Annotated in this window: 34 protein-coding genes (1 of these 34 cut by a window edge); 17 read left to right on the top strand and 17 right to left on the bottom strand. The window is 72.7% G+C overall.

Annotation, left to right across the window (positions count from 1 at the left end; translation table 11 throughout):
- The 3 genes in view from ACFVU3_RS15780 to coxB are tightly spaced (each overlapping or abutting the next) and all read right to left on the bottom strand, a layout consistent with a single transcriptional unit that may run on beyond the window.
- Positions 1-136: the start of a cytochrome c oxidase subunit 4 gene (locus ACFVU3_RS15780; RefSeq protein WP_360600271.1), read on the bottom strand. 263 nt of this gene lie to the left of the window's left edge; 136 of the gene's 399 nt are visible here — the first part of the coding sequence; the start codon lies at positions 134-136; its stop codon lies beyond the left edge, outside the window.
- Positions 133-1,866 carry a cytochrome c oxidase subunit I gene (gene ctaD, locus ACFVU3_RS15785; protein WP_189850243.1) on the bottom strand — a complete coding sequence of 578 codons (1,734 nt, stop codon included), beginning with the start codon at positions 1,864-1,866 and terminating at the stop codon, positions 133-135. The genes ACFVU3_RS15780 and ctaD overlap by 4 nt, the downstream gene beginning before the upstream one ends.
- A complete protein-coding gene (gene coxB / locus ACFVU3_RS15790; RefSeq protein WP_390066459.1) occupies positions 1,863-2,828 on the bottom strand; it encodes a cytochrome c oxidase subunit II in 966 nt (321 codons plus the stop codon). The genes ctaD and coxB overlap by 4 nt, the downstream gene beginning before the upstream one ends.
- A 356-nt stretch (positions 2,829-3,184) precedes the next feature.
- On the opposite strand from coxB, the gene ACFVU3_RS15795 reads away from it, so the two are divergent.
- Complete coding sequence (locus tag ACFVU3_RS15795) at positions 3,185-4,561, top strand: cysteine desulfurase/sulfurtransferase TusA family protein (protein ID WP_390066460.1); 1,377 nt, start codon at positions 3,185-3,187, stop codon at positions 4,559-4,561.
- 66 nt (positions 4,562-4,627) lie between these two features.
- Here ACFVU3_RS15795 and ACFVU3_RS15800 read toward each other — a convergent pair whose 3' ends face one another.
- Entirely contained in the window at positions 4,628-5,602 is a 975-nt protein-coding gene (locus ACFVU3_RS15800) for a carbohydrate kinase family protein (protein ID WP_390066461.1), read from the bottom strand.
- A 131-nt stretch (positions 5,603-5,733) separates the two neighbouring features.
- Here ACFVU3_RS15800 and ACFVU3_RS15805 point away from each other — a divergent pair, with 131 nt between their 5' ends.
- Both ACFVU3_RS15805 and ACFVU3_RS15810 read left to right on the top strand, forming a co-directional pair.
- Positions 5,734-5,940 carry a hypothetical protein gene (locus ACFVU3_RS15805; RefSeq protein WP_390066462.1) on the top strand — a complete coding sequence of 69 codons (207 nt, stop codon included), beginning with the start codon at positions 5,734-5,736 and terminating at the stop codon, positions 5,938-5,940.
- A gap of 66 nt (positions 5,941-6,006) precedes the next feature.
- Positions 6,007-7,476, top strand: a complete 1,470-nt coding sequence (locus tag ACFVU3_RS15810) for a hypothetical protein (protein WP_390066463.1) — start codon at positions 6,007-6,009, stop codon at positions 7,474-7,476.
- 101 nt (positions 7,477-7,577) lie between these two features.
- Here ACFVU3_RS15810 and ACFVU3_RS15815 read toward each other — a convergent pair whose 3' ends face one another.
- Positions 7,578-7,934 (bottom strand): iron-sulfur cluster assembly accessory protein, encoded by a 357-nt coding sequence (locus ACFVU3_RS15815; RefSeq protein WP_031006968.1) that lies wholly within the window; start codon positions 7,932-7,934, stop codon positions 7,578-7,580.
- Between the two features lie 226 nt (positions 7,935-8,160).
- Between ACFVU3_RS15815 and nadA the strand changes: the two genes are divergently transcribed.
- Positions 8,161-9,351 carry a quinolinate synthase NadA gene (gene nadA / locus ACFVU3_RS15820; protein ID WP_390066464.1) on the top strand — a complete coding sequence of 397 codons (1,191 nt, stop codon included), beginning with the start codon at positions 8,161-8,163 and terminating at the stop codon, positions 9,349-9,351.
- Between the two features lie 75 nt (positions 9,352-9,426).
- On the opposite strand, the gene ACFVU3_RS15825 is transcribed toward nadA, so the two are convergent.
- The 5 genes from ACFVU3_RS15825 to ACFVU3_RS15845 all read right to left on the bottom strand — a co-directional run bounded on the left by ACFVU3_RS15825 (position 9,427) and on the right by ACFVU3_RS15845 (position 15,938).
- Entirely contained in the window at positions 9,427-12,585 is a 3,159-nt protein-coding gene (locus tag ACFVU3_RS15825; protein WP_390066465.1) for an efflux RND transporter permease subunit, read from the bottom strand.
- Positions 12,586-12,743: 158 nt separating this feature from the next.
- Positions 12,744-13,433, bottom strand: coding sequence for a response regulator (locus tag ACFVU3_RS15830; RefSeq protein ID WP_390066466.1), 690 nt, complete (start codon positions 13,431-13,433; stop codon positions 12,744-12,746).
- Positions 13,430-14,689 (bottom strand): sensor histidine kinase, encoded by a 1,260-nt coding sequence (locus ACFVU3_RS15835; protein ID WP_390066467.1) that lies wholly within the window; start codon positions 14,687-14,689, stop codon positions 13,430-13,432. The genes ACFVU3_RS15830 and ACFVU3_RS15835 overlap by 4 nt, the downstream gene beginning before the upstream one ends.
- A 158-nt stretch (positions 14,690-14,847) precedes the next feature.
- The gene (locus tag ACFVU3_RS15840) at positions 14,848-15,126 is read right to left on the bottom strand and encodes a hypothetical protein (protein WP_390066468.1); all 279 of its coding nucleotides are present in this window, start codon (positions 15,124-15,126) and stop codon (positions 14,848-14,850) included.
- A gap of 14 nt (positions 15,127-15,140) precedes the next feature.
- Entirely contained in the window at positions 15,141-15,938 is a 798-nt protein-coding gene (locus ACFVU3_RS15845) for a PspA/IM30 family protein (RefSeq protein ID WP_390066469.1), read from the bottom strand.
- 327 nt (positions 15,939-16,265) lie between these two features.
- Here ACFVU3_RS15845 and ACFVU3_RS15850 point away from each other — a divergent pair, with 327 nt between their 5' ends.
- The 3 genes from ACFVU3_RS15850 to ACFVU3_RS15860 all read left to right on the top strand — a co-directional run bounded on the left by ACFVU3_RS15850 (position 16,266) and on the right by ACFVU3_RS15860 (position 18,967).
- Positions 16,266-16,868: a DUF3043 domain-containing protein gene (locus tag ACFVU3_RS15850; RefSeq protein WP_390066470.1), complete on the top strand. Its 603-nt coding sequence runs from the start codon at positions 16,266-16,268 to the stop codon at positions 16,866-16,868.
- Positions 16,869-16,933: 65 nt separating this feature from the next.
- Positions 16,934-17,710: a class I SAM-dependent methyltransferase gene (locus ACFVU3_RS15855; RefSeq protein WP_390066521.1), complete on the top strand. Its 777-nt coding sequence runs from the start codon at positions 16,934-16,936 to the stop codon at positions 17,708-17,710.
- Between the two features lie 180 nt (positions 17,711-17,890).
- Positions 17,891-18,967, top strand: a complete 1,077-nt coding sequence (locus ACFVU3_RS15860; RefSeq protein WP_390066471.1) for a S1C family serine protease — start codon at positions 17,891-17,893, stop codon at positions 18,965-18,967.
- A gap of 100 nt (positions 18,968-19,067) precedes the next feature.
- Here ACFVU3_RS15860 and ACFVU3_RS15865 read toward each other — a convergent pair whose 3' ends face one another.
- The gene (locus ACFVU3_RS15865; protein WP_189850257.1) at positions 19,068-19,277 is read right to left on the bottom strand and encodes a hypothetical protein; all 210 of its coding nucleotides are present in this window, start codon (positions 19,275-19,277) and stop codon (positions 19,068-19,070) included.
- Between the two features lie 91 nt (positions 19,278-19,368).
- Here ACFVU3_RS15865 and ACFVU3_RS15870 point away from each other — a divergent pair, with 91 nt between their 5' ends.
- From ACFVU3_RS15870 to ACFVU3_RS15885, 4 genes are all read left to right on the top strand, one after another.
- Positions 19,369-20,571 carry a bifunctional adenosylcobinamide kinase/adenosylcobinamide-phosphate guanylyltransferase gene (locus ACFVU3_RS15870; protein WP_390066472.1) on the top strand — a complete coding sequence of 401 codons (1,203 nt, stop codon included), beginning with the start codon at positions 19,369-19,371 and terminating at the stop codon, positions 20,569-20,571.
- A gap of 88 nt (positions 20,572-20,659) precedes the next feature.
- Positions 20,660-21,739 carry a nicotinate-nucleotide--dimethylbenzimidazole phosphoribosyltransferase gene (locus ACFVU3_RS15875; RefSeq protein WP_390066523.1) on the top strand — a complete coding sequence of 360 codons (1,080 nt, stop codon included), beginning with the start codon at positions 20,660-20,662 and terminating at the stop codon, positions 21,737-21,739.
- 107 nt (positions 21,740-21,846) lie between these two features.
- On the top strand, positions 21,847-23,607 hold the full coding sequence (locus ACFVU3_RS15880) for a phosphatidylglycerol lysyltransferase domain-containing protein (RefSeq protein ID WP_390066473.1): 1,761 nt from the start codon (positions 21,847-21,849) through the stop codon (positions 23,605-23,607).
- Complete coding sequence (locus tag ACFVU3_RS15885) at positions 23,604-24,314, top strand: hypothetical protein (RefSeq protein ID WP_390066474.1); 711 nt, start codon at positions 23,604-23,606, stop codon at positions 24,312-24,314. The genes ACFVU3_RS15880 and ACFVU3_RS15885 overlap by 4 nt, the downstream gene beginning before the upstream one ends.
- Here the strand turns inward: ACFVU3_RS15885 and ACFVU3_RS15890 are convergent.
- A complete protein-coding gene (locus tag ACFVU3_RS15890; RefSeq protein ID WP_390066475.1) occupies positions 24,254-25,018 on the bottom strand; it encodes a hypothetical protein in 765 nt (254 codons plus the stop codon). The two genes, ACFVU3_RS15885 and ACFVU3_RS15890, sit on opposite strands and share 61 nt — an antisense overlap.
- A gap of 77 nt (positions 25,019-25,095) precedes the next feature.
- Here ACFVU3_RS15890 and ACFVU3_RS15895 point away from each other — a divergent pair, with 77 nt between their 5' ends.
- Complete coding sequence (locus ACFVU3_RS15895) at positions 25,096-25,860, top strand: adenosylcobinamide-GDP ribazoletransferase (protein ID WP_390066476.1); 765 nt, start codon at positions 25,096-25,098, stop codon at positions 25,858-25,860.
- 10 nt (positions 25,861-25,870) lie between these two features.
- Here the strand turns inward: ACFVU3_RS15895 and ACFVU3_RS15900 are convergent, their stop codons facing one another.
- Genes ACFVU3_RS15900 through ACFVU3_RS15920 form a run of 5 tightly spaced genes read right to left on the bottom strand, consistent with a single transcriptional unit; the run spans position 25,871 to position 32,419 of the window.
- Complete coding sequence (locus ACFVU3_RS15900; protein ID WP_390066477.1) at positions 25,871-26,692, bottom strand: endo alpha-1,4 polygalactosaminidase; 822 nt, start codon at positions 26,690-26,692, stop codon at positions 25,871-25,873.
- Entirely contained in the window at positions 26,689-27,309 is a 621-nt protein-coding gene (locus ACFVU3_RS15905) for a spherulation-specific family 4 protein (protein WP_390066478.1), read from the bottom strand. The genes ACFVU3_RS15900 and ACFVU3_RS15905 overlap by 4 nt, the downstream gene beginning before the upstream one ends.
- Before the next feature lie 24 nt (positions 27,310-27,333).
- Positions 27,334-28,767 (bottom strand): hypothetical protein, encoded by a 1,434-nt coding sequence (locus tag ACFVU3_RS15910; RefSeq protein ID WP_390066479.1) that lies wholly within the window; start codon positions 28,765-28,767, stop codon positions 27,334-27,336.
- Positions 28,764-30,302: a GT4 family glycosyltransferase PelF gene (gene pelF, locus ACFVU3_RS15915; protein ID WP_390066480.1), complete on the bottom strand. Its 1,539-nt coding sequence runs from the start codon at positions 30,300-30,302 to the stop codon at positions 28,764-28,766. The genes ACFVU3_RS15910 and pelF overlap by 4 nt, the downstream gene beginning before the upstream one ends.
- 26 nt (positions 30,303-30,328) lie before the next feature.
- Positions 30,329-32,419 carry a hypothetical protein gene (locus ACFVU3_RS15920; protein ID WP_390066481.1) on the bottom strand — a complete coding sequence of 697 codons (2,091 nt, stop codon included), beginning with the start codon at positions 32,417-32,419 and terminating at the stop codon, positions 30,329-30,331.
- A 294-nt stretch (positions 32,420-32,713) separates the two neighbouring features.
- Here ACFVU3_RS15920 and ACFVU3_RS15925 point away from each other — a divergent pair, with 294 nt between their 5' ends.
- The 5 genes from ACFVU3_RS15925 (at position 32,714) to aceE (ending at position 41,455) form a co-directional block, all read left to right on the top strand.
- Complete coding sequence (locus ACFVU3_RS15925) at positions 32,714-34,222, top strand: leucyl aminopeptidase (RefSeq protein WP_390066483.1); 1,509 nt, start codon at positions 32,714-32,716, stop codon at positions 34,220-34,222.
- 297 nt (positions 34,223-34,519) lie between these two features.
- Positions 34,520-35,908 carry a dihydrolipoyl dehydrogenase gene (lpdA, locus tag ACFVU3_RS15930; RefSeq protein ID WP_390066485.1) on the top strand — a complete coding sequence of 463 codons (1,389 nt, stop codon included), beginning with the start codon at positions 34,520-34,522 and terminating at the stop codon, positions 35,906-35,908.
- A gap of 63 nt (positions 35,909-35,971) precedes the next feature.
- The gene (gene sucB / locus ACFVU3_RS15935) at positions 35,972-37,726 is read left to right on the top strand and encodes a 2-oxoglutarate dehydrogenase, E2 component, dihydrolipoamide succinyltransferase (protein WP_390066486.1); all 1,755 of its coding nucleotides are present in this window, start codon (positions 35,972-35,974) and stop codon (positions 37,724-37,726) included.
- Positions 37,727-37,858: 132 nt separating this feature from the next.
- On the top strand, positions 37,859-38,482 hold the full coding sequence (locus tag ACFVU3_RS15940; protein WP_390066488.1) for a GntR family transcriptional regulator: 624 nt from the start codon (positions 37,859-37,861) through the stop codon (positions 38,480-38,482).
- Positions 38,483-38,743: 261 nt separating this feature from the next.
- Positions 38,744-41,455 carry a pyruvate dehydrogenase (acetyl-transferring), homodimeric type gene (gene aceE / locus ACFVU3_RS15945; protein WP_390066490.1) on the top strand — a complete coding sequence of 904 codons (2,712 nt, stop codon included), beginning with the start codon at positions 38,744-38,746 and terminating at the stop codon, positions 41,453-41,455.
- Positions 41,456-41,589 lie beyond the last annotated feature (134 nt).

The following is a 41,589-nucleotide window of genomic DNA, read 5'->3' on the forward strand; positions in this document are numbered from 1 at the left end:
CGATCATGATGGAGAGGCCGAAGGCCAGGAAGAGCGCCGTCGTACCGACCGGCTCCTTGCTCCAGACGCCGTACAGGACCGCCATGGCAAGGATGAAGACGCTCAGCCAGATGAACATCTTGCCCTGGATCTTCACTTGCCGGCCTCCTTGCTGCCCGTGAGGGCCGCGGCCTCGTGCGGCTTGTTCTCCAGCTGGTCGACAGCCGCGATCTCAGGGTGGTGCAGGTCGAACGCGGGCGATTCCGAACGGATCCGCGGCAGCGTGAGGAAGTTGTGCCGCGGCGGCGGGCAGGACGTCGCCCACTCCAGCGAACGGCCGTAGCCCCACGGGTCGTCGACCTCGACCTTCTTGCCGTACTTGGCGGTCTTCCACACGTTGTAGAAGAACGGCAGCATCGACAGGCCGAGCAGGAACGACGAGATCGTCGAGATCGTGTTCAGCGCGGTGAAGCCGTCGGCGTCCAGGTAGTCCGCGTAACGACGCGGCATGCCCTCGGCGCCCAGCCAGTGCTGCACCAGGAAGGTGCCGTGGAAGCCGATGAACAGCGTCCAGAAGGTCATCTTGCCCAGGCGCTCGTCCAGCATCTTGCCGGTGAACTTCGGCCACCAGAAGTGGAAGCCGGCGAACATCGCGAAGACGACGGTGCCGAAGACGACGTAGTGGAAGTGCGCCACCACGAAGTACGAGTCCGAGACGTGGAAGTCCATCGGCGGCGAGGCCAGGATGACGCCGGTCAGACCACCGAAGGTGAAGGTGATCAGGAAGCCGATCGTCCAGAGCATCGGCGTCTCGAAGGACAACGAGCCCTTCCACATCGTGCCGATCCAGTTGAAGAACTTCACGCCTGTTGGCACGGCGATGAGGAACGTCATGAAGGAGAAGAACGGCAGGAGCACGCCGCCGGTGACGTACATGTGGTGGGCCCACACGGTCACGGACAGACCGGCGATCGCGATGGTCGCGGCCACCAGGCCGATGTAGCCGAACATCGGCTTACGGCTGAAGACCGGGATGACCTCGGAGACGATGCCGAAGAACGGCAGGGCGATGATGTACACCTCTGGGTGTCCGAAGAACCAGAAGAGGTGCTGCCAGAGCAGGGCTCCGCCGTTGGCCGCGTCGAAGACGTGGGCACCGAACTTGCGGTCCGCCTCCAGGGCGAAGAGGGCCGCCGCGAGGACCGGGAAGGCGAGCAGGACCAGGACACCGGTCAGCAGCACGTTCCAGGTGAAGATCGGCATACGGAACATCGTCATGCCCGGAGCGCGCATGCAGATGATCGTGGTGATGAAGTTGACCGAGCCGAGGATCGTGCCGAAGCCGGAGAAGGCCAGACCCATGATCCACATGTCGGCGCCGACGCCCGGCGAGCGGACGGCGTCCGACAGCGGGGAGTAGGCGAACCAGCCGAAGTCGGCCGCACCCTGGGGGGTGAGGAAGCCGGCCACCGCCATGATCGAGCCGAAGAGGTACAGCCAGTAGGCGAACATGTTCAGCCGCGGGAACGCCACGTCGGGCGCGCCGATCTGCAGCGGCATGATCCAGTTCGCGAATCCGGCGAACAGCGGCGTCGCGAACATCAGCAGCATGATCGTGCCGTGCATCGTGAACGCCTGGTTGAACTGCTCGTTCGACATGATCTGCGTGCCCGGACGGGCCAGCTCGGCGCGCATGAAGAGCGCCATCAGGCCGCCGATGATGAAGAACACGAACGAGGTGACCAGGTACATCGTACCGATGGTCTTGTGGTCGGTGGTGGTCAGCCACTTCACCACCACATTGCCGGGCTGCTTGCGGCGGACGGGCACCTCGTTCTCGTACGAGTCCTCAGCCGCGGCACCCTTGGTTTCGTTGGGGATGCTCACAGTTGGTTCTTCTCCGCGTTCCTGGCCGGGTCCGTCTGCTCGATGCCGGACGGGATGTAGCCGGTCTGGCCCTTCTCGGCCAGCTCCTTCAGGTGCGCCTGGTAGCGCTCCGGGGAGACGACCTTGACATTGAAGAGCATCCGGGAGTGGTCGACACCGCACAGCTCGGCGCACTTGCCGAGGAAGGTGCCCTCCTGGGTCGGGGTCACCTCGAAGACGTTGGTGTGGCCCGGGATGACGTCCTGCTTGAAGAGGAACGGCACCACCCAGAAGGAGTGGATGACGTCACGCGAGGTGAGGACGAAGCGGACCTTCTCGCCCTTCGGCAGCCACAGGGTCGGGCCCGGGTTGCCGGTCTGCGGGTTGCGGTCGCCGGGGATGCCGGCGGCGTAGACGCCGCCCGCGTTCTCCGGGAACTGCTTGATGAACTTGTCCGGAATGGACGCGAGGTTCTTGTCCGTCTTCGCGTCGCCCTCGACACCGGGCACGTTCTCGATGTAGTTGAAGCCCCAGCTCCACTGGTAGCCGACCACGTTGATCGTGTGGGCCGGCTTGTCCGAGAGGGCAAGGAGCTTCGACTCGTCGCGCGCGGTGAAGTAGAAGAGCACCGAGACGATGATGAGGGGGGTGACCGTGTACAGCGCCTCGATGGGCATGTTGTAGCGGGTCTGCGGAGGTACCTCGACCTTGGTCCGGCTGCGCCGGTGGAAGATGACCGACCACAGGATGAGGCCCCACACCAGGATGCCGGTGAGGAGCGCGGCGGCCCAGGATCCCTGCCACAGGGAGAGGATCCGAGGCGCCTCTTCCGTGACGGGGGTGGGCATGCCCAGGCGGGGGAAGTCTTCCCAGTTGTACGAGCAGCCGGTGGCTGTCGCCAGGATCAGGCCCGCAGTCAGCACCTGCGGCAGCTTCCGCCGCATCGGGCGCCGCGACGAGCGGTCGGAGCCGTTGGGACTCACGTAGCGCCTTCCCGAGAGTCTCGGCCCGCGTTGGTCGGCCACGGCCGTCCGTCTCGCTGGTCGGTCGCCGCCCCGGCCGCGGGCAGGGGTTTGGATGTTTATGCGGACCAAACCCTACTGGACGCTATTTGGGGTCGCGCGGGGAGGGTGCCCAACGCGCCGTCCGAGTCCCCGAAGGGGTGGACCCGAAGGTTCCGGAGAGGGACCGGAAGCGCCCGTTCGGGGGTCTGGCACCCCGTCACGACGGCCTCCTGACACGTCCTCACCCGTGGCGGCAGGCGCGCGCCGCCCCCTCTCCCCCCGCCCCCGGCGGGCCACGTCGGAGCGGGCCCGGCCACAGGCTCTACCGTGGGCGGATGCCGTACTTCGACGCCGCGTCCGCCGCTCCCCTGCACCCTGTCGCCCGTCAGGCGCTGCTCGCCGCCCTCGACGAGGGATGGGCCGACCCGGCCCGGCTCTACCGGGAGGGGCGGCGGGCCCGGCTGCTGCTCGACGCGGCGCGGGAGGCCGCGGCGGAGGCGGTGGGCTGCCGCCCCGACGAGCTCGTCTTCACCCCTTCGGGGACACGTGCCGTCCACTCGGGCGTGTCGGGAGCGCTCGCGGGGCGCCGGCGGGTCGGCGGCCGGCTGGTGGTCTCGGCCGTCGAACACTCCTCGGTGCTGCACGCCGGCGAGGCGCACGCGGCCGCCGGCGGGACGGTGACGGAGGTTCCGGTCGGCCGGACCGGCGCGGTGGACCCGGAGGTCTTCGCGGCGGAGCTCGGCGAAGGGGTCGCGCTCGCCTGCCTCCAGTCGGCCAACCACGAGGTGGGCACCGAGCAGCCGGTGGCCGAGGTCGCCGAAGCCTGCCGGGCGGCCGGGGTGCCGCTGCTGGTGGACGCGGCCCAGTCGCTGGGCTGGGGGCCGGTGCCGGAGGGCTGGTCGCTGCTCGCGGCGAGCGCGCACAAGTGGGGCGGGCCGGCGGGCGTGGGGCTGCTCGCGGTGCGCAAGGGCGTGCGGTTCGCGCCCCAAGGCCCGTCCGACGAACGGGAGTCGGGCCGCGCGCCCGGTTTCGAGAACCTGCCCGCGATCGTCGCGGCGGCGGCCTCCCTGCGGGCGGTACGGGCCGAGGCCGCGGCGGAGGGCGCCCGGCTGCGGGCCCTCGTGGACCGGATCCGGGCACGGGTGCCGGAGCTGGTGCCGGACGTGGAGGTCGTGGGCGACCCGGTGCGGCGCCTCCCCCACGTCGTCACCTTCTCCTGCCTGTACGTCGACGGGGAGACGCTGCTGTCGGAGCTGGACCGGGAGGAATTCTCCGTTTCGTCCGGTTCGTCGTGCACCAGCTCCACGCTGACGCCCAGCCATGTGCTCCGCGCGATGGGGGTCCTGAGCGAGGGGAACGTCCGGGTCTCGCTGCCCACCGGCACGGACGAGGCGGACGTCGACCGCTTCCTGACGGTGCTGCCCCGGGTCGTCGCGTCCGTACGGGAACGCCTGGGCGCGGGCACCACCGTGCCGGGAGAGGGCGAGGACCTGGTGGTCGACGCGCGGGGGAAGCGGTGCCCCGTTCCCGTCATCGAGCTGGCGAAGGTCATCGGGGCGGTGCGGGTCGGGGGGACGGTGACGGTGCTCTCCGACGACGAGGCGGCGCGGCTCGACATCCCCGCGTGGTGCGAGATGCGGGGCCAGCGGTACGAGGGCGCGTCCCCCGCCCCCGGTGGCGGCCACGCCTACGTGGTCCGCCGCGCGTCGTGACCCCTCCCCCCGAGCCCGTCCCGCCGGGCGGGCGCCGCCACGGCGGGGCCGCCCGGCGGGGTGGGGTCAGGCGAGGTGGGTCCGGACCTCGGTGGCGGCTTCGTCGCCGTACGCCTTGGTGAAGCGGTCCATGAAGTTGGCGCGGCGGAGGGTGTACTCCTGCGTGCCGAGGGTCTCGATGACCAGCGTCGCCAGCATGCAGCCGACCTGCGCCGCCCGCTCCAGGCCGACGCCCCACGCGAGGCCCGTCAGGAAGCCCGCGCGGAACGCGTCGCCGACGCCGGTGGGGTCGACCTTGGCCTCCTCCTCCGGGCAGGCGACCTCGATCGCGGGGTCGCCCACGCGCTCGATGCGGACGCCGCGCGAGCCGAGCGTGGTGACGCGGTGGCCGACGCGGGAGAGGATCTCCTCGTCGGTCCAGCCGGTCTTCGACTCGATGAGGCCCTTCTCGTACTCGTTGGAGAAGAGGTAGGTGGCGCCGTCGAGGAGGGTCCGGATCTCCTCGCCGTCCATGCGGGCGATCTGCTGCGAGAAGTCGGCCGCGAAGGGGATCCCGCGGGCCTTGCACTCCTCGGTGTGGCGGAGCATCGCCTCGGGGTCGTCGGCGCCGATGAGGACCAGGTCGAGCCCGCCGACGCGGTCGGCGACGGCCTTGAGCTCGATGAGGCGGGCCTCGCTCATGGCACCGGTGTAGAAGGAGCCGATCTGGTTGTGGTCCTTGTCCGTGGTGCAGACGAAGCGCGCGGTGTGCAGGACCTCGGAGATGCGGACGGAGCCGGTGTCGACGCCGTGGCGGTCGAGCCAGGCGCGGTACTCGTCGAAGTCGTAGCCGGCCGCGCCGACCAGGATCGGGTTGCCGCCGAGCTGGCCCATGCCGAAGCAGATGTTGGGGCCGACGCCGCCGCGGCGGACGTCGAGGTTGTCCACGAGGAAGGAGAGGGACACCGTGTGGAGCTGGTCGGCCACCAGCTGGTCGGCGAACCGGCCGGGGAAGGTCATGAGGTGGTCGGTGGCGATGGAGCCGGTGACTGCGATACGCACGGCTGGGTGCTCCTGCGGAAGGGTAGGTGCTGACAATCCACGTTATCCGCTGCCGGGCCTCCTGCCGAACAGTGGAAACTACCCCAGAGTAGGGCTTTTCTCCGGGGGCGGGTGGTGCATACGGTGCGCCCATGACCACGTACCCCGCTCCCCGTGAGCGACACGAGTCCGAACTGAGCCTCGCCGAGCTGCGCGGGGCCGGCGCCCGGATGGTCCCGCACTGGGTGACGCCGGCCGATCCGGCGCCCGCCCCGGTCTCCCCCGCCTCGATCCACGGGGTGGTCGTCCCGGACGCCTCGGCGCGGCTGATCGCCGCCACCGCCGAGTACGGCGCCTGACCGACGGAACCGTCCGCGCCCCCGCCCCGTCCCACCGGTGTCCGAACGACACGAGGGAGCGTTGCGGTGAGCGGTACGGAGAACGGACGCGGACGGCGGACCGCCCTCGTCGCCACGGTGGCGGCGGGTGTGCTGCTGGCCGGTGGCGGCGGCGTGTATCTGACCGCCTCCGGTGACGAGGGGCCCGGGACCGCGTCGCGGGCCGCGGGCGCGCCCGCGCCGCCGCCCCTGCGGCTCGGGGGCGGGAGCGGCGGTACGGGCGGCCCGGACGCGGGGATCGCGCCGGGCGAACCGGACCCGGGCGGCGGCCCGAGCGGGACGGTCTACAGAGCCGAGGGCCCACTCCCCCAAGGGCCCTCGTCGGCCGCGGTCCACCGGCCGGAGGGCCTGGTCACCTCGGAAGAGGTGGCCAGGCTGGCCGCGGCGCTCGGGGTCGAGGGGAGCCCGGCGCTGGTCGGGGACGTGTGGACGATCCGGCCCGAGAAGGACGGCCGGGGGCCGCGGCTCGACGTGTCGCGGCAGGCCCCGGGGGACTGGACGTACTCCTGGTACGACGGCGGTCCGGCCGGCGACACCTGTCTGAAGGGCAGGGCGTGCCCGCCGCCGGGCGAGGCGACCCCGCCGGCCAAGGGCACCCCGGTGAGCGAGGCGGCGGCGAAGGCCGCGGCGGCGCCGGTGCTGAAGGTGCTGGGGCAGGACGACGCCAAGGTGTCGGCGACGCAGGTCATGAACGGGTCGGTGCGGGTGGTGAACGCCGAGCCGGTGGTCGGCGGGCTGCCCACCTACGGCTGGTCGACGGGGCTGCACATCGGTCCGGACGGGCGGCCGGTCGCCGGCAGCGGGACGCTGAAGGAGCCGGCGAAGGCCGAGACGTACCCGGTGGTGTCGGCGGAGCGGGCGCTGGCGCGGCTGAACGAGGAGTCCAGGGGCACGGGTCCGATCGGGATCGGCGGCTGCGCCACGGACCCGCCGGCCGGGGAGCCGCAGGCGCCGGACGAGCCCGGGAAGGACGCGCCCTGCCAGACGATCGTGGACATGGCCCCGCCGCGCGAGGTGCCGGTGACCGGGGGCGTGCTCGGCCTGGCGGCGAAGGACACGGCGGACGGGCGGGTGCTCGTGCCGGCGTGGCTGTTCACGGCCGATCCGGCGGACTCGGCGCCGTACACGGTGACCTCGACGGCGGTGGCGCCGGAGTATCTGGTGCCGCCGGCGACGCCGTCCCCGGCGCCCACGCCGAGCGTGCGGGAGCCCGCCGACGGGGCGGAGCCGGTGCGGCGGATCGAGTCGTTCACGGTGCGGCCCGACGGGCGGACGCTGGCGCTGACCTTCTGGGGCGGGGTGTGCAGCACCTACACGGCGCACAGCGCCGAGGACCCGCGGCAGGTGCGGGTCCGGATCGACGACAAGCCGATCGATCCGGACCGGGCCTGCATCCTGGTCGCCAAGGAGGTCACCGTGGAGGTGACGCTGGAGGCGCCGCTGGGTGACCGGCCGGTGGTGGACGCGGTGAGCGACGAGGCCCTGCCGCGGCGGTAGGGGCCCGTACGCGCCCGGAGGGGCCCGCACACGAGGAAGGGCGGTGGTCCGGGAGGTCGGTCTCCCGGGCCACCGCCCCTAAGCCGTCGCTGCGCGACGGCTTAGCTGAAGGAATCGCCGCAGGCGCAGGAGCCGGTGGCGTTCGGGTTGTCGATCGTGAAGCCCTGCTTCTCGATGGTGTCGACGAAGTCGATGGAGGCGCCGCCCAGGTACGGGGCGCTCATGCGGTCGGTGACGACCTTGACGCCGTCGAAGTCCTTGACGACGTCGCCGTCGAGCGAGCGCTCGTCGAAGAACAGCTGGTAGCGCAGGCCGGAGCAGCCGCCGGGCTGGACGGCGACGCGCAGCGCCAGGTCGTCACGGCCCTCCTGCTCCAGCAGAGCCCTGACCTTGGCCGCGGCGGCGTCGGTCACGATGATGCCGTCGGTGACGGTGCCGGTCTCGTCCGATACGGACATCTACATCTCTCCCGGGTTGTACGGAGACTGCTTGCCGACGGTTGCAACCGACGGTGCCCCGGATTCATTCCGGGTCGGGTGGGATTTCCCTCCTTCATGCTCGCACACCCTGACCGGAGACGCGGAGGGCGAATTCGTCACATCGACACTATGGCCATCGTCAGGATGACGTGAAGAGGTTATGATAGATAACGTCATTTAGACGAAAAGGTTCCCCGAAGAAAGGGTGCGTGACGTGACCACCGCCCAGACCCCCCTGGACGTCCAGCCGACGCCGCTCGCCCTGCTGCTGCTCGGCCGCGAGGCCGATCCCAAGAGCGAGCGCGGCGTGGAGTGTCCCGGCGATCTGCCCTCTCCCTCCGACCCCGACCTGGTGGAGCGTGCCCGCGCGGCCAAGGAGAAGCTCGGGGACAAGGTCTTCGTCCTCGGCCACCACTACCAGCGTGACGAGGTCATCCAGTTCGCCGACGTCACCGGCGACTCGTTCAAGCTCGCGCGGGACGCCGCCGCCAAGCCGGAGGCCGAGTACATCGTCTTCTGCGGCGTGCACTTCATGGCCGAGTCGGCCGACATCCTCACCGGCGACGACCAGAAGGTGGTCCTTCCGGACCTCGCGGCCGGCTGCTCGATGGCCGACATGGCCACCGCCGAGCAGGTCGCCGAGTGCTGGGACGTGCTGACCGAGGCCGGGATCGCCGGTCAGGTGGTGCCCGTCTCGTACATGAACTCCTCGGCCGACATCAAGGCGTTCACCGGCAGGCACGGCGGCACGATCTGCACCTCGTCCAACGCGAAGAAGGCGCTGGACTGGGCCTTCGAGCAGGGCGAGAAGGTGCTCTTCCTGCCCGATCAGCACCTGGGCCGCAACACCGCCGTCCGCGACATGGGCATGTCCCTGGACGACTGCGTGGTCTACAACCCGCACAAGCCGAACGGCGGGCTCACCGCCGAGCAGCTGCGCGCCGCGAAGATGATCCTGTGGCGGGGCCACTGCTCGGTGCACGGCCGCTTCTCGCTGGAGTCGGTCGAGGACGTGCGCGCCCGGATCCCCGGGGTGAACGTGCTGGTCCACCCGGAGTGCAAGCACGAGGTCGTCGCCGCCGCGGACCACGTGGGCTCGACCGAGTACATCATCAACACCCTGGAGGCGGCCCCGGCCGGCTCGAAGTGGGCCATCGGCACGGAGCTGAACCTGGTCCGCCGTCTGGCGAACCGCTACGCGGACCAGGGCAAGGAGATCGTCTTCCTCGACAAGACGGTCTGCTTCTGCTCGACGATGAACCGGATCGACCTGCCGCACCTGGTCTGGACCCTGGAGTCGCTGGCCGAGGGGAACCTGGTCAACCGGATCGAGGTCGACAAGGAGACGGAGGCGTTCGCCAAGCTCGCGCTGGAGCGGATGCTGGCTCTGCCGTAACGGTTCTCCGGTACGTACGCCGAAGGGGCGCCCCCACGGGATCGTGGGGGCGCCCCTTCCGTCTCCGCCCCGGACTCAGTCGAGGGCGTCCAGCAGGCCGGCGTCGAGCGGGGAGAGCTCCGGCTGCCGCGGGACCTCCGTGTCGCCGCCCTTCTTGAGCGTCTTCTTCGCGCCCTTCTTCGCCGCCTTCTTCTTCGCGCGGCGCTCCTTGCGGAGTTCGACCATCGCGTAGAGCGTCGGGACGAGGAGGAGGGTCAGCAGGGTCGACGTGATCAGACCGCCGATCACGACCACGGCGAGCGGCTGGGCGATGAAGCCGCCCTCGCCGGTGATGCCGAGGGCCATCGGCAGCAGGGCGAAGACGGTCGCCAGCGCGGTCATCAGGATCGGGCGGAGCCGGTGCCGGCCGCCCTCGATCACCGCTTCGACGACGCCGTACCCCTGGGCCCGGTACTGGTTGATCAGGTCGATCAGGACGATCGCGTTGGTCACGACGATGCCGATGAGCATCAGCATGCCGATCATCGCCGGGACGCCCATCGCGGTGCCGGTGGCGACCAGGAGGCCGATGGCGCCGGTGGCGGCGAACGGGATGGAGACCAGCAGGATCAGCGGCTGGACCAGCGACCTGAAGGTCGCGACCAGCAGCATGAAGACGATCGCGACGGCCGCGAGCATCGCCAGGCCCAGGTTGACGAACGCCTCGCTCTGGTCCTCGGAGACGCCGCCGATGGAGGCGGAGGCGCCCTCGGGCAGGTCGAGCTTGTCGATCTTCGCCTGGAGCGCGGTCCCCACGGCGCCGGTGTTGTCCGTGGTCGGCTTGGCCGTGATCGTCGCCGCGCGGGCGCCGTCGATCCGGGTCATGGAGACCGGGCCGGGGACGAGCTCCACGGTGGCGATGTCACCGAGCTTCACCGGGCCGAGCGGCAGCGCCTTCAGCTGGGCGAGGGTGGTGGCCGGGGAGGCCGAGGTGATGAGGACGTCCCGCTCGGCGTCGTCGAGGGTGGCCCGGCCGGCCGGGGTGCCGCGGACGGCCTGGGCGACGGCCATGCCGAGGGTGGCGTCGTCGAAGCCGGCGTCGGCCGCCTTCGCGTTGGCCCGCACGGAGATCCGCGGGACCGACTGGGAGAGGTCGCTCTGGACGTCGGTGACGTCCTTCAGCTCCGCGACCGCCTTCTGGACCTGCTCGGACGCCTTCTGGAGGAGCTCCCGGTCGCCGGCCTTCACGACGACGCTCAGGTCCTGGCTGGAGAAGCCGTCGCCGGCCGCGATCGAGGTGTCGCCGATGCCGTCGAGCCGGCCGAGGCCCGCCTCGATGGCGTCGCGGGTCTTCTCGTACGAGGCGGACTCCTCCAGCGTCACCTGGAAGGACGCCTGGTTGGCGCCGGTGCCGCCGCCGAAGGCCGCCATGAAGCCGGAGGAGCCGACGGTGACCTGGTAGTCCTTGACGCCCTCGGTGTCCGCGAGGACCTTCTCGATCTTCTTCGCGGCCTCGTCGGAGGCGTCCAGGCCGGTGCCGGGGGCCAGCTTCTGCTTGACCGTCAGGACCGGCTGGTCGCCCTGGTCGAAGAAGTTGGTCTTCATCAGCGGGGCCATGCCGAAGGTGACGAGCAGGACGACGAGGGCGATGGCCACGCTGGTGAGGCGGCGGCGGGTGGCGAACCGCAGCACCGGCACGTAGGCGCGCTGGAGGCGGCTCTTCGCCTCCTTCTCCTCGGCGAGCCTGCGGGCCTCGTCCGGGTCCTCGGAGGTGCCCTTGGGGGCGCGGAGGAACCAGTACGAGAGCACCGGGACGACCGTCAGCGACACCAGCAGCGAGGCCAGCAGGGCGGCCGTGACGGTGAGGCTGAAGGAGCCGAACAGCTCGCCGACCATGCCGCCGACCAGACCGATCGGCAGGAAGACGGCGACGGTGGTGAGGGTGGAGGAGGTGACCGCGCCGGACACCTCCTTCACGGCCGTGACGATCGCGGACTGGCGGTCCTCGCCGTAGCCGAGGTGGCGCTTGATGTTCTCCAGGACCACGATCGAGTCGTCGACGACCCGGCCGATGGCGATGGTGAGCGCGCCGAGGGTCAGCACGTTGAGGGAGAGGTCGCGGGTCCACAGCACGATCAGCGCGAGGACGACCGAGAGCGGGATGGAGACCGCGGTGACCAGGGTCGAGCGGATCGAGGCGAGGAAGACCAGGATCACCAGGACGGCCATGACGAGGCCGAGGGCGCCCTCGGTGGTGAGTCCGGAGATCGACTTGGCGACGGCCGGGCCCTGGTCGGAGACGACGGTCAGCTGGGCGCCGGCGCCCAGCTGCTCGCGCAGCCCGGGCAGCTTCTTCTCGACGGCCTCGGAGATGGCGACGGCGCTGCCGTCCTTGTCCATGGTGGCCATGACGGCGAGGCTGGGCTTGCCGTTGGTGCGGGTCAGGGAGACCCGGGCGGACTCCTCCTGCTCGACGGTGGCGACGTCGCCCAGCCGGACCGCCTTGCCCCGCGCGGGCTTGATGCGCAGGTCCTGGATCTGCTGGAGCGAGGTGTAGCCGCCGCCGACCTGGACGGTGCGGCTCTTGCCGGCCTCGGAGAAGGAGCCGGCGGGCAGGGTGGCGCCGCCGTTCTGGAGGGCCTGGGCGAGGTTCATGGTGGTCAGGCCGGCCGCGGCGAGCTTGCGCTCGTCGGGGGTGACGGAGACCTGGAGGTCCTGGACGCCGTCGATACTGACCTGGCCGACGCCGTCGATGTCCTCCAGGGCGGGCACGACGGTCCGCTCCAGCTGGTCGGCGAGGGCCTGCTGGTCCTTGTCGGAGGTGGCGGCGAGGACGACGGTCGGGATGTCGTCGGTGGAGCCGGCCACGACCTGCGGGTCGACCGACTCGGGCAGCAGGGCCCGGGCGCGGTTGACGGCCTGCTGGACGTCGGCGACGAGCTGCTTGGTGGACTCGTCCCCGTAGTCGAAGGAGGCCATGATGACGGCGCTGCCCTCGGAGGCGGTGGACGTGATGCCCTTGATGCCGTCGACGGCCTTGAGGTTGTTCTCCAGCGGTTCGACGACCTGCTTCTCGACCACATCGGGAGAGGCGCCCTGGTAGGGGGCGATGACCGAGACCATCGGGAGCTCGATCGAGGGGAACAGCTGCTGCTTCAGCTGGGGTATCGCGATCAGTCCGAAGACGATGGCGACGATGGACATCAGCCCGATCAGGGCCCGTTGCGCGAGGCTGAATCTGGACAGCCAGGACATGGGGTCTCTCTTCTGTGGCGTACTCGTCGGCAGGCGGCGGGCAGCCAGGAGCGCCCCCCAGCCCACAGGATCGGCCACCGGCGGGCCCGATCGCGTCGGCCCCGGGACGGGTCTGTCCCGGGGCGCGTACCGCGTCCGCAGTACGCCGGCGGGCGGGGTCACTCCCCCCTCGGGCGTACCAGTCCCGTCTCGTAGGCGGTGACCACCAGCTGGGCGCGGTCGCGGGCGCCGAGCTTGGCCATGGTGCGGTTGACGTGGGTCTTCACGGTGAGCGGGCTGACGTCGAGCCGTTCGGCGATCTCGTCGTTGGAGAGTCCGCCGCCGACCAGGACGAGGACCTCGCGCTCCCGGGCGGTGAGCGCGGCGAGCCGTGCGGCGTCCACCCGGGCGCCGGCGCCGACCGGGTCGGCGGCGGCGCTCTGGGCGAGGAACGTGGCGATCAGGCCCTTGGTGGCGGCCGGGGAGAGCAGCGCCTCGCCGGCGTGCGCGATCCGGATCGCGCCGAGCAGCTCGTCCGGTTCGGCTCCCTTGCCGAGGAAGCCGGAGGCGCCGGCGCGCAGCGACTCGACGACGTACTCGTCGATCTCGAAGGTGGTGAGCATGACGATCCGGACCCCGGCGAGCTCGGGGTCGGCGGTGATCATGCGGGTGGCGGCGAGGCCGTCGGTGCCGGGCATCCGGATGTCCATGAGGACGACGTCGGGCCGTTCGGCGCGGGCGAGGGCGGCGGCCTGGGCGCCGTCGGCGGCCTCGCCGATCACCTCCATGTCGGGCTCGGAGTCGACCAGCACGCGGAAGGCGCTGCGCAGCAGGGCCTGGTCGTCGGCGAGCAGTACCCGGATCGTCATGTGTCCTCCCCCGCCTCCCGGGTGGTTCCGGGGATCAGCGGCAGTATCGCCTGGACCCGGAAGCCGCCGCCGTAGCGGGGTGCGGCGGTGAGCGCGCCGCCGAGGGCGGTGACCCGCTCGCGCATGCCGAGCAGGCCGTGGCCGCCGGCGGGGTCGGGGGCCTGGGCGGCGGGCGGGGCGCCGTCGTCCAGGACGGTGACCTCGACGGTACGGCCCACGAGGACGACGCTCACCTCGGCGCGGGCGTCCGGTCCGGCGTGCTTGCGGACGTTGGTGAGGGCCTCCTGGACGATGCGGTACGCGGCGAGGTCGACGGCCGACGGGAGCCGGCGGCCGTCGTCGGCGCGGGCCAGCGAGACGGGCAGTCCGGCCTTGCGGAAGGTGTCGAGGAGCCCGTCGAGGACGGCGAGGCCGGGGGCGGGCTCGGTGGGGGCCTCGGGGTCGCCGGACTGGCGGAGCAGACCGACGGTGGCGCGGAGCTCGCCGAGGGCGGAGCGGCTGGCCTCGCGGACGTGGGCGAGGGCCTCCTTGGCCTGGTCGGGGCGCTTGTCCATGACGTGGGCGGCGACCCCGGCCTGCACGTTGACCAGGGCGATGTGGTGGGCGACGACGTCGTGGAGGTCGCGGGCGATCCGGAGCCGTTCCTCGGCGACCCGGCGGCGGGCCTCCTCCTCGCGGGTCCGTTCGGCGCGTTCGGCGCGTTCCCGGATGGCGTCGACGAAGGCGCGGCGGCTGCGGACGGCGTCGCCGGCGGCGGCCGCCATGCCGGTCCAGGCGAAGACCCCGAGGTTCTCCTGGGCATACCAGGGGGTGGGGCCGAAGGCCATGGCGGCGAAGGCGAGCGCGGTCATGGTGGCGAGGCCGACCCGCCAGGTGGTGGGGCGGTCGGTGCGGGAGGCGACCGTGTAGAGGGCGACGACGACGCTGATGGTGACCGGGGCGGGCCGGCTCTCGCCGAGCAGCTCCAGCAGGCTGAGCCCGGCGGTGAAGGCGAGGACGGCGAAGGGGCGGCGCCGGCGGAGGACGAGGGCCACGGCGGCGACGAGCATCATCGCCACGCCGAGGGGCGTGGGGGCGCGGTCGCCGAAGGTGGGTCCGGTGGCGCTGCCGTGCGGGTCGGTGAAGGAGGCGGCGATCATCGCGACGAGGACGCCGAAGGCCAGGACGGTGTCGAAGGCCAGGGGGTGGTCGCGGAAGCGGGTGCACAGGCGTGCGGCGAGGCCCGGGGCGAGGGGTGCGGGTGCTGTGCGGGTCACCCGGAAACGGTACGGCCTGCCCGCGCCCGGGGCGACGGTGCCGGCGCCCGCACGGGACGGGCGGGTGCGAGGCGTCCGCCGAGGGGCGCCGCCCTGTCGGGGCTGCGGCCCGGTGCGCCCTCCCCCGGACGCGGTCCGTGGGGAGGGCGGGGGGCCGGTCAGCCGGGGATGAGGCCGTCGTCCGAGAGCATCTCGCGGACCTCGGCCAGGGACGCGTCAGGGGCCGGGAGGATCAGCTCCGAGGGCTCCAGGGCGTCGTCCGGGAGGGGGGTGCCCAGACGGCGGACGGCGTCGAGGAGCGCCCCCAGCGTGCGCCGGAAGCCTTCCTCGTCGCTCGACCGCATCTCGTTCAGCAACTCGTCGTCGAGCTCATTGAGCTCGGCGAAGTGGCTGTCGGCCAGCTCCAGCTGGCCCTCCCCCATGATCCGTACGATCATGACGCCGTCCTTGCCTACTGCTTGTCGAAGCGGGGGTGGGACTGCTGCTGGTTCTGCTGCGGGGTGCCCGCCGCGCCGCCTTCGATGGCCTGCTGCTGGGCGGAGGGACCCCCGGCCAGCTCGGCCTTCATGCGCTGGAGCTCCAGCTCGACGTCGGTGCCGCCGGAGAGGCGGTCCAGCTCGGCCTGGATGTCGTCCTTGGCGAGGCCCGACTGGTCGTCGAGCGCGCCGGAGGCGAGGAGCTCGTCGATGGCGCCGGCCCGGGCCTGGAGCTGGGCGGTCTTGTCCTCGGCCCGCTGGATGGCGAGGCCGACGTCGCTCATCTCCTCGGAGATGCCGGAGAAGGACTCGGCGATCCGGGTCTGGGCCTGGGCGGCCGTGTAGGTGGCCTTGATGGTCTCCTTCTTGGTGCGGAAGGCATCGACCTTGGCCTGGAGGCGCTGTGCCGCGAGGGTCAGCTTCTCCTCCTCGCCCTGGAGGGTCTGGTGCTGCACCTCGAGGTCGCTGACCTGCTGCTGGAGCGCGGCCCGGCGGGACAGCGCCTCGCGGGCGAGGTCCTCCCGGCCGAGCGCCAGCGCCTTGCGGCCCTGGTCCTCCAGCTTGGCGGACTGGCCCTGCAGCTGGTTCAGCTGGAGTTCGAGCCGCTTGCGGGAGGTGGCGACGTCGGCGACGCCCCTGCGCACCTTCTGCAGCAGCTCCAGCTGCTTCTGATACGAGTAATCGAGGGTCTCGCGCGGGTCCTCGGCCCGGTCAAGGGCTTTGTTCGCCTTCGCGCGGAAGATCATCCCCATACGCTTCATGACACCGCTCATGGGCTTCGCGCGCCCCCTTCTGACGGACTTGGCACCAGCTCTTCGTCAGGATCCACAGTACGGTCCCTGCCTCTATTACCGCACTGTTCGGAGCGGGATGCGCTCCTCCCCAAGGACGACTGGTGCCGGTCCCTCCTCCGGCGGGAGGAGTAGACCGATCTCCGGGAGACCCCTGGCGGAGCCGCCCCCGTCCGCTCGATTCCCCCCGGATCCCGTGCCGGATCCCGGTGCGTCCTCGTGTGCGTACCGGCTAGGACGCCGGCTGTGAGCGGATCGTTCCCTCCCGGACTGGGGTTCCATGCCCGCCACCCCGTACCCTTGGGTTTTGTGTTCCGTAGCCGTTCGAAGGATGAGAAGGCCCCCACCGAGAAGGTGACGGCGGACCTCTCCAAGCAGCCCCGCGACCCCGAGGCCCCCAAGGGCCGCCCGACCCCGAAGCGGAGTGAGGCCCAGACGCAGCGCCGTCGTGCGCAGTCCGTCCCGCTCGACCGCAAGGAAGCCGCCAAGCGCCAGCGTGAGGCGCGGCGGTCCGACCTGACGCGTCAGCGCGAGGCGCTGAACAGTGGTGACGAGCGTTATCTGCCGGCCCGTGACAAGGGTCCGGTGCGCCGATTCGTGCGCGACTTCGTCGACTCGCGCTTCGCGATCGCCGAGTTCTTCCTGCCGATGGCCGTGGTCATCCTGGTGCTCTCCCTGTTCGGCAACGCGAACCGGGCGCTCCAGAACATCTCGCTGCTGCTCTGGCTCGGCGTGATCGTGATGATCATCATCGACTCCATCGGCATCTGGATCCGTCTGCGGAAGCAGCTCAACGAGCGCTTCCCGGACCAGCCGAAGCGCGGCGCGATCGCGTACGGCCTGATGCGCACGCTCCAGATGCGCCGTCTGCGGCTTCCGAAGCCGCAGGTCAAGCGCGGAGAGCGACCCTGAGCGCGGACGGCTCGGTCTCCGGCGGTCACGCCTTCGGCGTGGACGCCACCGGGACGGGCGGTCCCGTGCTGCCCGCCGTCGTCCACTGGCCCGCCGGTCACGGCGGGCTCCGGGACACCATCCGGCAGGAGATCGTCGCCCGCCAGGTCGACGAGCAGATAACCGGCCGCTACCCGGTGGGGCAGCGGCTCAGGATCCTCGACGCGGGCATGGGGGCCGGTACGCAGGCGCTGCGGCTGGCCCGGGCGGGGCACACCGTCACGGGCCTGGAGGCCGATCCCGAGCTGCTGAAGACGGCCCGGGACTCGCTGGCGACCGAACCGGCGGGGATCCGTGAGCGGGTCCGGCTGATCGAGGGCGACGGACGCGAGACCGGCGTCCACTTCCTGCCCGGCAGCTTCGACGTGGTCCTGTGCCACGGGGTGCTCATGTACGCCGACGAGCCGGACGCGCTGCTCGCGGGTCTGGCCCGGATGCTGGCCCCCGGCGGCCTGCTCTCCCTGGTGGTACGGAACGCGGACGCCCTCGCCATGCGGCCGGGGCTCGCCGGGGACTGGGCGGGCGCGCTGGCCGGCTTCGAGACGGACGTCTACCAGGACGACGACGGCGTGAAGGTGCGGGCCGACCGGCTCGAGGCGCTGACGGCGACGCTCGCGGGGATCGCGGCGCCGCTGCACGCCTGGTACGGGGTGCGGGTCTTCACCGACGGCGTCCCCGCGGAGGTCGGTCTGCCGGCCGCCGAGGAGCTGGACCGGCTGCTCGCCGCCGAGGAGAAGGCGGGGCGGACCGATCCCTACCGGCGGGTGGCGGCGCTGCTGCACCTGTGCGGTGTGCGGGGCTGAGCCCCCTTCCACGACACGGCCGAGGGCCGGTGCGCCGACGCGGCGCGCCGGCCCTTCGCGCGTCGCCTCTCCCCGGCCCGTACCCTGCCCCGTCCGGCGCGGGGTACGCCTGACGGGGGGTACGCCTGTTCGGAGGTGTCCACCGGGACGGACGAAGGGGACGGAACGGATACTCCGGACATGGATGCCTCCCGTGCCCGTGCCCGTACCCGACTCCTCGCCCTCCCCCTCGCCGCGGGGGTCTGCGCCGCCGCGCTGACCGCCGGCTGCTCCGCGGACCCCGGGACGTCCGCGGCGCCCGGGCGGACCACCGCGCAGGCGGCGCCGGCCGCCGCCAACGAGCTCCAGGACGACTACCAGGCCGTGATCAAGGACGTGCTGCCGTCCGTGGTGCAGATCGACGCCTCGGAGAGCCTGGGCTCCGGGGTGGTCTACGACGATCGGGGGCACATCGTCACCAACGCGCACGTGATCGGCGAGGAGACCTCCTTCCAGGTCACCGCCGCCACCGGCGGGCAGCCCGTCGCGGCCCGGCTGGTCGCCGCCTACCCGGAGCAGGACCTCGCGGTGATCCGCCTGGAGTCGGTGCCCGACGGGCTGAAGCCGGCCCGGTTCGGCGACTCGTCCAAGGTCCAGATGGGCCACATCGTGCTGGCGATGGGGTCCCCGCTGGGCCTGTCCGGCAGCGTCACCCAGGGCATCGTCTCCGCCACCGGCCGCACCGTCAGCGAGGGCCACACGGGTGGCGGCACCGGCGCCACCCTCGGCAACATGGTGCAGACCTCGGCGGCGATCAACCCGGGCAACAGCGGGGGCGCGCTGGTCGACCTGGACGGGCAGGTCGTCGGCATCCCGACCCTCGCCGCCACCGACCCGGCGATGGGCGGCGGCTCCGCGCCCGGCATCGGCTTCGCGATCCCGTCGTCGATGGTGAGGACCGTCGCCGACCAGATCATCAAGGACGGCAAGGTCACCGACTCGGGCCGGGCCGCCCTCGACATCACCGGCCGGACGGTCCTGGACGACGACTACGAGCCGGCCGGCGTGGCCGTGGTGGAGGCCGAGGAGGGGGGCGCGGCGGCGGACGCGGGCCTGCGGGCGGGCGATGTGATCACCCGGCTCGCGGACGACGACATCACGACGATCACCTCCCTCGCGGAGTCCCTGGCGGACCGCAGCCCGGGCGACGTGGTGACCGTCACCTACGTCCGGGGCACCGAGACCCACAAGGCGGAGGTCACGCTCGGCGAGATCTGAGCGGGCCGGTGAAGGGCCGGGCGGAGACCCGGGCACGCGGGAAGGGCGGGGCCCGGCGGCCCCGCCCTTCCGTTCTCGTGCCGTCAGGCCGTCGTGGCCGTCAGGCGCCTTCCGCGTCCAGCGGCATCGGGCCGTAGATCTTCGTGGTGTCCTCGGAGAGGGTCACCTGGTCCGCGCCGCCGGCGAGGAGGTCGCGCCAGTTCTCCCCGAGCCAGCTCTCGGCGTCGCCCTGGGTGCCGAACTCCTCCGGCGTCACCACCGGCACGACCTCCGTGCCGTCGGACTTCTCGAACCGCCACGTCCATGCCATGTCCGCCTCCTGAGGCTCACCGGATGATCGGTTTCCTGCCCGCAGAGTAGCCGGGCGCGCACCGCGCGCGGGGGCGCGGGAGGATCAGTGCGTGGAACTGACTCTGCTCGGCACCGGCTCCCCGCTCGGTCTGCCCCGCCCCGACTGCCCCTGCGCGGTGTGCGCGCGCTCCCGCGGACCGCGCGCGCGGTCCGCGACCGCGCTGCTCGTGGACGGCGCCCTGCTGCTCGACCTCACCCCGGGGGCGGCGCTCGCCGCGGCCCGCGCGGGGCGTTCGCTGGTGGGGGTGCGGCAGGTGCTCCTGACGTACCCGCACGACGGTCCGCCGGTGGAGCTGCCGGCCGGGCTGCCGACGGCCGGGCGGGTGCCGGACGGGCGGGAGCTGACGCTGATCAGCGGCCACCGGGTGCGGGCGGTGCCGATGGACTCCCCGGGGACCGGGTACGAGGTGGTGTCGGCCGAGGGCGAGCGGCTGCTGTACCTGCCGCGCGGCGGGGCGCCCGCGGGGCTGGCGGAGAACCACCAGGAGCCGTACGACCTGGTGGCGGCGGACGTGACGGGCCGGCCGGACGCGCTGGCGCGGCTGCGGGCGACCGGCGCGGTGGGTCCCGGCACGGAGGTGATCGCCGTCCATCTGGACCACGACGCGCCGACCGGGGCCGAGCTGGACCGGCGGCTGGCGGCGGCCGGGGCGCGGGCGGTGCCGGACGGGACGGTGCTGTACCTGGGCGAGTACCACGAGCTGCCGGAGGTGCCGCGGCGGACGCTGGTGACCGGCGGGGCGCGGTCGGGGAAGTCGGTGGAGGCCGAGCGGCGCCTGGAGACCTTCCCCGAGGTGGTGTACGTGGCGACCGGCGGGACCCGCGAGGGTGATCCGGAATGGGCGGAGCGGGTGGGGCTGCACCGGGAGCGGCGGCCCGGCACCTGGCGTACGGCCGAGACCACCGACCTGGTGCCGCTGCTCGCCGGGGAGGGTCCGGCGCTCCTGATCGACTGCCTGTCGCTGTGGCTGACCGACGCCATGGACCGGGTGGGCGCGTGGGACGACGCCGTGTGGGCGGACGGCGGGCAGGCGGCGCTGCGGGAGCGGACGGCGGAGCTGGTGGCGGCGGTGCGGGCGACCCGCCGGACGGTGGTGGCGGTGACCAACGAGGTCGGCTCGGGCGTGGTGCCGGCGACGGCGGCGGGGCGGCGGTTCCGGGACGAGCTGGGGCGGCTCAACGCGGCCTTCGCGGAGGAGTGCGAGCAGGTGGTGCTGGTGGTCGCCGGTCAGGCGCTGGTGCTGCGCGGGTAGGGTGCTGATCCCGATGGGCCTGCGTGCCGAACCTCGCTGATGTCACAAGGCGGAACCCCCGATGGACCCTCTGCACCCCCTGCACCCCCTGAATCTCGACGACTTCTCCGATCTGATCGAGCGCCCCGACGGCGGGATCCGGCGCGACGCCGAGGAGCGCCGGGAGCGGCTCGCCGTCCGCCCGGGTGCGCTCGGGCGCCTCGACGAACTGGGCGAGTGGCTGTCCGCCGCCCAGTCGGCGGTGCGGGTGCGCGCGATCGAGCAGCCGAAGGTGGTCGTCTTCGCCGGGGACCACGGCGTCGCCTCGCTGGACGTGTCGGGCCGGGCGGCCGGCACCGCCCACGTCCTGGTCCGGGAGCTCCTCGACGGGGCGAGCCCGCTCGCGGTGCTGGCCCGCTCGATGGACGTGCCGGTCCGGGTGGTGGACGCGGGGCTGGACTGCGACCCGGAGCTGCTGCCGGAGGCGGTGACCCGGCACCGGGTGCGGCGCGGCAGCGGCCGGATCGACGTCGAGGACGCGATGACGCCGGAGGAGACCGAGGCGGCGGTGCGCCTGGGCATGGCGATCGCCGACGAGGAGGCCGACTCGGGCACGGATCTGGTGGTGCTCGGCGATCTGAGCGTGGGCGGGACGACCGCGGCGTCGACGCTGGTCGCGGCGTTGTGCGGGACGGACGCGTCGGTGGTGACCGGGCGCGGCGGCGCGGGGATCGACGACCTGGCGTGGATGCGCAAGTGCGCGGCGATCCGGGACTCGCTGCGGCGGGCGCGGCCGGTCCTCGGCGACCAGCTGGCGCTGCTCGGCACGGTCGGCGGGGCGGATCTGGCGGCGGCGACCGGCTTCCTGCTCCAGGCGGCGGTGCGGCGGATGCCGGTGATCCTGGACGGTGTGGTGGGCGCGGCCTGTGCGCTGGTGGCGCAGCGGGCGGCGTTCCGGGCGCCGGACTGGTGGCTGGCGGGCCAGGTGTCCGGGGAGCCGGCGCAGGCGAAGGCACTGGACCGGATGGCGCTCAACCCCCTGCTCGATCAGGGCGTCCTGGTGGGTGAGGGAACCGGGGCACTGCTCGCGCTTCCCCTCGTCCGGGCCGCGGCGGCCCTCGCCGCCGAGCTGCCCGAACGTCCGGAGCCGACCTCTCCGGACGGGTCCGCCTCGGCCGAGGCGGTCTGAGGGGACGGCACTCCATCGGTGAGGCCCGGAGGCGGCCGCCCGCGACGCGCGGGTGGCCGCCTCCGGCGTCGCCGCACGGAAAGCGATGCCCCATATGATCGCTTTTCATGGGAGAGGTCCGTTTGTCCGCCGAAGGAACGCCCCGGGGCACCGACCGCTCGCGGCGGAGCGCCGCGTTCGCCGTCTGGTACCTCCGCGTCGTCACGTTCATCAACTTCCTGAGTGCCGTGTGGGTCTCCTTCGGGCAGGACCTGCGCCGGCACAACGAGGACGACTACTTCACGCCGTACATGCTCACGGCGGGCTTCGCCTCCGGCGTCTTCACCCTCTTCCTGGCGATCACCATGCGCCGCCGCAAGCGGGCCGCCTGGATCCTCAACACCGCGCTGAGCGGCCTCTTCCTGCTGCTCTTCGCGCTGGTGATGTTCTTCCCGGAGATCCGGCAGCACGCCCAGAACTGGATCTCGCTGGTCCTCACCGCCGCCTTCTTCGTCTCCCTGCTGCTGGGCCGCAAGGAGTTCTACGCCAAGGGCGACCGCTCCAACCCGCTGCTCGCGGCGGTGGTGGCGGTCGGCGGTCTGCTCGTCACCTCGCTGCTCGCCGCCCTCCTGGTCACCGCCACCAACACGGCCACCGGGCCCTCCACCTTCCTGGAGCGCTGGCGGTACGGCGTGATGCGGCTGATCACGCTGGCCGCCGACGACTCGCGCTTCCCCACCATCACCACCCCGGGCTGGGTCGACGTGGTCATCAACGTGATGTCCACGCTGCTGCTCTTCGCGGTGCTCTTCGCCGCCTTCCGATCCCGCCGCGCGGTGGACCCGCTCACCGAGGCGGACGAGGAGCGGCTGCGGGCGCTCCTCGACAAGCACGGGGACCGGGACTCGCTCGGCTACTTCGCGCTGCGCCGCGAGAAGAGCGTGGTCTGGTCCCCCAGCGAGAAGGCCGCCGTCGCCTACCGGGTGGTGGGCGGGGTCTCGCTCGCCTCCGGCGATCCGATCGGCGACCCCGAGGCGTGGCCGGGGGCGATCGAGCCGTGGCTGGCCGAGGCGCGCGAGCACGGCTGGATCCCGGCGGTGATGGGCGCGAGCGAGGAGGCCGGGGTGATCTACGCCCGGCACGGCCTGGACGCCCTGGAGCTGGGCGACGAGGCCATCGTGGAGACCGACGAGTTCACCCTGGACGGCCGGGCGATGCGAACCGTCCGGCAGGCGTTCAACCGGGTCGAGCGGGCCGGGTACGAGGTGCGGATCCGGCGTCACGAGGCCATCCCGGCCGAGGAGATGGCCGAGCTGCTGCGGAAGGCGGACGACTGGCGGGACGGGGCCACCGAGCGCGGCTTCTCGATGGCGCTCGGACGGCTCGGGGACCCGCGCGACGGGCGCTGCGTGATGCTGGAGTGCACCGACGGGACCGGTGAGCTGCGGGCGCTGCTCTCCTTCGTGCCGTGGGGGCCGAAGGGGCTGTCGCTGGACCTGATGCGGCGGGACCGCGACTCCGAGAACGGGCTGATGGAGTTCATGGTGATCGAGCTCCTCCAGCGCGCGAAGGAGATCGGGATCACGCAGGTGTCGCTGAACTTCGCCATGTTCCGGTCCGTCTTCGAACGCGGCTCGAAGCTCGGCGCCGGCCCGGTGCTGAGGATGTGGCGCTCGCTGCTCAGCTTCTTCTCCCGCTGGTGGCAGATCGAGTCGCTGTACCGCGCCAACGCCAAGTACCGACCGATCTGGGAGCCCCGCTTCATGCTCTTCGAGAAGAGCGCCGACCTGCCGCGCATCGGCCTCGCCGCCGGGCGCGCCGAGGGCTTCCTGGAGGCCCCCGGCCTGCCGAAGTGGCTGCACCGCAAGCACCTGGAGAGCGGGCGTTGAGCGGCGCGGTCCGCGGCTTCGCCCTCCGTGAGTGGGGCCCGCTGTCCGGCACCGTGCGCCGGGAGCTGGCGGCCCGGCGGTGGGGGGCGGTGCCGCTGACGCTGACGGCCGTCTGCCTCACGGCGCTGTTCCAGTTCGCGCAGAACCAGGAGTGGGGGTACGCGCCGGTGCAGGCGGTCGGCGCGGTGCGGGCCGATGACCCGCTCTGGCTCGCCCTGCTCCGTACCCCGCTCTCGCTCTTCGTCCCCGCGCTCGACCTGCCCGTCTGGGGCGCGCTCGCCCAGGTCCTGCTGGTCTTCGGGATCGCCGAGATCTGCCTGGGCCGGTGGCGGACGCTCGGGATCGCCTATCTGGCGACCCTGTGCGGCACGCTGTACGCGCGCCTGGGCATCGCCCTCGGCCCCGGCACCCCGCTCGGCCTTCCGGCCTCCGACGCGCAGGTGGTGGACACCGGCCCGTCGGCCGCGGTGGTGGGCCTCGCCGTCTACGTCTGCTGGCGCCGGCGGGCGTACTGGACGGGCGGAGCGGTCGTGGTGGCGATGGTGATCGAGGTGATCGTCAAGCCGAACCTCGCGGGCAAGGAGCATCTGGCGGCCATCGCGGGCGTCCTGGTGCTGATCGCCGTCCTGGTGGGGCGGGGGCGCGGTCAGGACGGGGTGGAACCCCGGCCGGGGACGCGTTCCTGGAAGCCGCCGATCAGGTCCTGACCCTTCCGCCGCACCCGGGTCCAGCGCTTGTCGTGCCGGTAGGCGCGGACCGTGCCCCGGGCCCGGGCGCGGTGGCGGCGCCGGTAGAAGTGCCGCCACCACCAGGAGCCGGGGCGGGCCAGCCGGACGGCGCCGACGATCGCCAGGAAGGGCACGAAGACGCCGAGCAGCGCCATCCGCGGCTTGCCCTTGACCAGGGTGACCAGGATGAGGACGAAGTTCAGGGCCAGGGTGAGGAGGAAGCTCACCCGGTCCTGCCGTTCCTCCGCGGTGACGTCGTCGACGCCGAGCGGGGAGAAGCCGCTGAGGGGCAGGAGCATGAGGGCGGCGGTGAGCACGACGACCTCGACGCTCTGCCGGCCCTCCTCCGACCAGTACACGTCGTCCAGATGGAGGATGAGCGCGAACTCGTCCAGGACGAGGCCGGCGCCGATGCCGAAGACCACCGCGAAGGCGCACGCGCCGAAGCCGTGCCGGCCGCTCGCCACCGCGCCGAAGCCGCCGAGCACGGTGAGGACCACGCCGGGCACGACGTGATGGATGTGCAGCCCGCCGGAGGAGACGTTCCGGAACGGCCCCCTGCCGGCCCGGATGAGCCGGGTGACGGTGCGGGTGACCAGGAAGGTGAGGACGAAGGAGGTCAGGGCGAGGAGCATCGGAAGCTTGCCCGGCTCCAGGATGTTGCGGGAGAACCAGTGACCCATGCCACCCCGTTCCGCTATGCCCGATACATGCCGACATGGGCAATCTACCGTCCGCGACCGGCGACTACCCTGCCCGGATGGACGGCCTGCGTTTCGCCTTCGGGACCCTCACCGTGATCCCCGCCCGCATCACCCGCTGGGACCGGGACGCGGCGCGCGCCGGCATGCTCTGCGCCCCCGTCGCCGGGCTCATCGTCGGCCTCGCCGCCGCCGCGGCCGGCGGGGTGCTCCTGCCGCTCGGCTCCGGTCCGCTGATCGCCGCCGTCGCCACCGTCGCCGTCCCCGCGCTGCTCACCCGCGGCCTCCACCTCGACGGCCTCGCCGACACCGCCGACGGGCTCGGCAGCGCCAAGCCCGCCGACGAGGCGCTGCGCATCATGAAGCAGTCCGACATCGGCCCGTTCGGCGTCATCACCCTCGTCCTCGCCCTGCTCGCCCAGGTCGCGGCCGTGTACGAGCTGTACGGGGAGGGCTGGGCGCACGGCGCGATCGCCGTCGTGCTGGCGGCCACCGTCGCCCGGCTCGCCCTCACCCACGCCTCCCGGCACGGCGTCCCGGCGGCCCGGCCGGAGGGGCTCGGCGCGATCGTCGCGTCCACGGTGCCGGTCCGGTCCGCGACCCTCTGCACCGCCGCCGTCCTCCTCCTCGCCGCCGGCACGGGCCTGCTGCTCTCCCCGTACGACGCCGTCCACGCCGTTCTCGCCGCGGGCGCCGGCCTCGCCGTCGCCGCCCTCCTCCTCCGCCGCTGCGTCCGCCGCTTCGGCGGCGTGACCGGCGACGTCTTCGGCGCGGTGGAGGAGACGGCCGCGACGGCGACCCTCCTGGCGCTGACCCTGGGCTGAGCCGACGGCTCTAACAGGTGCGGCGCCAGACGCCCAGTTCGTACTTCTTCTGCAGGGAGCTGAGGCCCAGTTCGCGGGAGTCGGGGCAGAACTCGCGGGGGGTCAGTTCGTACTCGGCGTGGAAGACCGGCTTGCCCGCGGCGATGAAGGGGGCGAGGCGGTGGCACTCGTCGTACTCGGCGCACTGCTCGTTGACCGCGAAGTCGAAGTCGGGGAGGAGCTGGGGGATCTGGTCGAGGTCGTTCTTGAGGCCGACGGCGAGGCCGCGGTCGTGGGCGAGGCGGGCGATCAGCCGGTTGTAGCGGAGCTGGTCGGCGGCGGTGAGGGGGAAGCCGGTGCGGTTGCGGTAGCCGTCCATGTTGTCGGGCTCCACCGCGTCGAAGCCCTTGTCCCGGCACATGTCGATCCGCTCGGCCATCAGGGGTTCGAGGACGTCGGTGCGGCGGATGTCGAGCCAGCGCTCGCCCTCCCAGCCGTTGCCCTCGCCGAGGACGGACCTCGGGAAGCGGCCGGCGTCGGGGCGGAAGTCCTCCCAGGCGCCGGTGGAGAGGTAGCAGATCACCTTCCGGCCCCGCCGGTGCAGGTCCGCGACGGTCCCGGCGGAGTGGTCGAAGCCGTCGATGTCGTAGACGGGGACGTCGACGGTCGGGTCCAGCCTCCCGCTCAGCTGCCACTGCCAGGCCAGGCCGGCGGCCGGGCGCCAGCGGGCGGCGTCCGGCTTGGGGTCGGGGTCCGGGTCCGGGCCCGCGGTGCAGGCGGTGACCAGGAGCAGCAGGCCCGCGAGAAGGGGAAGAAGGCGTCTCGTCGGGCGGGTTCCGGGAGGTCGTCTCATCGGGCGGGCTCCGGGAGGTCGTGCGGCAGGGTGCCCCAGGGGTGGGCGCCCGTCCCGGGGACCGCGCAGTGCACCTCGGTCGCGGGCCGGAATCCGGGCGGGGCCGCGTAGACCAGGTGGCAGTGGTGCGGGGCGGCCGGCGGGTCGAGGGTGCGGTAGGTGTCCCAGGGGCCCTCGAAGGTGACCAGCAGGTCGGCCAGGTCGGCGTATCCCTCGTCGGGCCGGGCGCCGTGGTTGAGGACCAGGGTCGCGGCCCCGGCGGCGCGGGCGGCGACGGCGAGCCGCCGGTAGTGCGGCAGGGCGTCGGGCGCGGTCGCGACCTGGTCGAGGAAGGCCCCGTCGGCCGCGTACCAGTCGCGGTGGCGGAGCAGGTCGGCGACGACCTCGGCGTGCGGGCGGCGGCCGTAGGCGGTGTCCGCGTAGCCGAGGACCCGGACGCCGGCCGCCCGCAGCCGGCCGGCGGCCTCGGCGAAGGCCGGGTCGGGGGCCTCCCCGGCCCCGTTCGCCGGGTTGAGGACGACGCTGTGGAGGGCCGGCGCGGCGGCGACCAGGGCCGCCCAGCCCTCGGGGCGGTCGGTGGGGTGCTCGTAGAACGGCACCAGGAGGGAACGTTTCACGTGCGGGTCTCTCCGGTCACTGGGTCAGACGCGGTGGGTGGTCGGCCGTACCAGCAGAACATGGCTGAGGACGGCCAGCACGGCCGCCGCTCCCCCGGCGGCGAGCGGGCCCGCCGCCGGTTCGAGGGTCTGCGCGGCGGCGGCCAGCAGACAGACGGTCGCCGCGCCGAGGACGGTACCGAACGCCTGGAGGAGCAGCCCCAGCCAGAGCACCGTGCCGATGAGGAGGAGGGCGAGCAGCCGGTCCGGGGCGGGCCAGGGGGCGCCGGGCCCGAGCAGGTTCGCGGCGAGGGTGAGGCCGAGCAGCACGGTCAGGTAGCCGCCGAGGCAGAGCAGCAGGGTGCCGCTGACCGCGCGGCGGAAGGCGCGGGCGGTGGTGAGGGTCCGCAGCCGGTCGAGGCTGCCGCCCCGGAAGCGGTGGAGCAGCCATTCCGCGGGCCCCATGGAGAGGGTGAGCGCGACGACCGCGCCGGCGCCGGTGGCCGAGGGGTCGCCGAGGCCCGCGTGGAGCACGAGGACGCCGCTGCCGAGACCGAAGAGGCCGTACGGGACGGAGGCCGCGAGCGGGGGTCCGCCCCGTCCGGCGGCGCCGCGCGCGGTGCCGGGGCGCAGCGCGTGGGCGGCGACCAGGCAGGCGGCGGTGAGGGAGAGGGCCGGCAGGCCGGCGCGCAGCGGGTCGGGCAGGTCCCAGCGGAGGGCGGGGAGGGCGCCGAGGAGCGGCAGCAGGGTGGCGAGCAGGGCCCGTTCGCGGCCGAGGACGAGGAGCGCGGTGGCGGCGGCGAGGTAGAGGGACTGGCCGGCGGCGAAGACGGCGGCGGGCAGTTCGCCGTCGCGGGCGGCCGCGAGGGCCACGGCGGTCCCGGCGAGCGCGCCGGCGGGGGCGCCGGTCAGCAGGGCGCGGGCGGCGGCCGCCCGGTCGCCGAGGCCGAGCCAGGTGTGGGCGCGGTGGGAGAGGGCCTGGTTCCACACCCAGCCGGTGACGGCGCCGGCGAGCAGCGGCACGGTGCCGGCGGGGAGCCCGTACCGCCCGTGGGCTCCGGCGAGCAGGGGTCCGGCCAGGACGTAGGCGAGTCCGGGCAGGGCGAAGACGAGCCCGCGGAGCAGGCAGCCGCCGAGCCCCTCGGACCGGCCGGGGCCGCTCCGGTGCTTCCGGGGCGGCTCGGGGTGGCGCCGTACCACGCGGGCGTACAGGTCCTCGGCGAGCGTGAAGGAATCGTTCCGCCCGTAGGCGAGCCGGATGTGGTCGTCGGTCATGCCGTCGGATTCGAGGAGCGCGGCGATCTCGTCCGGGTGGACGGCGGCGGCGACGAACTCGTCGAGCCGGAAGGCGAGTTCGTCGAGGGGGTCGGCCGCGGTACCGGCTCCGGCACCGGCCCCCGCGCCGGCCTCGCGGGGGCGGGGCGGGGCCGGGAGCGCGGGGGTCGCGGTCGGCGGTTTCAGCCAGAGGGAGCCGCTCATGCCGGGGTGCCTTCGGGGACTCGGGGCGCGGAACGGCGCGGGGACGGGATGCTGACGCGGAGGGGCACGGCGGGGCGGGCCGGCGCGGCGGTGCGGGGGGCGGCGAGTTCGCGGTAGATGCGGCGGAAGCCGTCGACCGAGCGGTGCAGGGTGAACTCGTCGATCACCCGCTGCCGGGCCCGCCGGCCGAGTTCGGCGCGGCGGGCGCCGTCGCGGAGGAGGGCGGAGACGGCGGCGGCCATGACGGCCGGTTCGCGGGGCGGGACGACGATCCCGGTGTCGCCGACGGCCTCCCGTACCCCTCCGACGTCGGTGGAGACGGTGGCTCGGCCGCAGGACATGGCCTCGATGAGGGAGAAGGGGAAGCCCTCGCTGATGGAGGAGAGCATCACCACGCTGCCGGCGGCGTAGGCGGAGGGCACGTCGGAGACGCGGCCCTCGAAGGAGACGCCGTCGGCGACGCCGAGTTCGGCGGCGAGCTTCTCCAGGCCGGTGCGGTAGTCCTCGTTCCCCGCGGGGACCGGGCCGAAGAGCCGGAGCCTCAGCTCGGGGAGTTCGGCGCGGGAGATCGCGTACGCCCGGATCAGGGTCTCCAGGTCCTTGATCGGGTCCACCCGGCCGCACCAGCTGAGCGTGGGGGTCCCGGGTTCGGGGCCGGCCTCGGGGAAGAGGGCCGGGTCGACGCCGTTGTAGACGGTGCGGATGCGGTCGGCGGGGGCGCCGCCGCGCTCCTCCCAGCGCCGGTTGTACTGGTTGCAGGGGGTGATGAGGTCGGCCTGGCGGTAGCCGAGGGAGTTGAGCTCGCGGTAGAAGCCCAGCATGAGCGCCTTGACGGGCCAGCGCTGGGTCTCGGTGCGGTAGCCGAGGTAGCGCTCGCGGAGGTAGATGCCGTGTTCGGTGAGCAGGAAGGGCACCCCTTCGAAGTGCTGCGCGGCGAGCGCGGGCAGGGTGGCGAGGCCGCTGGAGACGGCGTGCGCCACGCTGCCGTCGGCTATCCGGGCGGCGAGCGGCCGAAGGGCGTGTTCCAGCAGGTCGGTGGCGGTGAGGGCGTCGTGGACGGTGGGCCCGGCGGCACGCGTCGGCAGGTGCGGCATGGTCCAGATCCACATGAGGGAGCGGAGGGCCGCCTCCGAGCGCAGGGCCGGGGTGAGCCGGCCCTCGCGGGCGAGGGCGGCCAGGTCGTAGAGGCCGGCGGCGAGGTCGTGGCCGGCCTCCGGGTCGAGGAGGGCGAGCAGGAAGTGCTCGTAGGAGGCGAGGAAGCGGCGGCGGTCCCGGCCCCGCGGGGGCCGGCGCGCGCGGCCGGGCGCGTCCGGTCCCCGCGGGTGGCCCCAGAGGGGGAACGCGGTGTGCCGGGCGACGTTGGGCGGCAGCTCCCAGGTGACGGGTTCGCGGCCGCTGCCGGTGAGGGCGAGGATCTCGAAGGTGACCTCGGGCATGCCCCGGACGAGCTGGTCGCACCAGGTGCTGACGCCGCCGTGGACGTGCGGGTAGGTGCCTTCGGTGAGCATGGTGACGTGACGGCCACGGCTCGGCATGTGCGTGTCCCCCCAGAACGTGCTGGTCAGGCGGTCGGGAGCTGGAGCGTGACGGCGGTCTGGAGCAGTTCCGGCGCGGTCCAGGCGGAGCGGCTGCCGGCGTAGGCGGCGCCGAAGGCGGTGGTGCCGAGGAGGAGTTGCTTGCGGGTGCCCTCGGGTGCGGTGACGGGGACCTGGACGCCGGCGGGCGCCTTGACGGTGACGGTGGTGCCGACGCGGTAGGCGGTGACCTTGCCGGCGGCGAGGGCCGCGTCCCAGGCGTCGCGGCGGGTCAGCTCGGTGCCGACGTCCTTCTGACGGGGGTTCACGAGCGGGGTGTTGGCGGCGAAGAGCGCCTTGTGGTCGGCGAGGATCCGGTCGAGCACCGGGTAGAGGAGCCGCTCCTCGGCCAGGTTGGACTGGTGGACGTAGTGCGGGCGGGGGTCGTTGGCGACGACGTGGCCGAGGGCGATGCGGGCCTCCTGCGGGACGATGTACGTCGCGTATCCGGTCGCCGGGTCGAGCGGGGCGGGCAGGCAGGTGGAGGCGGGGTTGTCCTCGCAGGCGCCGCTGCCGCCGTCGGCGCGGGACGTGTAGATCCAGTTGTACTCGTCGGCCATCTCGGCGGCGGTGCCGACGTTGTAGTACACGTTCATCGGGTGCCGGGGCACGGTCTTCGCGGCGCCGACCGCCCGCTGGCGGGGCTCGCGGGAGTTGTCGCTCGCGATCCACTTCACGCCGTTGTCGGCGAGGGCGCCGGCCAGGTTCGGATTGTCGGCGGGCTGCTGGGGCAGGGTCTTCAGGCCGGAGTGCTCGCCGGTGACGAGTTCGGAGCGGTCGACGGAGATGCCCTTGCCCGCGGCCCAGTTGAGGTTGTCGCGGATCTGGGCGGAGAGCTCGGCGCGGCTGACCCAGAGGGTGGAGCCGGAGGCGTTGGTGGCGCACCGCCAGGGGACGGTGGTGTTGTCCTGGACGCAGCCCAGGAAGGGGTGGGTGTAGGTGTGGTTGATCCAGCGGTACTGGGCGCGGTCGGCGATCAGACGGGCGGCGAGCGGGTCGCTGCCGCCGTGCTCGGTCTTCCACTGCTCGCCCTGGCCGCCGTTGTAGACCATGTCGAGGGTGAAGCCGGACGCCTTCTGCCAGGCGGCGGCGTAGGTGGCGTCGGCGGCCGTCATCCGGATGGGGTTCTCGGCCTCGCCGTCGCCGCCGACGCAGTCGAGGTCGCCCGGGGTGCAGTTGCGGACGGTGTCCCAGCGGGCGTCGGGGGCGAAGACGTCGTCGACGTGGACGGAGAGGTAGTTCCGGGACTGGCCGAGGTGGACGCCCTGGGTGAGCCATTCGACGATGCCGCGGGCGAGGGCCCGGAACTGCCGCTGGTGCTGGTTGTAGGCGAAGGTCACGACGAGCTCGCGGCGCCCGTCGGCGGCGTACTCGCCGACCAGGCTGGCCCGGCCGCCGGCGCCGTCGACGGGGATGTCGACGTAGCTGGTGAAGCCGGCCCGGGGGCGGCCCGCGTAGCCGTAGCTCTCGGAGATCACCGGGTCGTTGTCCTCGAAGGCCAGGCTGCCGGCGAGGTAGCCGAAGGGGCCGGATCGCCCGGCCGGGGTGACGCCGGCGGTGACGCCGTCGAGGACGCCGGACCAGCCGCCGTCGGTGGTGTAGTCGAGGCCGACGCCGGGGTGGGACCAGGTGTACGCGTCGACCTGCGGGATGCCGAAGGCGCGCTCGTAGTTCTGGAGGGCGGTGTGCTCGGCGGAGTCGGGGCCGAAGGCGGTCTCGTGGGGAAGGACGACGCCCTGGAACTTGGCGCGGGGCCGGCCGTCGACGGTGTCGCTGAGGAAGGCGGGGGTGAGGACGGGCCGGCCGGGGTCGTTCAGGTCGAGGGTGCGGTACGGGACGCCGGAGCCCTTCAGCTCCGCGGTGATGGCCTCGACCGCGCTGCCGCCGTCGTCGACGACCAGGACGGTGAGGTCGATCCGGGGGGCGGGGGCGGCCGCGGCCTGCGCGGACGGCACCACGGTGGCGAGGAGCGCGGCGGCGGCGAGCGCCCCCGCGGTGCGGCCGGCGCGCCGCGGCACCCCCTTGTTTCCGGACTTCCTCGGCGCGGCCGCGGGCATGCGGGATCTGTTCGCGTGCATGGTGTGGTGTCCCCCCTCGGCAGGCCCCCGGACGTGGGAGGACCTGTGGAGATGAAGCGAAGGCGCGAGTGCCGCCCTTGCGTGAATGAGGCGAGTGTGGCGCCAGTGCGGGAGCCGGAAGGACAAACATGAAAGAGACACCTCGGATGAGTGAATCGAAGCCGCGGTGAGCGAACGGGATGAGCGAGCGTAGGCTCGTTCTCGGCGCTCATCGGGCCGAAATACGATGCGGCGGGCTCGGTCGGCCCATCCCTCGACCGCCACAGAACTCAATGGAAGCGAGAATTCACCACCGTGACTGCTCTCACTCTCAGCACTGCCGGAGCGGCGACGCTGCGTGCCGACGCCCTCGTCGTCGGTGTCGCGAAGGCCGGGAAGACGCTCGTCGTCGCCCCGGGCGCGGAGGCTGTCGACAAGGCGTTCGACGGGCGGCTCGCCGCCGTCCTGGAGACCCTGGGTGCCTCGGGTGGAGAGGGTGAGGCCACCAAGCTGCCCGCGCCCGCCGGCCTGAAGGCCCCCGTCGTGCTCGCCGTCGGTCTCGGCTCCGCCCCCGAGGACGGCGAGGCGTACGACTCCGAGACCCTGCGCCGCGCCGCCGGCACCGCCGCCCGTGTCCTCTTCGGCTCGAAGAAGGCCGCGTTCGCGCTGCCGATCGCCTCGGCCGAGGACGCCGGCGCGATCGCCGAGGGCGCGCTGCTCGGCGCCTACTCCTTCGACGCCTGGAAGGAGGACGCCAAGGACGCGAAGAAGCCGCTGGCCGAGGTGGCCCTGCTCGGCGCCAAGCCGCGCGACAAGGCCCACAAGGCCGCCGCGGACCGCGCCCTGGCCGTGGCCGAGGAGATCAACCGCGCCCGCGACCTCGTCAACACCCCGCCGAACGGTCTCACCCCGGCCGGCTTCGCCGCGATCGCCCAGGCCGCCGGCAAGGACCACGGCCTCAAGGTCCAGGTCCTCGACGAGAAGGCCCTCGCCAAGGGCGGCTACGGCGGCATCCTCGGCGTCGGCGCCGGCTCGGAGAACCCGCCGCGCCTGGTGAAGGTGGCCTACACCCACCCGAAGGCGGAGAAGTCCCTGGCCCTGGTCGGCAAGGGCATCACCTACGACTCGGGCGGCATCTCCCTCAAGCCGGCCGGCCACAACGAGACGATGAAGTGCGACATGGCCGGCGCCGCCGCCGTCCTCGCCGCCGTCGTCTCCGCGGCCCGCCTCGGCCTGGAGGTCAACGTCACGGCGTGGCTGGCCCTCGCGGAGAACATGCCGTCCGGCTCGGCCACCCGCCCGGGCGACGTGCTGCGCATGTACAGCGGCAAGACCGTCGAGGTCCTCAACACCGACGCCGAGGGCCGGCTCGTCCTCGCCGACGCGCTGACCAGGGCGTCGGAGGAGCACCCGGACGCGATCGTCGACGTGGCGACCCTGACCGGCGCCATGATGCTGGCGCTGGGCAACCGCACCTTCGGCATCATGGCCAACGACGACGACTTCCGTACCTCGCTGCACGAGGTCGCGGAGGAGGTCGGCGAGCAGTCCTGGCCGATGCCGCTCCCGGCCGACCTGCGCAAGGGCATGGACTCCCCCACCGCCGACATCGCCAACATGGGCGAGCGGATGGGCGGCGGCCTGGTCGCCGGTCTCTTCCTCCAGGAGTTCGTGGGCGAGGGCATCACCTGGGCCCACCTGGACATCGCGGGCCCGGCCTTCCACGAGGGCGCCCCGTACGGCTACACCCCCAAGGGCGGCACCGGCTCCTCGGTCCGCACCCTGGTGCGCCTCGCCGAGCTGACGGCGGCCGGCGAGCTCTGAGCCCGCCCGCCCCGAGAGGAAGGCCCCGGACGCTTCGGCTCCGGGGCCTTCCCCGTCCCCGGGGCTGTTCGCTGCCGACGAAATCCGTGGATTCGTACGCCCTGGTGGGCGCCCGGACGGACGATCGCCCGGTCTCATCCACCGGCCCCGCGTCCCGCCATCCGTCAACAAGTGCGAAGATGGGTTCTCGGCAGGACAGGGCCCCCACCACAGGGCCGACATAATGCGGCCGGACACCGGAGCCGCCGCCTGGTCATCGACGACCGGCGACGAGCGCACATGCATGGAGGACGTGACGTGGCGAACGACGCCAGCACCGTTTTCGACCTAGTGATCCTCGGCGGCGGTAGCGGCGGTTACGCCGCGGCGCTGCGCGGAGCGCAGCTGGGCCTGGACGTCGCACTGATCGAGAAGAACAAGCTCGGCGGCACCTGCCTGCACAACGGCTGCATCCCGACGAAGGCCCTGCTCCACGCCGGCGAGGTCGCCGACCAGGCGCGCGAGGCGGAGCAGTTCGGTGTCAAGACCTCCTTCGAGGGCATCGACATCAAGGGCGTGCACAAGTACAAGGACGACGTGATCTCGGGCCTCTACAAGGGTCTGCAGGGTCTCGTCGCCTCCCGCAAGGTCACCTACATCGAGGGCACCGGCCACCTGTCCTCCCCGACCTCCGTCGACGTCGACGGACGCCGGGTCGAGGGCCGCCACGTCCTCCTCGCCACCGGTTCCGTGCCGAAGTCCCTCCCCGGCCTGGAGATCGACGGCAACCGCATCATCACCTCGGACCACGCCCTCACCCTGGACCGTGTGCCGGAGTCCGCCATCATCCTCGGCGGCGGTGTGATCGGCGTCGAGTTCGCCTCCGCGTGGAAGTCCTTCGGCACCGACGTCACGGTGATCGAGGGCATGAAGCACCTCGTCCCGGTCGAGGACGAGAACAGCTCGAAGCTCCTTGAGCGCGCCTTCCGCAAGCGGGGCATCAAGTTCAACCTCGGCACCTTCTTCCAGAGCGCCGAGTACACCGAGAACGGTGTGAAGGTCACCCTGGCCGACGGCAAGACCTTCGAGGCCGAGGTGCTGCTCGTCGCCATCGGCCGCGGCCCGGTCTCGGCCGGCCTCGGCTACGAGGAGCAGGGCGTCGCGATCGACCGCGGCTACGTCCAGGTCGACGAGTACATGCGCACCAACGTGCCCACGATCTCCGCCGTCGGCGACCTGGTCCCGACGCTCCAGCTCGCGCACGTCGGCTTCGCCGAGGGCATCCTCGTGGCGGAGCGGCTGGCCGGTCTGAAGACCGTCCCGATCGACTACGACGGCGTGCCCCGGGTGACGTACTGCCACCCCGAGGTCGCCTCCGTCGGCATCACCGAGGCCAAGGCCAAGGAGATCTACGGCGCGGACAAGGTCGTCGCCCTCAAGTACAACCTCGCGGGCAACGGCAAGAGCAAGATCCTGAAGACCGCGGGCGAGATCAAGCTCGTCCAGGTCAAGGACGGTGCCGTGGTCGGCGTCCACATGGTCGGTGACCGCATGGGCGAGCAGGTCGGCGAAGCGCAGCTGATCTACAACTGGGAGGCGCTGCCGGCCGAGGTCGCGCAGCTCATCCACGCCCACCCGACGCAGAACGAGGCGCTCGGCGAGGCCCACCTGGCCCTGGCCGGCAAGCCTCTGCACTCCCACGACTGACGCTCACGTCACTCACAGGGCGCGACGACCAACTTCCGCAATTCGTTAGGAGCAACTGAAACCATGTCGGTTTCCGTAACCCTGCCGGCGCTCGGCGAGAGCGTCACCGAGGGCACCGTCACCCGCTGGCTCAAGGCCGAGGGCGAGCGCGTCGAGGCGGACGAGCCGCTGCTCGAGGTCTCGACCGACAAGGTCGACACCGAGATCCCCGCTCCCGCCTCCGGCATCCTCGCCTCCATCAAGGTGGCCGAGGACGAGACCGTCGAGGTCGGCGCCGAGCTCGCCATCATCGACGACGGCACGGGCGCCCCGGCCGCCGCCCCGGCCCCCGCGGCCGAGGCCGCTCCGGCCGCCGCTCCGGCGCCGGTCGCCGAGGCCCCCGCCGCCCCGGCTCCCGCCGCCGAGGCTCCGGCCGCTCCGGCCGCCCCGGCCGGTGGCGCCACCGGCACGGACGTCGTGCTGCCCGCGCTGGGCGAGTCCGTCACCGAGGGCACCGTCACCCGCTGGCTGAAGTCGGTCGGCGAGACCGTCGAGGCCGACGAGCCGCTGCTCGAGGTCTCCACGGACAAGGTCGACACCGAGATCCCGGCGCCCGCCTCCGGCGTGCTCCTGGAGATCGTCGTCGCCGAGGACGAGACCGCCGAGGTCGGCGCCAAGCTGGCCGTCATCGGTGCCGCGGGTGCCGCTCCGGCCGCCGCCCCGGCCCCGGCTCCGGCCGCCCCCGCCGCCGCTCCGGCCCCGGCCGCCCCGGCCGCCCCGGCTCCGGCCCCCGCGCCGGTGGCCCCGGCCGCGCCCGTCGCCGCCCCGGCTCCGGTGGCTCCGGCCGCCCCGTCGATCGCCCCGGCGGTCGTCACCCCGGTCCCGGCCGCCCCGGCCGCCGCTCCGGCTCCCGCCGAGGACGGCGCCTACGTGACCCCGCTGGTCCGCAAGCTCGCCACCGAGAACGGTGTCGACCTGGCGGCCGTCAAGGGCTCCGGCGTCGGCGGCCGCATCCGCAAGCAGGACGTCCTCGCGGCCGCCGAGGCCAAGAAGGCCGCCCCGGCCCCCGCCGCCCCGGCCGCCGCCGCGCCGAAGACCCCCGCCCTGGAGGTCTCCCCGCTGCGTGGCCAGACCGTCAAGATGACCCGCATGCGCAAGGTCATCGGCGACAACATGATGAAGGCGCTGCACACGCAGGCCCAGCTGACCTCGGTCGTCGAGGTCGACATCACCAAGCTGATGAAGCTGCGCGGCCGTGCGAAGGACACCTTCGCCGCCCGTGAGGGCGTCAAGCTCTCCCCGATGCCGTTCTTCGTGAAGGCGGCGGCCCAGGCGCTGAAGGCCCACCCGGTCATCAACGCCCGGATCAACGAGGACGAGGGCACGATCACCTACTTCGACACCGAGAACATCGGTATCGCGGTGGACTCCGAGAAGGGTCTGATGACCCCGGTCATCAAGGGTGCGGGCGACCTCAACATCGCCGGCATCTCGAAGAAGACCGCGGAGCTGGCGGCCGCCGTGCGCGCCTCCAAGATCACCCCGGACGACCTGGCCGGCGCGACCTTCACCATCTCCAACACCGGTTCGCGCGGTGCCCTGTTCGACACCGTCATCGTCCCGCCGAACCAGGTCGCCATCCTGGGCATCGGTGCCACGGTGAAGCGTCCGGCCGTCATCGAGACGGCCGAGGGCACGGTCATCGGCATCCGCGACATGACCTACCTGTCGCTCTCGTACGACCACCGTCTGGTGGACGGCGCCGACGCCGCCCGCTACCTGACGGCCGTCAAGGCGATCCTGGAGGCCGGCGAGTTCGAGGTGGACCTCGGTCTGTAAGGACTCGTCAGGCTCTGCGCCTCGGAGGCAACGTAACGAGCCTCACCAGCGGTGTCCCCGTCCGGGTGTGTGTCCGGGCGGGGGCACCGCCGTATTGTCTAAGGGTCACGAAACTCCCGGAGGAGCCGTTCCATGACCGTCCCCGTCGTCCACTCGCTGCGCGAGCAGATCCGCGAGCACATCGTGGAGGGGATCGTCAGCGGCCGCTGGAAGCCGGGCGAGCGGATCGTCGAGCGCCGGATCGCGACCGAGCTGGAGGTCTCCCAGACCCCGGTCCGCGAGGCGCTGCGCGAGCTGGAGTCGCTGCGGCTGATCGAGTCGGCGCCGAACAAGGGCGTCCGGGTCCGCAACCTCACCGCCGCCGACCTGGAGGAGAGCTATCCGGTCCGGGCCGGCCTGGAGCAGATCGCGGCCGAGCTGGCCGCGCCCCGGCTCTCCGCCGACTGCTCGGCCCTGGAGCCGCACGTGGCGGCGCTGTACGAGGCGGACGCGACCTCCGACGGCACGGCGCAGGTCCGGCACACGGTGGGCTTCCACCGCGAGCTGGTGAAGGCGGCCGGCAACAGCGTGCTGCTGCACACCTGGGAGGGTCTGGGCATCGAGGTCTTCACCGCCCTGTCGATCCGCTGGCTCGGCACGGTGCAGAAGTCGTACGCGGAGGAGCACCAGGAGCTCGTGGAGGCGTTCCGCCGGGGCGATCCGAACATCGGGGCGCTGGTGAAGGCCCACGTGCTGGGCTGCGCCCCTCGCGCCTGAACCGTTTTCGCAGGTCAGAGCCCCGCTTCGGCGGGGCTCGCCGCGTTTCCGGGCCGTTCGAAAAGTCGGCACCGGGTGCCCTTTTTCGCGGCACCCTGTGCCGACTTTCTCGATCTGAAGAGGTTTCCCCCTTCAACCCTTTGATCGATCATCGATCGGCGGTTTACAGTCTTCGACGGGCCGCTACCCGGCCCTTCGCCCTGTCCTGCCAGACACGGCCCGTTTTTGTCTCCACCCCCATCTGTCCGGAAGGCGGCGATCATGACCGATCCCGTAGGCAAGATTCCGAGCGAGCTCGACCAGCTCCCGGACCGTGACACCGAGGAGACCGCCGAGTGGGCGGCCTCCCTGGACGCCGTCACCAAGGCCGCCGGCCCCCACCGGGCCGCCTACCTGATGCGCCGCACGCTCCAGCACGCCGAGGGCGCGGGCCTGGCCCTGCCCAAGCTCCTGGAGACGGACTACCTCAACACCATCCCCACCTCCTCCGAGCCGGTCGTCGACGGCGACGAGGAGATGGAGCGGAAGATCACCGCCTGGAACCGCTGGAACGCGGCCGCGATGGTCACCCGCGGCTCCAAGCACGGCGTCGGCGGCCACATCGCCACCTTCGCCTCCGCGGCCTGGCTCTACGAGACCGGCTTCAACCACTTCTTCAAGGGCAAGGACTCCGAGGACGCCCCCGGCTCCGGCGACCAGCTCTACATCCAGGGCCACGCCTCCCCCGGCATCTACGCCCGCGCCTTCCTCGACGGCCGCCTGGACGAGTCGCACCTCGACAACTTCCGGCAGGAGTCGGGCGGCAACGGCCTGCCCTCCTACCCGCATCCGCGCCGTCTCCCCTGGCTGTGGGAGTTCCCCACCGTCTCCATGGGTCTCGGCCCGCTCTCCGCGATCTACCAGGCACGCTTCAACCGCTACCTGACCAACCGCGCCATCAAGGACGTCTCCGCCTCGCACGTGTGGGCGTTCCTCGGTGACGGCGAGATGGACGAGCCCGAGTCGACCGCCGCCCTCGCCCTCGCGGCGCGCGAGGGTCTGGACAATCTGACCTTCGTCATCAACTGCAACCTGCAGCGCCTCGACGGCCCGGTCCGCGCCAACTTCAAGATCGTGCAGGAGCTGGAGGCCCAGTTCCGCGGCGCCGGCTGGAACGTCGTCAAGACCCTCTGGGGCAACGCCTGGGACGAGCTCTTCGCGCTCGACACCACCGGCGCCCTGGTCCGCCGCCTCCGCGAGGTGCCGGACGCGCAGGTCCAGACGTACCAGACCCGCGACGCCGCCTACATCCGCCAGGACTTCTTCGGCAAGGACCCGGCGCTCGCCGCGATGGCGCAGCTGCTCTCCGACGACAAGATCCTGGAGTGCTTCCACCTCTCGCGCGGTGGCCACGAGCCGCGCAAGGTGTACGCCGCGTACAAGGCCGCCCTGGAGTTCAAGGGCGCCCCGACCGTGATCCTGGCGCAGACCGTCAAGGGCTTCACCCTCGGTGAGGGCTTCGCGTCGAAGAACGCGAACCACCAGATGAAGAAGCTCACGACCGACGAGTTCAAGAACATGCGCGACCTTCTTGAGCTGCCCATCGCGGACGCGCGGTTCGTCGACGGCGTGGTGCCCTACGGCCACCCGGGCGCCGACTCCCCCGAGGTCCGCTACCTCCAGGAGCGCCGCGCCGCCCTCGGCGGTCCGGCCCCGGCCCGCCGCGTCCACCCGGTCGCCCCGCTCCCGGCCCCGTCCGAGAAGGCGTTCGCCTCCTTCGACAAGGGCTCCGGCTCGCAGTCCATCGCCACCACGATGGCCTTCGTCCGCCTCGTGAAGGACCTGGTCCGCGACAAGGAGACCGGCAAGCGCTGGGTCCCGATCGTCCCGGACGAGGCCCGCACCTTCGGCATGGAGTCCCTCTTCCCCTCGCTCGGCATCTACTCGCCGAAGGGGCAGACGTACGAGCCGGTCGACCGCGACCAGCTGATGTACTACAAGGAGGCCGTCAACGGCCAGATCCTGAACGAGGGCATCACCGAGGCCGGCTCGATGGCCGACTTCATCGCCGCGTCGACCGCGTACTCCACGCACGGCGAGACGATGATCCCGTTCTACATCTTCTACTCGATGTTCGGCTGGCAGCGGACCGCCGACCAGATGTGGCAGCTCGGCGACCAGCTCGGCCGCGGCTTCCTCGTCGGCGCCACCGCCGGCCGCACCACCCTGACCGGTGAGGGCCTCCAGCACGCCGACGGCCACTCCCCCGTCATCGCGGCCACCAACCCGGCGGCGCTGACCTACGACCCGGCGTTCGCCTACGAGGTCGCGGCCATCGTCAAGGAGGGTCTGCGCCGGATGTACGGCGAGGCCGCGCCGGGCGAGGACCAGGACGTCTTCTACTACCTGACGGTCTACAACGAGCCGATGCCGCAGCCGGCCAAGCCGGGCCACGCGGGCGTCGACGAGGGCATCGTCAAGGGCCTCTACCGCTTCAACACCGCCGAGTCGGCCGGGCTGACCGTGCCCGCCAACGCGCCGCGGATCCAGCTGCTCGGCTCGGGCACCGCGATCCACTGGGCCCTTGAGGCGCAGAAGCTGCTCGCCGAGGAGTGGGGCGTGGGCGCCGACGTGTGGTCCGCCACCTCCTGGACCGAGCTGCGCCGCGACGCGCTGGAGGCGGACGCCGCCCTCCTGCGCGGCGAGGAGCGCGTCCCGTACGTGCGCCAGGCCCTCGCGGGCGTCGAGTCGCCGGTCCTGGCGGTCTCCGACTACATGCGCCAGGTCCCGGACCAGATCGCGCAGTGGGTCGAGCAGGACTACTCGTCGCTCGGCGCCGACGGCTTCGGCCTCTCGGACACCCGCGCCGCGGCCCGCCGGCACTTCGGTGTCGACCCGCAGTCGATCGTGGCCGCAGCCCTGGCCCAGCTCGCCCGCCGCGGCGAGGTCCCGGCCACCTCGGTGAAGGAGGCGCGCGAGCGCTACGGCCTCTGACGGCCCGGAGGCGGACCGAGCCTCCGAAGTGGAGCGGCGGGGCGCCAGTTGGTCGGCAGGGGCGGCCCCCCACACCACAACAATGTGCCGCGCCCCCCGAACCCGTGGCGTAATAAAAACAGACGCAGCCCCCC

This window comes from Streptomyces sp. NPDC058052, from assembly GCF_042885515.1.
Lineage (GTDB): Bacteria > Actinomycetota > Actinomycetes > Streptomycetales > Streptomycetaceae > Streptomyces.

Bases quoted from the DNA above. Each gene is read 5' to 3' on its own strand.
- ACFVU3_RS15795 (WP_390066460.1), top strand. From the start codon at position 3,185: ATGCCGTACTTCGACGCCGCGTCCGCCGCTCCCCTGCACCCTGTCGCC.
- ACFVU3_RS15805 (WP_390066462.1), top strand. From the start codon at position 5,734: ATGACCACGTACCCCGCTCCCCGTGAGCGACACGAGTCCGAACTGAGC.
- ACFVU3_RS15815 (WP_031006968.1), bottom strand. From the start codon at position 7,934: ATGTCCGTATCGGACGAGACCGGCACCGTCACCGACGGCATCATCGTG.
- ACFVU3_RS15825 (WP_390066465.1), bottom strand. From the start codon at position 12,585: ATGTCCTGGCTGTCCAGATTCAGCCTCGCGCAACGGGCCCTGATCGGG.
- ACFVU3_RS15830 (WP_390066466.1), bottom strand. From the start codon at position 13,433: ATGACGATCCGGGTACTGCTCGCCGACGACCAGGCCCTGCTGCGCAGC.
- ACFVU3_RS15840 (WP_390066468.1), bottom strand. From the start codon at position 15,126: ATGATCGTACGGATCATGGGGGAGGGCCAGCTGGAGCTGGCCGACAGC.
- ACFVU3_RS15845 (WP_390066469.1), bottom strand. From the start codon at position 15,938: ATGAGCGGTGTCATGAAGCGTATGGGGATGATCTTCCGCGCGAAGGCG.
- ACFVU3_RS15860 (WP_390066471.1), top strand. From the start codon at position 17,891: ATGGATGCCTCCCGTGCCCGTGCCCGTACCCGACTCCTCGCCCTCCCC.
- ACFVU3_RS15865 (WP_189850257.1), bottom strand. From the start codon at position 19,277: ATGGCATGGACGTGGCGGTTCGAGAAGTCCGACGGCACGGAGGTCGTG.
- ACFVU3_RS15880 (WP_390066473.1), top strand. From the start codon at position 21,847: ATGGGAGAGGTCCGTTTGTCCGCCGAAGGAACGCCCCGGGGCACCGAC.
- ACFVU3_RS15890 (WP_390066475.1), bottom strand. From the start codon at position 25,018: ATGGGTCACTGGTTCTCCCGCAACATCCTGGAGCCGGGCAAGCTTCCG.
- ACFVU3_RS15895 (WP_390066476.1), top strand. From the start codon at position 25,096: ATGGACGGCCTGCGTTTCGCCTTCGGGACCCTCACCGTGATCCCCGCC.
- ACFVU3_RS15900 (WP_390066477.1), bottom strand. From the start codon at position 26,692: ATGAGACGACCTCCCGGAACCCGCCCGACGAGACGCCTTCTTCCCCTT.
- ACFVU3_RS15910 (WP_390066479.1), bottom strand. From the start codon at position 28,767: ATGAGCGGCTCCCTCTGGCTGAAACCGCCGACCGCGACCCCCGCGCTC.
- pelF (WP_390066480.1), bottom strand. From the start codon at position 30,302: ATGCCGAGCCGTGGCCGTCACGTCACCATGCTCACCGAAGGCACCTAC.
- ACFVU3_RS15920 (WP_390066481.1), bottom strand. From the start codon at position 32,419: ATGCACGCGAACAGATCCCGCATGCCCGCGGCCGCGCCGAGGAAGTCC.
- sucB (WP_390066486.1), top strand. From the start codon at position 35,972: ATGTCGGTTTCCGTAACCCTGCCGGCGCTCGGCGAGAGCGTCACCGAG.
- ACFVU3_RS15940 (WP_390066488.1), top strand. From the start codon at position 37,859: ATGACCGTCCCCGTCGTCCACTCGCTGCGCGAGCAGATCCGCGAGCAC.
- aceE (WP_390066490.1), top strand. From the start codon at position 38,744: ATGACCGATCCCGTAGGCAAGATTCCGAGCGAGCTCGACCAGCTCCCG.